At 60.0% G+C, this 51357-nt stretch carries 50 protein-coding genes (1 of these 50 only partly in view); 47 read left to right on the top strand and 3 right to left on the bottom strand.

Annotation, left to right across the window (positions count from 1 at the left end):
* Nucleotides 1-2340: 2340 nt before the first annotated feature.
* Nucleotides 2341-2550 carry a hypothetical protein gene (locus tag IPK27_04235; protein MBK8066848.1) on the bottom strand — a complete coding sequence of 70 codons (210 nt, stop codon included), beginning with the start codon at nucleotides 2548-2550 and terminating at the stop codon, nucleotides 2341-2343.
* Here IPK27_04235 and IPK27_04230 point away from each other — a divergent pair.
* The 35 genes from IPK27_04230 to IPK27_04060 all read left to right on the top strand — a co-directional run bounded on the left by IPK27_04230 (nucleotide 2549) and on the right by IPK27_04060 (nucleotide 38955).
* A complete protein-coding gene (locus tag IPK27_04230) occupies nucleotides 2549-2983 on the top strand; it encodes a sulfotransferase (protein MBK8066847.1) in 435 nt (144 codons plus the stop codon). The genes IPK27_04235 and IPK27_04230 overlap by 2 nt on opposite strands.
* A gap of 282 nt (nucleotides 2984-3265) precedes the next feature.
* Complete coding sequence (locus IPK27_04225; GenBank protein MBK8066846.1) at nucleotides 3266-3415, top strand: hypothetical protein; 150 nt, start codon at nucleotides 3266-3268, stop codon at nucleotides 3413-3415.
* The gene (locus IPK27_04220) at nucleotides 3412-3642 is read left to right on the top strand and encodes a hypothetical protein (protein MBK8066845.1); all 231 of its coding nucleotides are present in this window, start codon (nucleotides 3412-3414) and stop codon (nucleotides 3640-3642) included. The genes IPK27_04225 and IPK27_04220 overlap by 4 nt, the downstream gene beginning before the upstream one ends.
* Nucleotides 3643-3749: 107 nt before the next feature.
* Entirely contained in the window at nucleotides 3750-4121 is a 372-nt protein-coding gene (locus tag IPK27_04215) for a MarR family EPS-associated transcriptional regulator (GenBank protein MBK8066844.1), read from the top strand.
* Nucleotides 4122-4282: 161 nt separating this feature from the next.
* Complete coding sequence (locus IPK27_04210; protein MBK8066843.1) at nucleotides 4283-5605, top strand: O-antigen ligase family protein; 1323 nt, start codon at nucleotides 4283-4285, stop codon at nucleotides 5603-5605.
* Between the two features lie 96 nt (nucleotides 5606-5701).
* Nucleotides 5702-6733, top strand: a complete 1032-nt coding sequence (locus tag IPK27_04205; protein ID MBK8066842.1) for a nucleotidyltransferase family protein — start codon at nucleotides 5702-5704, stop codon at nucleotides 6731-6733.
* Nucleotides 6733-7764 (top strand): UDP-glucose 4-epimerase GalE, encoded by a 1032-nt coding sequence (galE, locus tag IPK27_04200; GenBank protein ID MBK8066841.1) that lies wholly within the window; start codon nucleotides 6733-6735, stop codon nucleotides 7762-7764. The genes IPK27_04205 and galE (IPK27_04200) overlap by 1 nt, the downstream gene beginning before the upstream one ends.
* Nucleotides 7761-9587, top strand: a complete 1827-nt coding sequence (locus IPK27_04195) for an ABC transporter ATP-binding protein (GenBank protein ID MBK8066840.1) — start codon at nucleotides 7761-7763, stop codon at nucleotides 9585-9587. The genes galE (IPK27_04200) and IPK27_04195 overlap by 4 nt, the downstream gene beginning before the upstream one ends.
* Before the next feature lie 59 nt (nucleotides 9588-9646).
* Entirely contained in the window at nucleotides 9647-11044 is a 1398-nt protein-coding gene (locus IPK27_04190) for an MBL fold metallo-hydrolase (GenBank protein MBK8066839.1), read from the top strand.
* 64 nt (nucleotides 11045-11108) lie between these two features.
* Nucleotides 11109-12395, top strand: coding sequence for a nucleotide sugar dehydrogenase (locus tag IPK27_04185; GenBank protein ID MBK8066838.1), 1287 nt, complete (start codon nucleotides 11109-11111; stop codon nucleotides 12393-12395).
* A 4-nt stretch (nucleotides 12396-12399) separates the two neighbouring features.
* Nucleotides 12400-13572 carry a UDP-N-acetylglucosamine 2-epimerase (non-hydrolyzing) gene (wecB, locus tag IPK27_04180; GenBank protein MBK8066837.1) on the top strand — a complete coding sequence of 391 codons (1173 nt, stop codon included), beginning with the start codon at nucleotides 12400-12402 and terminating at the stop codon, nucleotides 13570-13572.
* 68 nt (nucleotides 13573-13640) lie between these two features.
* Nucleotides 13641-15461, top strand: a complete 1821-nt coding sequence (locus tag IPK27_04175; GenBank protein MBK8066836.1) for an ABC transporter ATP-binding protein — start codon at nucleotides 13641-13643, stop codon at nucleotides 15459-15461.
* A gap of 91 nt (nucleotides 15462-15552) precedes the next feature.
* On the top strand, nucleotides 15553-16512 hold the full coding sequence (locus IPK27_04170) for a hypothetical protein (GenBank protein MBK8066835.1): 960 nt from the start codon (nucleotides 15553-15555) through the stop codon (nucleotides 16510-16512).
* Nucleotides 16509-17258: an NTP transferase domain-containing protein gene (locus IPK27_04165; GenBank protein MBK8066834.1), complete on the top strand. Its 750-nt coding sequence runs from the start codon at nucleotides 16509-16511 to the stop codon at nucleotides 17256-17258. Before IPK27_04170 ends, IPK27_04165 begins: the two co-directional genes overlap by 4 nt.
* Nucleotides 17245-17814: an acyltransferase gene (locus IPK27_04160; GenBank protein MBK8066833.1), complete on the top strand. Its 570-nt coding sequence runs from the start codon at nucleotides 17245-17247 to the stop codon at nucleotides 17812-17814. The genes IPK27_04165 and IPK27_04160 overlap by 14 nt, the downstream gene beginning before the upstream one ends.
* Nucleotides 17815-17850: 36 nt before the next feature.
* A complete protein-coding gene (locus IPK27_04155) occupies nucleotides 17851-18909 on the top strand; it encodes an NAD-dependent epimerase/dehydratase family protein (protein MBK8066832.1) in 1059 nt (352 codons plus the stop codon).
* Nucleotides 18906-20288 carry a glycosyltransferase gene (locus IPK27_04150; GenBank protein ID MBK8066831.1) on the top strand — a complete coding sequence of 461 codons (1383 nt, stop codon included), beginning with the start codon at nucleotides 18906-18908 and terminating at the stop codon, nucleotides 20286-20288. The genes IPK27_04155 and IPK27_04150 overlap by 4 nt, the downstream gene beginning before the upstream one ends.
* Nucleotides 20285-21328, top strand: a complete 1044-nt coding sequence (locus IPK27_04145; GenBank protein ID MBK8066830.1) for an N-acetylneuraminate synthase family protein — start codon at nucleotides 20285-20287, stop codon at nucleotides 21326-21328. Before IPK27_04150 ends, IPK27_04145 begins: the two co-directional genes overlap by 4 nt.
* Nucleotides 21329-21494: 166 nt before the next feature.
* Nucleotides 21495-22484: a glycosyltransferase family 61 protein gene (locus IPK27_04140; protein ID MBK8066829.1), complete on the top strand. Its 990-nt coding sequence runs from the start codon at nucleotides 21495-21497 to the stop codon at nucleotides 22482-22484.
* A 290-nt stretch (nucleotides 22485-22774) separates the two neighbouring features.
* Nucleotides 22775-23584 carry a glycosyltransferase gene (locus tag IPK27_04135; protein ID MBK8066828.1) on the top strand — a complete coding sequence of 270 codons (810 nt, stop codon included), beginning with the start codon at nucleotides 22775-22777 and terminating at the stop codon, nucleotides 23582-23584.
* Between the two features lie 361 nt (nucleotides 23585-23945).
* Nucleotides 23946-25235 carry an asparagine synthase (glutamine-hydrolyzing) gene (gene asnB, locus IPK27_04130; GenBank protein ID MBK8066827.1) on the top strand — a complete coding sequence of 430 codons (1290 nt, stop codon included), beginning with the start codon at nucleotides 23946-23948 and terminating at the stop codon, nucleotides 25233-25235.
* Between the two features lie 5 nt (nucleotides 25236-25240).
* Complete coding sequence (locus IPK27_04125; protein ID MBK8066826.1) at nucleotides 25241-25693, top strand: hypothetical protein; 453 nt, start codon at nucleotides 25241-25243, stop codon at nucleotides 25691-25693.
* A gap of 234 nt (nucleotides 25694-25927) precedes the next feature.
* Nucleotides 25928-27082, top strand: coding sequence for a hypothetical protein (locus tag IPK27_04120; protein ID MBK8066825.1), 1155 nt, complete (start codon nucleotides 25928-25930; stop codon nucleotides 27080-27082).
* Between the two features lie 131 nt (nucleotides 27083-27213).
* Entirely contained in the window at nucleotides 27214-27882 is a 669-nt protein-coding gene (locus IPK27_04115) for an FkbM family methyltransferase (protein MBK8066824.1), read from the top strand.
* A gap of 115 nt (nucleotides 27883-27997) precedes the next feature.
* The gene (locus IPK27_04110) at nucleotides 27998-28123 is read left to right on the top strand and encodes a hypothetical protein (protein ID MBK8066823.1); all 126 of its coding nucleotides are present in this window, start codon (nucleotides 27998-28000) and stop codon (nucleotides 28121-28123) included.
* Nucleotides 28093-28950, top strand: coding sequence for a UDP-glucose 4-epimerase GalE (gene galE, locus IPK27_04105; protein MBK8066822.1), 858 nt, complete (start codon nucleotides 28093-28095; stop codon nucleotides 28948-28950). The genes IPK27_04110 and galE (IPK27_04105) overlap by 31 nt, the downstream gene beginning before the upstream one ends.
* A 74-nt stretch (nucleotides 28951-29024) precedes the next feature.
* Nucleotides 29025-30131, top strand: coding sequence for a glycosyltransferase family 4 protein (locus IPK27_04100; GenBank protein MBK8066821.1), 1107 nt, complete (start codon nucleotides 29025-29027; stop codon nucleotides 30129-30131).
* Nucleotides 30103-31233, top strand: coding sequence for a glycosyltransferase family 4 protein (locus IPK27_04095; protein MBK8066820.1), 1131 nt, complete (start codon nucleotides 30103-30105; stop codon nucleotides 31231-31233). The genes IPK27_04100 and IPK27_04095 overlap by 29 nt, the downstream gene beginning before the upstream one ends.
* Nucleotides 31230-32546, top strand: a complete 1317-nt coding sequence (locus tag IPK27_04090) for a glycosyltransferase family 4 protein (protein MBK8066819.1) — start codon at nucleotides 31230-31232, stop codon at nucleotides 32544-32546. Before IPK27_04095 ends, IPK27_04090 begins: the two co-directional genes overlap by 4 nt.
* 53 nt (nucleotides 32547-32599) lie before the next feature.
* Nucleotides 32600-33343: a methyltransferase domain-containing protein gene (locus IPK27_04085; protein MBK8066818.1), complete on the top strand. Its 744-nt coding sequence runs from the start codon at nucleotides 32600-32602 to the stop codon at nucleotides 33341-33343.
* An 83-nt stretch (nucleotides 33344-33426) separates the two neighbouring features.
* Nucleotides 33427-34818: a hypothetical protein gene (locus IPK27_04080; GenBank protein ID MBK8066817.1), complete on the top strand. Its 1392-nt coding sequence runs from the start codon at nucleotides 33427-33429 to the stop codon at nucleotides 34816-34818.
* A gap of 123 nt (nucleotides 34819-34941) precedes the next feature.
* Entirely contained in the window at nucleotides 34942-36021 is a 1080-nt protein-coding gene (locus IPK27_04075; protein ID MBK8066816.1) for a glycosyltransferase family 4 protein, read from the top strand.
* A 30-nt stretch (nucleotides 36022-36051) separates the two neighbouring features.
* Nucleotides 36052-37194, top strand: a complete 1143-nt coding sequence (locus tag IPK27_04070) for a glycosyltransferase (protein MBK8066815.1) — start codon at nucleotides 36052-36054, stop codon at nucleotides 37192-37194.
* A 27-nt stretch (nucleotides 37195-37221) separates the two neighbouring features.
* A complete protein-coding gene (locus IPK27_04065) occupies nucleotides 37222-38085 on the top strand; it encodes a glycosyltransferase family 2 protein (GenBank protein MBK8066814.1) in 864 nt (287 codons plus the stop codon).
* A gap of 54 nt (nucleotides 38086-38139) precedes the next feature.
* Nucleotides 38140-38955: an FkbM family methyltransferase gene (locus tag IPK27_04060; protein ID MBK8066813.1), complete on the top strand. Its 816-nt coding sequence runs from the start codon at nucleotides 38140-38142 to the stop codon at nucleotides 38953-38955.
* A gap of 335 nt (nucleotides 38956-39290) precedes the next feature.
* Here the strand turns inward: IPK27_04060 and IPK27_04055 are convergent, their stop codons facing one another.
* Nucleotides 39291-39728, bottom strand: a complete 438-nt coding sequence (locus IPK27_04055) for a hypothetical protein (protein ID MBK8066812.1) — start codon at nucleotides 39726-39728, stop codon at nucleotides 39291-39293.
* Between the two features lie 50 nt (nucleotides 39729-39778).
* Here IPK27_04055 and IPK27_04050 point away from each other — a divergent pair, with 50 nt between their 5' ends.
* From IPK27_04050 to IPK27_04020, 7 genes are read left to right on the top strand one after another with little or no spacing between them, the layout of a single operon-like run.
* Nucleotides 39779-40357: a nucleotidyltransferase family protein gene (locus IPK27_04050; GenBank protein MBK8066811.1), complete on the top strand. Its 579-nt coding sequence runs from the start codon at nucleotides 39779-39781 to the stop codon at nucleotides 40355-40357.
* Nucleotides 40358-40392: 35 nt separating this feature from the next.
* Nucleotides 40393-40659 (top strand): PqqD family protein, encoded by a 267-nt coding sequence (locus IPK27_04045; protein ID MBK8066810.1) that lies wholly within the window; start codon nucleotides 40393-40395, stop codon nucleotides 40657-40659.
* A 17-nt stretch (nucleotides 40660-40676) separates the two neighbouring features.
* Nucleotides 40677-41636 (top strand): class I SAM-dependent methyltransferase, encoded by a 960-nt coding sequence (locus IPK27_04040; GenBank protein ID MBK8066809.1) that lies wholly within the window; start codon nucleotides 40677-40679, stop codon nucleotides 41634-41636.
* Complete coding sequence (locus tag IPK27_04035) at nucleotides 41633-42676, top strand: hypothetical protein (GenBank protein ID MBK8066808.1); 1044 nt, start codon at nucleotides 41633-41635, stop codon at nucleotides 42674-42676. The genes IPK27_04040 and IPK27_04035 overlap by 4 nt, the downstream gene beginning before the upstream one ends.
* A 7-nt stretch (nucleotides 42677-42683) precedes the next feature.
* Nucleotides 42684-43115 carry a lasso peptide biosynthesis B2 protein gene (locus IPK27_04030; GenBank protein MBK8066807.1) on the top strand — a complete coding sequence of 144 codons (432 nt, stop codon included), beginning with the start codon at nucleotides 42684-42686 and terminating at the stop codon, nucleotides 43113-43115.
* The gene (locus IPK27_04025) at nucleotides 43115-44896 is read left to right on the top strand and encodes a hypothetical protein (protein MBK8066806.1); all 1782 of its coding nucleotides are present in this window, start codon (nucleotides 43115-43117) and stop codon (nucleotides 44894-44896) included. The genes IPK27_04030 and IPK27_04025 overlap by 1 nt, the downstream gene beginning before the upstream one ends.
* Nucleotides 44872-45042, top strand: coding sequence for a hypothetical protein (locus IPK27_04020; GenBank protein ID MBK8066805.1), 171 nt, complete (start codon nucleotides 44872-44874; stop codon nucleotides 45040-45042). The genes IPK27_04025 and IPK27_04020 overlap by 25 nt, the downstream gene beginning before the upstream one ends.
* Nucleotides 45043-45116: 74 nt before the next feature.
* Here IPK27_04020 and IPK27_04015 read toward each other — a convergent pair whose 3' ends face one another.
* The gene (locus tag IPK27_04015) at nucleotides 45117-46784 is read right to left on the bottom strand and encodes a tetratricopeptide repeat protein (GenBank protein ID MBK8066804.1); all 1668 of its coding nucleotides are present in this window, start codon (nucleotides 46782-46784) and stop codon (nucleotides 45117-45119) included.
* Between the two features lie 82 nt (nucleotides 46785-46866).
* Between IPK27_04015 and IPK27_04010 the strand changes: the two genes are divergently transcribed.
* From IPK27_04010 to IPK27_03990, 5 genes are all read left to right on the top strand, one after another.
* Nucleotides 46867-47799, top strand: coding sequence for a hypothetical protein (locus tag IPK27_04010; protein MBK8066803.1), 933 nt, complete (start codon nucleotides 46867-46869; stop codon nucleotides 47797-47799).
* A 14-nt stretch (nucleotides 47800-47813) separates the two neighbouring features.
* Entirely contained in the window at nucleotides 47814-48653 is an 840-nt protein-coding gene (locus IPK27_04005; GenBank protein ID MBK8066802.1) for a sulfotransferase domain-containing protein, read from the top strand.
* A complete protein-coding gene (locus IPK27_04000) occupies nucleotides 48643-49413 on the top strand; it encodes a hypothetical protein (GenBank protein ID MBK8066801.1) in 771 nt (256 codons plus the stop codon). The genes IPK27_04005 and IPK27_04000 overlap by 11 nt, the downstream gene beginning before the upstream one ends.
* A 139-nt stretch (nucleotides 49414-49552) precedes the next feature.
* Nucleotides 49553-50155 carry a methyltransferase domain-containing protein gene (locus tag IPK27_03995; GenBank protein MBK8066800.1) on the top strand — a complete coding sequence of 201 codons (603 nt, stop codon included), beginning with the start codon at nucleotides 49553-49555 and terminating at the stop codon, nucleotides 50153-50155.
* A 95-nt stretch (nucleotides 50156-50250) separates the two neighbouring features.
* Nucleotides 50251-51357: the 5' portion of a bi-domain-containing oxidoreductase gene (locus IPK27_03990; protein MBK8066799.1), read on the top strand. Its footprint extends 1041 nt past the window's final position; only the first 1107 of its 2148 coding nucleotides appear in the window; it begins with the start codon at nucleotides 50251-50253; its stop codon lies off the right edge, out of view.

Genomic DNA, 51357 nt, shown 5'->3' with positions numbered 1-51357 from the left:
CGACACGCCAGATGCGTTGATTGCCTCCGCCAACACCGCTAGTAGGCGCGCGTGCTCAAATTTCCGGGGCGGTTACAGCTTGAGGTTTTGAAGGCCGAGATTTGCGCTGCCTGCTCACCGATGTCGCAATGGCGAAGTCGCTCGATTTCAGTTTGGCGACCGCTGTTCGGATTACAGCAACTTCGGAGACACTACCACTTCTTCCCTTCGGCAAGTGGAAGCGATCGACGAGTTGCTGGTCCGCCGCCGGTTATGGCGAGGCGCTTTCGCGCTCCGGCGTCCTCGAACTGTTCAGGGTGTGTCCGATACTCTCCTGCAGATTTCCACCCCTGCAACACGGTCCGTTTTGGTGGTCTGAGCGCCGATCCGCGGCGACGCTGCCGCGCGCAGGGCGTGCCGCCGGTAGCTACGGAGGGCAACCCCAGATCCGCACGTGGTCGGTGGTGAGCCGGAATCTTACGGCGGAAACTTCGGTGACCGCGAACGAGGCATCGCCTTCAGCCCGTTCTTCTGGAAGCTTCGACGTGTCCGTCAGGACTGGTGGCAGATCCAATCAAAGATTCACTCAGGGTCCGCCAGCTTAGGATGGCCCATCTTGGATCAATGCAATCCTGAACAACAATCAGCCCTATTGCGCACGATTCGGCCGCCGCCTGCCGGGCGGTGGAGATCGATAGAGCTTTGGACACATGGAACAGATAACTTTCGATCCCTCGGAACGAGGGGTATCGATGTCGCGTTCAATTACGTCCCTCCAGATACCGACTACGGCACCTTCTCCTACTCGCTGGACAACACCTACGATCCTGGATTAACGCCGAGATAGATAATCTCGATGATTTGGGATGATAGCCTCGTGCCAGGCGGCGATACGAGGACGGCATGGCCCAGCAACAACTGGCGCCTGCATTCCAACGCCACGCGCTGGGAGATGGGCAACTGGGGTGCGACCAGGAACACGCGTTACTACTCGCGTCGAGGGAAGACTCCTGCCAGTTCACGCGTCGACTGCCGGCTTCGCGACCTGGTGCTCCGACCGAACCGCGCCGATGCTGACGGCACCCCGGCCGCTCCAGAAGGCGTGCTCGGCGGCACCGTACCACGATCTGGCTGGCTTTCTGGAATCCCCCGTGGGATGCGCTATCACGGTGGGCGTGAACAACGTGGCGACAAGAACCGCCCGTGTCGTTCCTGACCTTCGCGAACAGCTTCGACCCGCAGTAAAAGTCCGGGTCGCTTCTACTATGCAGTACTCTCGGCTGCAGTGCGATCTGATGCTCAGGTTTGTGACGACCCTGGCCCCGCGAGGCGCTACAGTCTTGCGAGGACGGCAACTCCAGCTCGCGAAGCGAATGCCTTGGCAGGCGGCCGGGTTTCTCGAACATCTCCTCGTGGAGCGATGGATTGACGCAACAGATCCCAACGGCGCGGCGTCCAGAAAACTGCTCGAAGAATCGACGCGGCGCTGGCTCGTAATGCGCACTCGATGAGGCGATCAGTTGGGGACCCTGGTCGAAACTGCAGCCCCGCAACGTCGTTGGGCGGGTGCGCCTGGTGTCGGCTGCTGCAGGAGAGAGTTCCGGCAGAGCCCGGTGGCTACGCGTTGGCGGCTGCCGAGTTGAAGCCGGAAAAGCCTGAATTGGTCCTTTCTCTCGCGCGCCAGTTGATCCGCTTCCTCGAGAACGATGCGCTGATCAGTTGCTTGCGCAACCTCGGTTTCCGTCGCGCGGCGACAGCGCAAGTGCTGGCCGAGGCGGAGTCTTGCTCCAGCAATATCGGCGCACATGATGAAGCCGTCGCCATGCCTGGATCTCTCGCATTCCGGCGGGACCCCGGCATGCGCCGTCGCGATATTTTCGCGGCAACCTGCACATGTTCGCCACGAACTTGCCCAAGCCGAGCGGTCGCTGGAACTCAGCCTCTCCACGGATCCGCGGTTTGCGCAGGCCTCACCGGTGCTGTCGTCATCTGTACCGCAGACGACCGAGCGCAATCGTGTCTCCCGGATTCGGGGAACAACTGCGGCAGGCTCAGCCAGGGCTGGGGGCGAGATTTACACCCGAATTTCGCGCTCTTCAATGAGCTGCACGATCTTGAGCGTTACCCTGAGGCCTGGTCAGCATTGGAGCGTGGATGCACGCCCAAGCGCCGGCGCATTCACTGATCACGCCGACCCATGGGCGTTTTCCCGCGGTTGATGGCGCAATGCGTGCGGATTTCGTTGCGCGCCCGATCGAATCAGCGAAGCTGGCCCCGATTTTCGTTGTGGGCATGCCGCACCGGCACCACCTTGCTCGAGCGTGTGCTTCTGGTCTGCTGATGTCGCCGATGGCGGCGAAGTTACGCATTCAATGTCGACATGAAGCTGCGGCCGATTGCCGCTTCCGAGGCGTGCTCGACGCAGAATTGATCCGGCGCGCCGCAGCAATCGATTTTCGTCGGGTGGGTGAACGATTCACGGCGCGATGTATCCACGCGCAAATGGCCGGCAATGGTTCCTGGAAGCCGTCGAATTTTCTGAATGTCGGAGATATTGCAGGCACTCCACATGCGAAATTCCTGCATCTGGTTCGCAACCCGCGAGGCTTGTTTCTCGACTGTGCGGACCTTGTTTTCCGAGGCCTGCGGGTACTCCTACCAACAGGGCGAGCTCGCCGATTATTATCTTGGTTATCGCAAATTGATGGAGCATTGGCATCGGGTGCTCCCGGGGCGCATTCTCGATGTTGATTTCGTTCGCTTGACCAACGATACCGAGGCGGTTGCGAAAGAAGTCTTCGACTATTGTGGTCTATCGTTCGTGGCAGAAGCGCTGAACACCGAGAAGACGCGTGGTGTGGTCGCCACCGCCAGTAGTGCGCAGGTGCGCCGAAAAATCAGTGCGCATACGGTTCCGGCATGGAGCCACTATCGCCAGCAACTGGAGCCACTGTTGTCTCGCCTGGCGCTGCTCGGGAACAGTCAGGGCGATCGCGGCGGCTGACAATCGGTGCCGATTGTCGCCGCAAGTCCCGGATTCGGGAAGTGGTGTCGCAATCGCCAGTCGCCGCATGATGGCGGCCGGCGGCACAATGGTCCGCGCAGCAAGCAGCTTGGCGATGTGGTCTGTTCACGTCGTGAACGGATCGTCGGCATCTGCAATCCTGGTTCGCTGTCCTCCCCAGAAGCCACGCGCCGAGGGCTGAAGCACAACTCTGCTTGACGCGGCAGGGCTTCGGACCTTGTTTGCAAGGACTCGACGCGCAGCGTGCGGGCGGCGTCGGGCGTGGTGGTGCGTACCGAATCGCTGTTCCCGCGCTACATCTTCCTGCACTCGGATCCGTCCCTGCAGTCCCTGGAGCCGGTCCGCGGTACCCGCGGGGTATCCACGATCGTGCGTTTCGGGGGCTACCTGCGGTCGTTCCCGATGCCGTGATCGAACAGATCCGGCTGCGTATGGATCCCGACGATGGATTCGTGCGCCTGGCGCCGCCGGAACTGCAGCCGGGCGCAAAGGTCCGGATCAACGAAGGTCCCTTCAGCGGCATGGACGCCATCTTCGCTGCGACCCATGGTGAAGATCGGGTGCGCCTGCTGCTGACGCTGCTGGGCACCGAACGCGAGATCGTGGTTCCGAAGCACGCCCTCGGCGCACGCATCTGACCGCGGCAAAAACTGGCTGTCCGGCCATGCGGGCCTACACCGCAGGGCGGCAGCGGCGTGGGGGCAGGATCAGCCCGCTGCCGTCCCCGGATTTCAACGACCACTGCATGCTCGACGACGAGACCCGCTACCGCCTGCTCCGGCTGCTGACCGAGCATCCGAACCACTCGCAGCGCGAGCTGGCAGGCGAGCTTGGCCTGTCGCTGGGCAAGACCAACTACTGCCTGCGCGCACTCATCGAACGCGGTTGGGTCAAGGTGCAGAACTTCCGCAACAGCCACAACAAGCTCGGCTATGCGTACGTGTTGACGCCCAGCGGGGCGATCGCCAAGTTGCGTGCCACGACCGACTTCCTGCGACGCAAGCAGGATGAGTACCAGCGGCTGGAACTCGAGATCGAGGCATTGCGGCGTGAAGTGGAGCTGCTGGCGCCTCCGCCACAGGAATCCAAGCCATTCGGCCCGTCTGCGGTCCAATGACCGGGGTGGGTCCATCCCTCGCTACTGGCCAAAGCGCGCAGGCGGAGTGGCCCCGTGGGGCCATGATCGCAGACACTCGGCTCGATCGCGCCACCCCGGGGCACGCGCGGAATTCCGGAATGTCGACAACGGACAGGCTGGCCGGACCCTTGTGCGGGGCAGTGCTCGCCCTGGCGCTTTTGCTTGGTGGTGGCACCCGCAACTTCCTGCTCAGCGATCTGCTCGTGCAGTTCGCGGCGGTGGGCGCTCTGGCCTATGGCTTGGTCCGGCTGCGCTGGCAGTTGCTGCAGCCTGAGGTGCGGCGCCTCGTGGTGCTGCTGTTACTCGTGGTGGCCATTCCCCTGATTCAGGTCGTGCCGGTCCCGGCAGCGCTGGTCGGGTGGCTGCCCGGTCGCGCGGAGGTCTATTCGGGTCTGGATTCGCTTGGCATCCCGGCGCCGGCATTCCGCACCTGGTCACTGGATCCCAATGCGACCCTGGCCTCAGTTCGATCACTGTTGCCGGCGGCGGCCCTGCTGGTGCTCGCCGTGCAGATCGACCCGAAATGGAGATGGCGCATGGTGGGGCTGGTCATTTCCGCCGCGGTGCTGATGGTCGCCCTCGGCGTCGCCCAGGTCGCCCAAGGCAGCGGTAGCGGCCTGCGTTTCTACACACCGACCAACGCGCACGAGGCAGTCGGCCTCTACGCCAACCGCAATCACTATGCGTCATTCCTGGTGGTGGCGCTGATCTGCGTTTTTGGCGGCGTGATTCGACATGGAACGGCACGCACACCCGCCAATCAGCGTGCATTGCACATGCTCGGCTGGTTGCTGATGAGCGCCATCCTGATGCTTGGCGTCTTTCTCGCCCGATCGCGGTCCGCAGTGGGCCTGGCTGCGGTCATGTCGGCGATCATGTTGATCCTGGCCTTCATCAGCGGAAAGCAGCTCCGCGGCGCAACCCGTTGGTTGCCGATCATCGTGATTGCCGGGGGGCTGGTTGCGGTGGAATTCGGTCTTGATCGGATCGCTGCCCGCTTCGGAAATCTCGAAGGCGGCCAGCGCACCGACGTGCTCCCACACGTGCTGGAGCTGACTCGCCGCTTTGCTGCCAGCGGCACCGGCGTCGGAAGCTTCCCCGCCGTCTACGAAGCGTATGCGCCGGTAGCAGACCTGGGGCCGAAGATCGTCAACCACGCGCACAATGACTGGGCGGAGATCTGGATCGATGTCGGACTCCCGGCCCTGCTCGTGCTTGGACTGTTCGCACGATGGGTCTGGCAACGTCTGCAGGAGTTGCGGGTCGACTGGGGAAATGGTCAGCGCGAGAACGCAGAACGGCTGGTTGGTGCCCTGATCCTCTTGTCCCTCTGCCTGCATTCGCTGCTCGACTACCCGCTGCGAACGACCAGCCTGGCGTGCGTGTTCGTGCTTGCGTGCATCCTGATGCTGCGCACCCGACGCGGCGGCGATGGAAGGCGGGACTTGGGGTCGGCGTCGTGACGAGTGCCCTGTTGGATGTTTTTTCGGTACCGATTCGCGAGGACCTCCGCCGGCGATCACTCGCCGAACAGGTCGCCACCCCTGCAGGAAAACCGCTTGATCGCGGCGGCACTCGACGACGCCGTGCGCAGCGGCCGCAATCTGGAGCCGATGGAACAGGCGTTCTGGGATGTCCTGGTGACCGCGCAGGCACCGGCAATCGAGTGCGACAACCAGTTGCTGGCCCGCCTGCTGTCGGCGCTGGCGGCCCGCGGTTGCCCCGCCCTGCTGCTGAAGGGCGCTGCCCTCGGGCGTTGGCTCTATGCCCGGCCTGAGCTGCGTCCGGTCACGGATGTCGACCTGTTGGTTGCCCCGCATGAGCGGCTCGTTGCGCATCAGGTCATGGTCGACCTTGGGCTCGAGTCGGATGGCTACAGTCAGCACGATCTGGTGGGCAATCAGGCGCGATATCGGGATCGTGCAAGTGGGCGTGAGGTTGATCTGCACTGGGCGCTGCACGTGTTGCCGGAACTTGCATGCAGGTTCGATTTCACCGAGCTGATGGCGCGGTCGATTGCGCTTTCCGGAATTCCGGGTTGCCGTGCGCTCGGGCGGGTCGATGCCCTGATGCACGCAGTGGTGCACTACGAGGCGCACCAGCCCGTCTCGGACCGGCCCCTGGTATGGCTCTACGACCTTGCGCTGCTGGCGCGCGGGATGACTGCCAAGGATTGGAGCGAACTGGACTCGATGGTGCGCTCGAAGCATGTCGCCGGCCTGCATGCGCATGCGCTGACGGACGCAAGCCGCTGGTTCGATCTCGAGCTCCCGGTCCGCCGGATGTCCGACTGGCAGGCGTTGGGACGACATGAGTGTACGCGCAACCTGATCGAGGCCTCGCGCGGGCACGTGGCGCGGGTGCTGCGCAGCCTGGCCTGCCTGCCCTCGCTCGGGCAGCGGCTGGCGTACCTCAGGGTCTGCCTGTTTCCGCCGCATGCCTGGATACGCGGGCGCTACGCCGTGCACGGCATGGCCGGCACGCTCGCGGCCTACCTCACGCGCTGGTTCTCGGGAGCGCACGAGCTCCTGGCGCGGACTCAGGTCGCCGGCGCGGAACCAAGATCGGCAAGATCCGTGAGAGATACCTGATGAAAGTCCTGGTGACGGGCGGGGCGGGTTACATCGGCAGCCATGTCTGCAAGGCGCTCGCTGCGCAGGGGCACTTGCCCATCTGCGTCGACAACCTGGTCTACGGTCACCGATGGGCGGTTCGATGGGGCCCGCTCGAAGTTGCGGACATCAGCGACCGGGAAAGCCTGCAACGCATCATTGGCCAGTATCGTCCGGATGCCGTGATGCATTTCGCGGCCTTCGCCTATGTGGGCGAGTCGGTCATCCATCCGGCCAAGTACTACCGCAACAACGTCGCCGGCACCCTGGTGCTGCTCGATGCGATGGTGCGCAACGGCATCGACCGGATCGTCTTCTCCAGTACCTGCGCGACCTACGGCAACCCGCAGTCCATTCCCATCGCCGAGGATCACCCGCAGGCGCCGATCAACCCCTATGGCGCATCCAAGTGGATGGTCGAGCGGATCCTCGCCGATTTCGGCGTCGCGCATGGATTGCGCAGCGCGGCGCTGCGCTACTTCAATGCGGCAGGCGCGGATCCCGAGGGCGAGCTCGGCGAGGCGCATGATCCGGAAACCCACTTGATTCCCCTCGTGCTCGACGCCGCCGCGGGCAAGCGCCCGCACATCCAGGTTTTCGGCGACGATTACGCCACCCGCGACGGCACCTGCGTCCGCGACTACGTGCACGTGACCGATCTGGCCGATGCGCACCTGCGCGCGCTGCACCGCCTGGCGTCGGCATCGCCCGGGCTGGACGCCTACAACCTCGGCAACGGCCGCGGATTCACCGTCCGCGAGATCATCGCGGCCGCCGAGCGTGTGACCGGACTGCGGGTGCCAGTGACCATCGCGCCGCGCCGTGAGGGCGATCCCTCGGCTCTGGTCGGAGACGCCGGGCGCGCACGCCGGGAGCTCGGGTGGAGTCCGCAGCACGCGGACATCGATGAAATCCTGGGCACGGCCTGGCGCTGGGCGCAGCGCCCCCGCGATCCCGACCCGACCCTGACGGTTGGCGTTCCATTCGACGCGGGTGCCGAGACGGCATGATCGCAGTGGCCCAGGAAGTGGCCGACATCCCGCAAGCCGCTTCCTTCGGCGGTATTCCCGGGTACTTCCGGACCTTCCGCGAGTTCATCGGTGTCCGCGTCTACCTCGTGTTTGCGCTGCAGGTGGTCGAAGCACTGCTCGAGGGCGTCGGCATCCTGATGCTGCTGCCCTTGCTGCAGAGCCTGGATGCCGAGGGCGCCGCATCCGGGCGATTCGCGACCTGGGTGACCGGATTCCTCGGAACCCTGGGCGTATCCGGGCCGGTCGCGGTGCTCGCGCTGATCGCGGGCGTGTTCGTCGTCAAGGGCGCCGTGGCCTTTGCGGCCGGCGGCTACGGCGGCTACCTGCGCGCCGACCTGCAGCGGAACCTGCAGGGACGCCTGTACGACGCCTACTCGAAGATGTCCTACAGCTACTACTCCGCCCGCGACACCGGCTATTTCTTCAACCTGTTCTCACAGGTGTTTTCCTTCATCGGCGCCTTCCAGAGCTTCTCGTCGATGATGGTGGGCGCGATCAAGGCATCGGTCTACCTCGGGATGGCGATCCTCGTCGCCTGGCGTTTCGGGGTCGCGGCAATTGTGGTTGGCCTTGGGCTGGTGCTGCTGTTCCGCCGTCTGAACCTGCAGGTGCGCTCGCTGTCGCGCGAGAGCGCGGAGCAGATGGGCGCGCTGTCCGGGGCCTTCGTCCAATCGATCCAGGCCTTCAAGTACCTGGCCGCAACCGGCACTGCAGAGCCGCTGCGCCGCGTGGCCATGGGGAATGTCGAACGCGCTGGCGAGTTGAGCGCGCGACTGAACCTGGTCATGGCCTTTGCCGGCGCTGCGCGCGAGCCGATCGCAATGCTGGTGATCATCTCCATCGTCATGATCCAGCTGGCGGTCTTCCAGCAACCACTGGCCCCGATCATGGTCTCAATCCTGCTCTTCTACCGCGGGGTCAATGCGGTCCTCGGGTTGCAGAACTCCTGGCAGAACGTGCTGGCCCAGATCGGCTCGGTCGAAGTCGTGCGCGACGAGTTCGCACGCCTGGAGCGCGAGTCGGTGCCCGATGGCGGCAAGCAGATCGGCGCACTCAGCGACTCGATCGAGTTCCGCGATGTCTCGTTCAGCTACGACGCGCGCGTCGGCGATGTTCTTTCGCAGGTGTCCTTTGTCATCCCGGCACGCACCACGGTGGCCCTGGTGGGCGCATCCGGCGCCGGCAAGTCGACCATCATCGACCTGCTGACCTTGCTGCTCGCGCCGCGCACGGGCGAATTGCTGATCGACGGTGTGAGCGCCGGCAGTATCGATCGCGCCAGCTGGCGCCGGCAGATCGGCTATGTGCTGCAGGAAGCGGTGATCTTCGACGACAGCTTCGCCAACAACATCTGCCTCTGGAGCGGCGATCCAAAGACCGACCCGGAACTGATGCAGCGCGTCCGTCGCGCCGCCCAGAGTGCTCACCTGCTCGAGTTCATCGAGTCGCTGCCGGATGGATTCAATTCGCTGGTCGGCGACCGCGGCATCCGTCTTTCGGGCGGCCAGCGCCAGCGCCTGTTCATCGCCCGCGAGCTGTTCAAGGAGCCGCGGCTGCTGATCCTCGACGAGGCGACCAGTTCGCTGGACAGCGAGGCCGAGCGCGTGATCCAGCAGAGCATCGACGAACTCCGCGGGCGCATGACCGTGGTGATCATCGCGCACCGGCTGGCCACCGTGAGGTCTGCCGACACGGTCTTCGTGTTCGACAAGGGGCGCCTGGTGGAGCAGGGGGACTACGCCGCGCTGCGCGATCGTGCCGATTCGCGCTTCTCCGCCATGGTGGCGGCGCAGACATTGTGAACGCGGGTGCCGTCGATTCCGGCCATGCCCCTGGCAGGTCACCCGTACCGGACACGCAGATCCTGCACCACGGTGCCGTCGACGGAACCACCGGAAGTTGCCACCGGCTGCAGGTCGGTGACGACGCAATCCTGATCGATTGCGGCTTGTTCCAGGGCGCAGAAACCAGCGGCGGCGATGAGTCGAACCGCCATCAGATCGAATTCAACATCGACGACGTGCGTGCGCTGCTCGTCACGCACGTCCACATCGACCACGTCGGGCGCCTGCCGTATCTGCTTGCCGCAGGCTTCCGCGGTCCGATCATCTGCAGCACGCCATCGGCAACCCTGTTGCCCTTGGTCATCGAGGATGCGCTGAAGGTCGGATTCACGCGTGACGAGCGCCTGATCCGGGGCGCGCTGGCGCTGATCAGGTCGCTCACGGTGCCCCTGGATTATGCCCGGTGGCACAGCGTGATCGACCACCCGACACGTCCGGTCAGGGTGCGCTTGCAGCGCGCCGGGCACATCCTCGGCTCCGCCTACGCCGAGTTCGATATCGGCAACGGGCGCGGCAGTCGTCGCATCGTGTTTTCCGGGGACCTGGGCGCACCGCACGCCCCGCTGCTGCCAGCCCCCGCGCCACCGCAGCGCGCCGATGCCGTGGTTCTCGAAAGTACCTACGGCAACCGGATCCATGAGGACCGGCGTGCCCGACGCCTGCGCCTGAAGTCGGCCATCGAACACGCCATGAAGGACGGCGGCACGGTCCTGATACCCGCGTTCAGCATCGGGCGCACCCAGGAACTGCTGTACGAGCTGGAAGGACTGATCCACGAAGGGAAAGCCCCTGCCTGGCGCGAGTTGGCCGTCGTGGTCGATTCACCGCTCGCTGCGCGATTCACCGCCGCCCACAACCAGCTCAAGCCCTGGTGGGATGCCGAAGCGCACAAGCGGCTGCGCGCCGGCCGCCATCCGCTGTCCTTCGAGAACCTGATCACGGTGGACAGCCACGAAGACCATCTGAAGCTGGTCGACCACCTGGCCAGCACGCGCCGCCCGGCTGTGGTCCTCGCAGCCAGTGGCATGGCTGCCGGTGGGCGCATCGTCAATTATCTGAAGGCGATGATCGAGGATCCGCGGCACGACATCCTGTTCGTCGGATTCCAGGCGCCCGGAACGCCAGGTCACGCGATCGAAAAATACGGCCCCAGGGGCGGCTATGTCGAACTGGATGGAAAACGCTATGTCATCCGCGCAAAGGTCGCCAGCATAACGGGTTACTCCGCGCATGCCGGGCAGGACGATCTGCTCAGGTTCGTCAGCCGGATACCCAAGCTGCCATCGGAAGTGCGCCTCGTCCATGGAGACAACGAAGCCAAGCGCATCCTGCGCGAACGCCTGCTCGCCATGGCCGCCGCAAGGGGCTCGTCGATCCAGGTCACCATCGGGACGGCCGCAGCGGTCCAGCCTTGAAGTTGCCGTCGTGAAGTCCAACCCCGCCCATTCCATCAATCCAACCTAACACATCGAACCGAGAATGCCTCCAATTCCCACCTTGTTGCAGGCCCGCCCTTCCGTCATCGGCTTGGGATACGTCGGCCTACCTTTGGCAGTGGCTCTGGGCCGCATTCGCCCGACCGTCGGTTTCGACATCGACACCCAGCGTGTCCGGGCGCTTGCAGGGGGGCTGGATGCCACGGGCGAGTGCAGTTCCGAAGAACTGGCTTCTGCAAGTCACCTACGCTTCTCCTGCGACGCCAACGATCTGAAAGACGCCAACGTCCACATCATCGCGGTGCCCACCCCGGTCAACCGCCACAAATGGCCGGACCTTTCGCCCCTGGAAGGCGCTTCCACCACCGTCGGACGCATCCTGAAACGCGGCGACGTCGTGGTGTACGAATCCACCGTCTACCCTGGCGCGACGGAGGAGGTCTGCGTGCCAGTGCTGGAGCGCGAGTCCGGGCTGCGCTTCAATGTGGACTTCAGCGTTGGCTACAGTCCCGAGCGCATCAATCCGGGCGACAAGCACAGGCGTCTGCCAGACATCGTCAAGATCACCTCCGGATCGACTCCGGAGGCGGCCGAGTTCATCGATGCCCTGTACCGCGAAATCGTGCCCGCTGGCACCCATCTCGCGCCGAGCATCCGTGTCGCCGAAGCCGCGAAAGCGATCGAAAACACCCAGCGTGACGTCAACATCGCGCTCATCAACCAGTTGGCGCAATTGTTCTCCCGCCTGGATCTCGACACCGAGGCGGTCCTCAATGCAGCTGGCACCAAGTGGAACTTCCTCCCCTTCCGCCCGGGGCTCGTCGGCGGCCATTGCATCGGCGTCGACCCCTACTACCTGGTCCACAAGGCGCAGGAGGTGGGCTACCACCCGGAACTGATCCTGGCCGCCCGCCGCGTAAACGAGAGCATGAGCGCGCACGTCACAACCGAGCTCATGAAACTGATGGCTGCGCGCCGGATCAGCATCGTTGGCGCCCGCATCCTGGTGCTCGGCGTGACCTTCAAGGAAAACTGCCCGGACCTGCGCAACACCCGCGTGGTCGAGATCGTCGATGCGCTCCGCGGCTATCACGCCGAGGTTGATGTCTACGATCCATGGGCCGATGCTGCGGAGTGCAAGCACGAGTACGGACTGGACCTTGTCAGCGCACCCGCCACCGGAACCTATGACGCCGTCGTAATCGCCGTCGCACACCAGCAGTTTGCCGACCGTGGCGCCAGCGGCGTACGTGAATGGTGCAGGGCCGAAGGCGTGGTCTATGACGTCAAATACCTCTTTCAGCGCGGGGATGTCGATGGCCGGCTCTGAGCAGATGGTGGCGGCGCCGTTGAAAGTGCTCTGCGTCGTCAGCGCGCGCCCGAACTTCATGAAGATTGCGCCGATCATGCGCGCCTTCCAGAAGCATCCGGACCGGTTCTGCCCGTTGCTGGTACACACCGGTCAGCACTACGACGTTGCGATGAACGAACGCTTCTTCCAGCAACTTCGAATCCCCAACCCCGACATTTCTCTGGAGGTGGGATCGGGCACTCACGCCGCGCAAACCGCCGACGTGATGAAGCGATTCGAACCCGTGCTCGACCAGCACCAGCCAGACGTGGTCTTGGTCGTCGGCGACGTGAACTCCACGATCGCCTGTGCCCTGGTCGCCGCCAAGAAAGGGATCAAGGTGGTCCATGTCGAAGCCGGGCTTCGCTCGCGCGACCGTACCATGCCCGAGGAGATCAACCGACTGCTCACGGACCAACTGTCCGACCGGCTCTACGTGACTGAAGCAGAGGCGATCGACAACCTTCTCGCAGAAGGCATCGCGCGCGACAAGATCGCCTTCGTCGGAAATGTGATGATCGATACTCTGTTGGCCAGCCTGCCAGAGGCCGTGCCCGCAGCGCACTCGTTGGCTGGCGCGTTCGATGGACCCCTGGGACCAGCTCGCCGGGCAGCATTCGCCGCGGCAGGCAGACACGGAGTGCTGACCCTCCACCGACCCTCGAATGTCGACGACCGGGATACCCTCGAACGCCTGCTGCAGACAGTTGCCCACATCTCGGATCAACTTCCGATCGCATTCCCGGTGCACCCGCGCACCCGCGCCAAGATCACGCAATTCGGACTGGATGCAATGATTGAACTTCCCGGTCTTGCGGTGCTGCCACCGCTTGGATACCTGGAAATGCTCGGTCTGATGCGCGAAGCGACACTTGTATTCACCGACTCGGGTGGCGTGCAGGAAGAGACCACCGCACTTGGCGTTCCATGCCTGACCTTGCGCGAAAACACCGAGCGCCCGATCACGGTGACCGAAGGCACCAATCGGGTCGTAGGGACAGCCGCAAGCGAAATTCTCAGCGCGACGCATGCGATTCTTGATGGTGCAAGTCCTGCCGGACGCCGTCCCAGCCTATGGGATGGGAATGCTGCCGCCCGGATTGCGCAGGATCTCAGCGACTGGAATGCGCAGACGGCAGACAGGATCTCTCTGTGATTCCGAGCGCGCGCCCGATCGGTTCCCGGCAAATCTGCCGGCTTAAGCCAACTCACCGGCTACCCTAAATGCAGAGCCAGAAAAACTCCCTGAGCCTCAATCCGTTCGAAGGCGCAACAAAGTACCTTCGCATATTTTCGGCGCACCTCGGTTCGCGGATCTACCTGATCTTCGTGCTTGCGCTCCTGGTGGCGCTGACCGAGGGATTCGGAATCACCCTCCTGCTTCCACTGCTTGGCGCAATGGATGCGGGGGCAGGATTTTCCGACAGTACTCCCGCCGCGATCACAAGAGTGTTGCAGTACCTCGGAGTAGAGAAATCCTCCACGGGGCTTTTGATCCTGATTGGAAGTGTGTTTGTGGTCAAGGCGCTGATTACCTTCGCACACGGCGCATATGGCGGCTTCTTGCAGGCAAAGTTGATGCATGAGCTGAAAATGAAGATATTTTCAGGTTGTGCAGGGATGACCCTCGGGTACTACACCACGCGCAGCACCGGACACTTCGTCAATATAATAAATACCCAGGTCGGCGCATTTTACCAGAGCTTTACGGCCTTGATCAGTTTCTACGCAGGAGGAATCAAGGCCATGGCATATTTGTCAATGGCATTCCTACTGTCGTGGCGCTTTGCTGCGCTGGTCGTGATATTCGGAGCGGTAGTGCTATTTTCCTTCCGTCATCTGAATGCACACGTACGGACGCTGTCCCGCGCGGCGTCCAAGGAAATGAGTACACTCAATAACTTTCTCGTCCAGGCGCTGCAGTCTTTCAAGTACCTGGTCTCCACAAATAAAATGCAGCATATGCGCTCAACCACCGAAGAGAGCATTCTTCGGGTGACGGGGTTGAGAGTGCGTCAGCACATCTGGCAGGCAGCCACCAATTCCCTGAATGAACCCGTCTCGATCCTGACAATGATCGCGATCATCATGCTGCAGACGATTGTCTTCAAGGAGCCGCTGGGACCAGTTCTGGTCGTCCTCCTGCTGTTCCACCGGGGGCTCGGGGCCATGGTCGCCCTGCAAGCCCAATGGCAGGCAGCTATGAACAGCATCGGCGCCGTCGAGATGGTCGAGAGCGAATTGCAGTCGCTCGCCAAAAACGCAGAAAAGACCGATGGTCAATTGGCGCCGATACTTACTGATGGGATCCGGTTGGAGAACGTGAGCTTCAGCTACAGCACCGACCTCGGTAACGCAATCGAAAACGTAACACTCGCCATTCCGGCACGCTCGACGGTTGCCTTGGTAGGAGAATCGGGCGCAGGCAAGTCGACGCTCGTGGACATTCTAAGCCTGATGTTGCGCCCGCAATCCGGTTGTTTGACGATCGATGGTGTGCCCGCGCACTCGTTGGACCCGAGATCCTGGCGTGACCAGATCGGATATGTTTCGCAAGAAACCGTGATCTTCAACGGCTCAATTGCCGCAAACATCGCCATGGGAGAGAGCGCGCCCTCGACTCCAGAAGGCGTCCAGCAGCGAATCCGAAAAGCCGCAGCGGACGCCCAACTCGCCACCTTCATCGAATCGCTGCCACAACAGTACGATACTCAGGTCGGTGATCGCGGCATCTGTCTCTCCGGTGGTCAACGGCAACGTCTTTTTATCGCAAGAGAGCTCTATGGAAATCCTCGACTTCTGATTTTAGACGAGGCAACAAGTGCTCTCGACAGTGAATCTGAGCGCGGCGTGCAAGCGAGCATCGATGCGCTGCATGGGCAAGTAACCGTCATTATTATCGCGCATCGTCTCAGTACTATTAGGAACGTCGATCGCGTCTTTGTCCTGCATGCGGGGAGAGTTGTCGAAGAGGGTGACTACTCGGAACTCAGGTCAAAGTCCGATTCGCGTTTTCACACGATGGTTGAAATGCAGGCTTTGTGAACGGACTCTATTTCACGCGGAGAGAAGTCTGAAGCACGTATTCGTCATACCTAACAGCGTTACTCGCTGGGTCGCGGACGCGATACGCAAAATGCATGAAATACCGACGCAGGATTGCCTCTTTGTATTGAGTCGTAAATACGAGGGTGAATCTTCGGCGGTTGCCTGCGTCAGGCTACAAATGGGATATGAGGACTTTCCGTTCACTTTGAGGCTGAACAAGGTGTGGGCCGCGCACTATCGATTCAGCCAATGGTGGCATAGAACAATGCCAGAACAGTACAATCTATATCTGCCGCATCAGTTGATGCCGAGTTACCAAATGATGGCAGGTGAGCGCCGCTGTGCCTCGGTAAGGTACATGGAAGAAGGTTTGGCGGCGTATTACACCAATTCCGAATATGCCGAGATGTTCGCGCGGCCGGTGAATTGGCGTGAGAAGATCGTGAGCACTTGCGGATACTTTGGTAAGGTGCGCCGCAGATTTGACATGTATCCGGATGGTCGTGAATGCTACGGCTTGACAACGAATTCGTTCCCGGAATCGACTCGAGTCAAAGTGCTGACTCCTCCAGCATTGATACCACTGGCGCCCGATGATCCGTCAATCATCATCGCCCCGAAACCGCGCTTGGGGAAGATCTGGGGTGAGCCACAAGTAGCCGACCTCAGTCGCGGCCTGATCGAGTTCTGTCGTCGACGCCATATCACCGAAGTGGGCATAAAGCCACACCCGGGCGAATATTCGACGACTGCCTTGAGTGCCCGAATCAAGAAGCAGCTGGAAATGGCTGGGATCTCGGTGAAGCAGATTTGCCAATCCAGTTGGCTTGAGAATCACCTGATGCGATCAGAGAGCACCGTGATCACAATGGGCTCGTCAATTGAACTCTATGGACCGAACTTTCGCGGGGCGATTGCTTATGGAGGCTTGCTGTTGAGCTGTAGGCAGGAATTCTGTGCCGAATATCTCAGGTCAATGCCTCAGGCTGCGCGGCCACTTGTTGCGCGACAGCTTGCCGTCGCCGCCAAGATACTGGGCCTGGAATGAGCGATAGCCCCGCCGCTCTGCACAGTCACATCGAGCTGACTGTTGGCATCCGCCCGGACGCCATACTCGTTGCGCGCTGCTCCTCGACTCGCCTGCCCGGGAAAGTGCTCCGCATGGTTCAAGGCAGGCCAATGATCGAGTACGTCATCGAAAAACTGCGACGCTGCTCATCGGTCGGACGAATCTGCATAGCAACGTCAATGGATCGCAGCGATGATCCCCTCGAGAAGTGGTGTAACAAAAACAACGTACTCTGTTTCCGAGGATCGCTCACCAATGTCGCCGAGAGAGTGCTAGGTGCGGCAGAAATGAGCGGTTGCTCGGCCTTCTTTCGCGTAAATGGCGACAGTCCCCTATTAGCGACGAGCTTATTGGATAGGGCCTTGGATGCATATTTAGGCTCCAATCTGGACGTTGTGACCAACGTACATCCGCGAAGTTATCCACCGGGAATGTCGGTGGAACTGATCAAGACCGATTCGATGCGGACCGCAGTGGGCCAGATGACGGAATCGAGAGATCAGGAACATGTTACAGCATACTTCTACGCAAACGAACACCGATTTGCAATCAAGAACATTTGCTCCCAGACAAACTATTCCTCGGTACATCTCGCAGTAGATACCGAACTTGATCTCATACTCATTGACTCCATTCTGGGCAAAATGAAAAGGCCTCACTGGATGTATGACGTAGATGACGTTTTGGCGCTATATCATGAGGTACAGAATTGTGGCCAAGACTAGCGTCCATCAAAACTCCGCCGTCCGCAAGCATTTGGATCGAGGCGTCCTGCAGCGACTGTACCAGTGGCGGGTCTCCCGTAAGCTCGGTTTCTGCGGCACTAATATTTACATTGACCGCAACGCGCAGTTTCTGCGCCATCCTGGGAACGTGAAGCTAGGTGCAGATACCGTAATCAAGGAGGGTGTGAGAATTTGCCCCGCCCAACCTGATGCAACAATCACTATTGGCGAGTGGACCTCAGTCGGCTACCACACGTTCATTTTTGCGACCTCCCAAATTGACATAGGCGCGAACTGTCTGATTGCTCCATTCTGTTATTTGGTGGACGCGAATCACGGAATCCGCAGAGATACGCTGATAAGAAACCAGCCAATGTCAGCCGCGCCTATACGAATCGGAGATGACGTGTGGCTCGGAACCGGGGTTGCCGTGCTGAAAGGTGTTCAGATTGGACGTGGAGCAGTCGTCGCGGCCGGAAGCGTGGTCTCCAGTGACATACCCGAATATGCGATATCAGCCGGTAATCCAGCGGTTGTCATCGGCGAGCGCAAGTAGCCCTGAAATTACGGTAGGGAGACCAACCTCATGAAGATGGCAAAGCTCTACCGGGAATTGTTCGATTCGCAGAGGAAGACTAGCCGACTGCGCGAGGAATCCTGGCTCGTTTCTGGAGCGGCGGGGTTCATCGGTTCGCACCTGTGTGAGGCGTTGCTTGCAATCGGTTGCAAGGTGACCGGATTGTACAACTTTTCCACAGGTAAACCACAGAATCTAACAAAGATTCGAGCAAGCGTAGGTGAGGAACTCTTCCAGAATTTCAGCTTTATTGAGGGTGACGTCCGAAACATTGAAACGTGCAGACAAGCGTGCCGTAAGTGCACCGTGGTCCTGCATCAAGCCGCGCTGGGTTCAGTTCCCCGGTCCCTGGAACACCCGGAGTGGTCGACCGAGACGAATATTGGTGGGTTTGTGAACATTCTGACGGCAGCCAAGGATGCGACCGTCCGAAGGTTTGTCTATGCATCGTCAAGTTCCGTATACGGCGACGAAGCGACACTCCCGAAAGTTGAAGAACGGGTGGGCAGGGTGCTCTCTCCGTATGCACTTACAAAACGTGTAAATGAACAGTTTGCCACGTTGTTCACTTCGTGTTTTGGGTTTGAGAGCGTAGGCCTAAGATATTTCAACGTATTTGGACCAAGGCAGGATCCGCTAGGGGCCTATGCTGCCGTTGTTCCGCGCTGGATCACCTCCGTGCTGAATGGAAGTCCGATAATAGTAAACGGAGACGGCGAGACGTCCAGAGACTTCTGTTTCGTGTCAAATGTCGTGCTCGCAAACGTACTCGCAGCAATTTCACCATCCGGTACTGCCACCGATCGAGTATACAACGTCGCCTGCGAGGAAGCGACCACTCTTAATCAGCTCCTAAAGAAAATCATCATCGCAATCAATGACGTGTCGCCGAAGCCGGAAAGGCGGGTATTGACCAAGCACGTCGCATTTAGAGAGGGTGATATCAGGCATTCATTGGCGGATATCAGTCGGGCAAGGGAACTGCTGAACTACCATCCGGTATCTACGATCGACGAGGGGCTCGCACTCACGGTTCCCTACTATGTCGAGGAATTAGAGGCGGTAGCAGCATGAGGTCGCCTCGGGTTACGGTTTACGTTACCTGCCGAAATTATGGCAAGTATCTGCGCGAATGTCTCAATAGTGTAGTCAGTCAAGCTTTCACTGATTGGGAACTCATTGTATTTAACGAGGCATCGACCGACGATACCGGGAATATACTGGCAGAGTATGCCGCTATTCTCGGTTCGAAAATGAGCGTGAGAACGAACCAAGCCGCGATGGGTTTGCGCTGGTGTGCAAACCACGCGCTCGACATGGGTCGCGGCGAGTTCATTATGAGACTTGACGCCGACGATTATCTTGACGAGAGCGCGCTTCTTGTAATGGTTGCCTATTTGGATTCTCACCGTGAGGTCGGACTGGTCTTTCCAAATTGGACTTTTGTTGGAGAGAGCGGCGAGTTCCTGGGAATTGAACGGCGTAAGGCAATAGGTCGCGAAACCCATGCACTCGACCTTCCGGCGCACGGCGCCTGCACGATGGTCCGCATGCGTGTTCTGAAAACAATTGGGGGGTATGATCCGGAATTCAGTGCTCAAGATGGGCATGAACTCTGGATGAAGGCGCTGCATAGATTTAAGGTGGCCAACATCCAAACTCCCCTCTTTTTTTATCGACAGCACTCGAACTCAATGTCAAGGGATGAGGAGTTGCTGCTATCTGCTCGTCGAAAGATAAAGCGCGCACTTATCGACCAGCGACAGGGAGCGACGCGCCCAAAGATCCTTGGTGTGATTCCAGCGAAAAACACTTATGCTCGAATGCAGAATGTCGTGTTGCGGCCACTGGGTCAAGTTCCACTACTCGCGCACAGCCTGAATGCCGCACTTGATTCTGGTGTATTTGACAGGATAGTTGTATCTACAGATGACGAGGAAGTTATTGGCTACTGTCAATCTAGGACTGGCGTGGACGTAATGCTGCGAAAGCCGGAATTGTCGGGGGGGCGGGTTAAGCTGTCCGAAGTTGTGTTTGATTGCGTGAGCAGGTTCGAGTTCGAAGGAAACTGGTATCCCGATATCGTTGTTATATTAAGTGTGCACACTCCCTTGCGCCGTGACAGCCACATCCGGGAAGTCGTAGATACGCTCCTTATTTATGACGTGGATCAGGTCATAAGTACCTATGAAGATATGGACTTGCATTTTAAACACGGGATGAATGGATTGGAGACGATCAACCCGGGCGTACTCGAGTCGCTCCGTTATGAGCGCGAAGCCTTGTATGTTTACAACGGCGCCGTACACGGATTCTGGAGAGAGTTCCTGAGAAAGGACAGCCTGTATCACGGACGTATTGGCCACATTCAAATGAGCCGGCGGGAAAGTATCCAGATAAAGTCCGATGAGGATTTTGAACTCGTTGGAAGACTACTCGAGGGGACGCTATGAACGTTCAAATTGGTGAATCGGCCAAGCCCTCTAATTCTGGCCCCTTCGTCGGCAAGCACGGACCACTGCTGATTGCCGAGATTGGTGGAAATCACGAAGGGAACTTCGAGACTGCACTCAAGTTGACCGATCTCGCGATTGAATCGGGCGCTGATTATGTGAAGTTCCAGTTGTACCGGGGCGATTCGTTGGTTAGTCCGTTCGAATCACCGGATAGAAACGCACACTTCAAGAGGTTTGAACTCACTCGCGAGCAGCACATCGCACTCGCTGAGCGTTGCCGGTCAAGCCATGTGGGATACATGGCATCCGTATGGGATCTTGAGATGCTGGAATGGATTGACCCGTATCTTGATATTTACAAGATTGGATCTGGCGATCTTACGGCGTTCCCCATCATTCGGCAATTTGCCTTGCGCGGAAAGCCGATTATCATGTCTACGGGCCTGTCCGAACTCACCGAGGTTCTCGAATCAGTCGGGGAAATACAGAAAGCTAACGAGGCATACCGTCGTCCCGATATGCTTGCTCTGCTTCAATGCACCTCAATGTACCCTATTGAACTCGGTGACGCGAATTTGGCAGTTATGGATACACTGAGACACGCCACAGGACTGTCAGTGGGTTATTCAGATCACACTGTAGGTGCGTTCGCCCTGCTGATCGCGGCCGCGCGTGGTGCTGACGTCTTGGAGTTTCATTTCACCGACAGTCGGGAGGGGAAAATCTTTCGCGATCATGCGGTGTCACTCACTTGCAATGAAGTTTTGCAGTTAATCGAGTCTCTAAAGTCACTTAAGGTGGTGATGGGCGACGGCGTGAAGCGACCGCTTCGAAGTGAAGTGGATACTGGCCATGTAACGAGTTTTCGACGTGCAGTATATTCGCGACGAAGGCTCGCCAAGGGTGAGGTTCCGTCGAGCGATGACCTTCTGTTGCTGCGACCAAATCACGGTGTTGATGCTCGGGAATATGATGATATTCAAGGAATTGCGGTTGCCGAAAATATCGAGGCGTTTCAGGCTCTGAAACTTGTATAGCCGTTCGTTTTCAGTAATTGTTCGGCGGTTGGTTACGCCTCTAGGTGCTTTCAGTCAACACGTGACGGCGGCATTTCGCTACCGCATCACGCGGGCGCGGCGACTGCTAGGGTTGCGTTTTATGCGAATGCTGCCCGTAGGAGCCTTGAGGGGCAGGGAGCGCGTGGTGGGCGCGACAATAGGGATGGAAAATCCAGCACCTTCTTGTGTTTCCGTGGGTTGCTCGCACCTCCGATTTTCTAATACAAAACCACATGTGCTCAGGCGGGTTGTGTTCTGGCCCGCGACCGGGCTGGTTGCGCTAAACCGCTTTTCGTTCGTATCAGAGTCACTATTGTTGCCGGGTGGCTTGCGTGCGGTGGCGACGGTTGGGGGATTGGAACGAAGAAACAAGGTAGTGGAAGGAGAACGGGTCTCGGTTGCAATTGGGGCCGGATCCGATCTGATATCCAACCACTATCACTTCTTGATTGATGCTCTACCACGACTTTGGCACTTGGCCCACATGGATCTATCTGATCCTCCTGCGCGCCTCTACCTAACGTCAAAGCATGAAAAGTATGAAGCGGTAGTGCGACGGCTTCTTCCTGATGGCATTGATGTTCGGGTGGTACAGCCTGATACGTGCGTGCAGTCTGACCGCCATTTGCTGCTACCTCAAATGTCAGGAAGTGAATGCGGCTGGCTACCAGAGCGTGCGATTGAATTTGTTAGGTCGCGCCTGCTAGGTGACCATGCAGCACCTACGCAACGCGTCATATACGTCAGTCGGCGAATCGCTCGAGTGAGAAGGATCCTGAATGAAGACGAGCTGATATTCGCGCTTGAGAAGATTGGTGTTACGTGTGTCATCGCTGAGACAATGACCGTCGATGACCAGATTGAGCTGTTTGCCGGCGCGCGTGGAATTATTGGAATGCACGGTGCAGGCCTGACAAACATGTTGTTTGCTAGGAATGCAAGAGTGCTTGAGATATTTTCTGGAACTCCAAGAGGGCATTATGCTTGTCTGGCACGGGCCTGCAAACATGATTATTCTTATATTGCTGGAGTTGGTAGAAGCAAGAATGAGGACCGTCGACTGAGTAGGTCCGAACTCGAAGAGGTCGCCCGTTTTGCTTCGCGCTGTTTTGACTCGCGGATCCGCGAATCATGAAGGTCCTCTTCCTCGCCTATGATTTTCCGCCCCTTGAGGCCAGCGGGACTCTCAGAAACCGAGCCTTCGCCGAACTCTTACCACAATTCGGTGTCAACCCCCTAATAGTTTGCGCTGACCCGGCTTGCGCGAGTTTACGATACCGGGGCGCATTCTCCATTCTTGAGCATTGGGAGGACAGTTTCGCTTGGTCGCCGGTTCGACGAATCAACTGGAACGAAGAGGTAAATGAACTGAGTTGAGTTGCTAAGGCGGCGCAGCGGTTACCTCTGCTGTCCTCGCTTGTGGCCGTGCGCAGTCGCGAAAATCGAGTTGCGCGTATCTACGAGTCCGCTTGCGAAGTGATTCAGAAGGAGCAGCCTAAAGTCATTTTTTGTAGCGTCGCGCCGCCATCGACGGCTCTCGCGGGTGAGCGTCTGGCGCGCGACTTCGGATTGCCATTGGTGGTCGATATCCGTGATCCCTGGTCATATGGTCCGCGTGTTCCGTACCGTCATTTGGTCGATTTTTTCATTGAAAGGCGAATCGAGCAGCGGGTTCTTTCCGCTGCGGCATATGTGATTACTCCGACAATTGCTTCGCGGCAATTGATAATAGAAGAGTTAGGGGTTCCCAGCGAGAAGACACTGGTCATTCCGAACGGATTTAGTGAAACGAACGGCATGCCAAATGGGGAGATTGAGCCAGGTGTTTTCACGCTACTGCACGCAGGTGAGATCGGAGTCTCTCGAAAGGGTGGGCTAGGATTCTCTCGCAGGATAAAGAACCTGCTGCGAATGGACTACGATCCGATGGAGCGTGACTTTGGAACAAGATCAGTGAACGTAGCGCTTGGTGCGCTCGACTTGCTGTTCAGTCGCCGCCCGGCGCTTCGCAATAAGGTTCGTCTCCGACTTCTTGGCGCTGATAGCGCCGAAATTCAGGAAGCTGTTCGCCAATCCAATAGTGCGGACCGGGTAATTGCGGAAAGGCGTGTATCGCAGGATGTGGCGAATGAGTACATTTGCCGCGCAGATGCGTTGCTGCTGCTGCAGGTATCGTATTGGCTGGAAGGGCGGCCTTTTGCCCCGCAGTTCCGGCCAAACTTTACAGCTATCTAGCTTCCGGTCGCCCGATCGTTGCGAGCGCTCAAGAATCCGAGATCACGGACCTGATCAAGAGTGTAGGATCCGGCAGCGTCGTAGGCCCAGGGGCAATTAGCGATCTTTCGGGCGCAATCGAAGCGGCGTTTGATGCGTGGGAATCAGGTCGCGGAACGCGTTATGTATGGGCTGAGAAGGAGGCGTATACGAGAAGGGCCCTTACGAAGCGACTCGCGGAATGTCTTGTTTCAGCGGCGAGATAGTGAGGAGAGCACGCATTTGGTGATACTCAAATTTTCCAGCGCGACGGTGGGTTGCCCGTCGGTTCCCAGGCTTCGCGCCGAGGTAATGACGTACTGATATGTGCGGAATTTTCGGCGTGCTAAATTCGGCAGGTCTTGCGCGGCCGGACGACTGCGTTGAGCGGGCCTTAGGGTCGATCGCCCACCGTGGCCCGGATGGGGCAGGTATTTGGAGACGATCCGGTGCTGGTCCAGCGGTGTTGCTCGGTCACCGCCGACTCGCAATCATTGACTTGACTGAAGCGGGTGCGCAACCGATGGTTTCGCGGCAGGGCGGTCAAGTAATCGTGTTCAACGGCGAGATTTACAACTACCGGGAGTTACGTCAAGAGCTTCGTGGGCTTGGACATCGCTTCGAGTCCGATAGTGATACGGAAGTGTTGCTGGCGGCTTACGCTCAATGGGGCGAGGCATGCGTTGATCATTTGAACGGCATGTTTGCTTTCGCCATTTGGGACGAGGCTCGCAGGCGGCTCTTTGCGGCACGGGATCGCTTCGGCGAGAAACCATTCTACTATTCGCTAAGTCGATCCGGGGAGTCTTTTGCTTTTGCTTCAGAAATGAAGGCTCTCCTCTCGGCCGGCGTCGTGGATTTCGCCATTGATGATTGCGCGTTGATTTCGTACGTGAATGATGAAATCATCGACGGAGCGGTGCCTGCTCTGATCAAGGGCATCTGTCGTCTGCTTGCGGGCCAGCATCTGGTCGCTGAGTGGCGGAATGAGCAGTGGGTCGTATCGACAGACTGTTACTGGGGTTTGAATACGGCGAGGTGTGATCTAAGTCTCGGCGATGCTTCGGAGAGGTTTCGCGATTTGCTTGAAGACAGCGTTCGCCTTCGTCTGCGTGCGGACGTACCGGTTGGGACCAGCTTGTCCGGTGGCCTTGATTCAAGCTCCATCGTCTGTTTGATTAATAGACTCGGCGCGGCATCCGGCCAACGTACATTTTCCGCTCGGATGAGTGACCCCCGGCTTGACGAAGGTCGTTATATTCATGCGGTATTGGGCGCCGTGAAGGTTGAGGCGCACGAAGTAACGCCGGATGCCAAAGAGTTTCAGGCGAGTTTCCGCGCGTTGTGCTGGCACATGGAAGAACCGTTTCCAGCCACGAGCATGTTTGCGCAATACATGGTAATGAAACTGGCTCGTCACTCCGGGACAACTGTCCTCTTGGATGGTCAGGGTGCAGATGAACTCCTTGGCGGGTACCTGGAATATTACCGGGTACAAATGCGTTGGCTTCTGCGCCAAGGTCGAATCGCAGAGTTCCGCGATGAGCTTAAGAAGTTCTCGGAGTTGCGCGGGGGCAGAAAGTCCTTGGAACCAAGGGTATTTTGGCGTGCCTTTTGCCTCCGAGTGCCTTGAGTTGGATGGAAGCACGCCGGCGGGGTGTCGACTTCAGGTCATGGTGGAGCCCCGAATGGATTCGAAGCTCGGACCCACATGCCAAGCGGGGGCAGCGGCCAGCGCGAACGTCATTGGATGCTGCACTTCGTAGCGATGCTCTGGGTGGTCCGCTGCAGTCACTGCTGAGGTATGGAGATCGGAATTCGATGGCATGGTCGCGCGAAGTACGCCAGCCCTTTCTTGACCATCGCTTGGCGGAATTTGTCTTTTCGCTTCCGCCTCAATTCAAAATTGGCGCGGGATGCACGAAACGCATTCTGCGCCAGGCAATGCGCGGTATCGTGCCTGATCTGATTCTGGACCGTCACGACAAGTTGGGGTACCAGGCGCCGTTGGGCAGTTGGCTCGGTCTGGAGCTTCGTAGTTGGACCACTCAGAAACTTGACGAAGCAGCCGGATTCCTTGGGGGGAGTTGATGCTGGCGTCGTTCAACGTTTCTTGAATTTGCGTGGATTGCCTCACGACTGGCGCGAGGGACGCCATCTGATTCGCCTGATCACCCTATCTGAAGCGATGAGCCAATTGCGCGAGTGCGCCCGCGTAGGTGGCGCTAATGCCGCTGCAACAGACTTCGCTGTCTCGTGAGGGTTGTTCACTTTACGGTCAGGGAGGGACTGTCGCCGGTCTATATCCCGCAAGTGATACGCCCGATGGCGTTGATGCGCGAGCGAGGTCACGACGTCGTGGCGTTGGTAGCGGTGGCCGTCGGCGATTTTCTTCGGAAACAAGCACGACTGAGGTGGCAGGAACGCATTGGAACCGTTCACCGCGAGTATCGGTTGCCATTACGCCGGCTGTGCGCCCCTCCGGCACGTTTGCGGTTGTGGTCGGAATCCTGGGCCTTACGCACATGGCTCAAGATGAATGGATATCTTGGCACGGAGTTTGTTCTGCATTGCCGCGGTCCGGTCGCTACAAAGATCTCATTGGATGCGTTGGAAGGCTGCTCTCGCGCCAGAGTGATTTTCGATTGTCGCGGATTTGCCGGAGCCGAAGCTGCGTATATACGGGGGCAGTCCAATGAAGCAAGTCTCGCTGAAGATGCGCACGGGAGTTCCGAACCAATAGACGAGCAGGAAAGAGATGCGATCGCTCGATCCTCGCATGTCATGTGCGTTTCGAGGCGGATGCATGAGATTTTGAAACAAGTCACGGACAAGACCGGGACAAGTTTTTCAGTAGTGCCATGCTGCACTGAAATTCGCAGCCTTGAGAGTCTCGAGACGCAGCGGAAGCAGACCCGCGATGACCTCGGACTCAATGGTCGTTTCGTGGTGGTATATAATGGAAGTCTAGCGGCGTGGCAAATGCCAGATGAGTGCATTCAGTTGTTCTGCCGCTTGCGTGAGTCAATCCCCAATGCTCACTTCCTCGTGCTGACAACCGATACAGCGCGCTTCGCGGAATATTTGAATGGCCGTAACCTATCGCCACAGGATTACACGTTGCTGTCTGTGCCGAATGCTGATGTCTGGCGCTTCCTCTGTGCTGGGGACTGTGGTCTGTTGGTTCGGGAGCGGAGCGTGGTTAACCAAGTTGCATCGCCGGTCAAGTTTGCGGAGTATCTGGCCGCGGGGTTACCGGTAATTATCAGTGAAGGGATTGGCGACTACAGTGATTTGGTGAGTCTGTACCATCTCGGCTGGTCAATACCGGATTTGCCTTCTCGGCTGTCTGCAAATCAAATCGATTCAATCGCTCAGAGTCTCGGTGTGCCCTCGCGTGCCCGGTGTCGAGATTGGGCTGAGGCGAACCTTGGCTGGGCGGCTCACATTGATACTTACTCTCGGGTGTGGTCAAGATGAACCGTCCGTGGATTCTTCGCTTTGCACCAGAGGTTTTGCGCGGTCGCCTTTGGTACAGGTTTTATCGCGGTAGGAGCGGTTATGAGCCACTCTTTGACAAGGCAGCCCTAAGCTACGCGGACGGAGTATCGATGTATGACCTTGTCGTCAGCGATTATATAAGTCAGTGCGTTGCTTTCCTCGGAGTCTTCGAGCCGTGGCTGTCGCGTCGCGTGAGGTCACTGGGTGCCGCGGGAGATGGAAAGCTCCTCGTCGACGTCGGCGCAAACATGGGTTACTTCACTCTAATCTGGCTTGCCGCAAACCCCGGCAACCGTGCGGTTGCGTTTGAGCCGGGGGGGCGGAATCTGCAACTGCTGCGCAAGAATCTGGAGCAAAACTCGTTTGCAGAGAGCTGTTCAGTCCATGCGAAGGCTTGCAGCAACCGCACGGGAATAGTCAGTTTCGATTCCGGGCCGGACGCTCAGACCGGATGGGGCAGTATAGCGGTGACGGACGCTTCGCGAACAACAGAGGTTGAGGCAGTTACGCTCGACGGCCAGTTCGACGGTTCGGAGACGATTGATCTTCTCAAGATTGATACCGAGGGTGCCGACTTTCTTGTTCTTCAGGGAGCAGAGGGTTTGCTTCGGGCGAAGAGGGTTCGAAACATCTACTTCGAAATGAACATTCCTGGTCTGAGGGCCCTCGGTTCGGGCCCGGATGATGTGCTTCGATTCCTGGATGCGGTTGGGTACCGCTATGCATGTGTTGACGCGCCCGGGCGTCCCGTTTCGACCTGGTATGCGCATCCGGTCTGACAATGGGCGAGCCGAGGCCTTCCGTTTCGGAGGCAATGAATTGACAAGGACCTCAGCGCCTCGGGATCGGCGTCGGATTCTCGTTGCAGGGGGTGCCGGCTATATCGGAAGTCACTTGGTCGCTGCTTTAGTTGATCAGGGCGTGGATGTCGTCGTCGTGGATAATCTCAGCACCGGATTGGCGGAGAATGTCCGGGGGCGGAATTACGCGTGCTCGATGTTGCTGATCTCGACGGCATAGGCGAAGTCCTTCGCAGTGGTATAGATCTGGTCATACACATGGCGGCAAGTATCTCCGTGCCAGAGTCGGTGGCATCTCCAGGGCGGTACTACTGCAACAACGTATCAAATTCACTTGGTTTGGCTGAGGCGTGTATCGAGGCCAAGATTCCGGCTGTACTATTTTCGTCGACGGCGGCGGTCTACGGAGAACCACGTACCGCCTTGGTTGATGAGGATCATCCATTGAACCCCATCAACCCATATGGCTGCTCGAAAGCGATGGCGGAACGGGTGCTCCAGGATGTGCTCGGCGCCGCGGGAATTCGGCTTGGCATTATGCGCTATTTCAATGTTGCTGGCGCCGACCCGGCCGGTCGCTTTGGTCCTCCTGCGGTGGCGGTTGCTCCAAACCTCTTCAACAGTGTTTGCGCGGTGCTTGCCGGCGACCGAACTGAATTCACGCTTTACGGTGATGATTATCCAACAGAGGATGGAACCTGTGTTCGCGACTTCGTCCATATTTGCGATCTGGTGGATGCGCACCTCAAGTTGATCGATCACCTGGCCTTGGGTGGTGAATCGGTCTTGCTCAATTTCGGTTATGGTCGAGGCGTATCGGTTCGCACGGTGGTCAATGCAGCTGAGTCCTTGTCCGGTCGTCGACTGCCCGTCCGCTTGGTCGCCAGGCGTCCCGGTGATGCTGCGTGTGTGATTTCTAATCCTCGACGTTTCCGGGACAAGTTTGGCCAGCTTGAGGCTCACGGTACCGTGCGACAAATGCTTGAGGACACACTGCGCTGGTACCTCCACCGGTCTCGCCGCACAGTTTCGCTCAGTGAGGGATGAACCGATCTGGGCAAGCTGGTCGTGAGAATCCGGAGACACAACGTTCGGAAACGTTTCAGGTGATATCGGGACGAATGTACGGAGGCGGGCAGCGAGTTGCAATTGACATTCGTGATTGGTCGAGGAGAAACGGTCAGCCGTGTAACGAGCTGATTGCACTTGGAGACTCGGATCCGAATATGGCGCACCACGCTGACCTGGTGATCCAGTACGACGGACGCTACAACCGTCCAAGTTCCATACTTGCCGCAGCGTGGCGCCTGCGCAAGAAACTGGATGAGTTCGGATGGCCGCGGGTGCTGCATAGCCACGGCTGGGATGCTGACTGCATTGTTGCACTGGCTCGTATCGGGAGATCGAGCCGTCACTGCGTCCATCTGCACTTGATGGCGGATTGGCTCAAATCAGGTTCGGTGAAGAGTGCGCTGAAACGCTGGTTGACGCGTCGCCTGTTCAAGCGTTCTGGCACTCGAGTCATCGCTGTGTCCCGGGCGGTTGCCGATCATTGGCAAGCTGAGTTACCGTTGGCGGGCGAATACGCGCCGGTGCCGGTGCTGAATGGTATCGACGTTGCTCGGTTTGGCTGCAATCGCGGCGACCAGGTGCGTAACGGCCCAGTGGTTTTGGCTGTCGCAGCAAGGCTTGCCCCCAAAAAGGGTCTGGAAGTGCTGTTGATGGCCCTCGCGAGATTGTCCGAGACCCGGGTCGATTTTGTGTGTCGTGTTGCGGGGAGCGGTCCGCTCTTGGGAAGCCTGCAAAGGCGAGTGGCTGAGTTGGCGCTGGATGCACGGCTGCAATTTTGCGGTCATGTCGAAGACATGCATGGCTTCTACGCGGATGCGGACATCTACATTCAACCGTCCGAGACCGAGGGATTGCCTCTTGGTCTCCTGGAGGCACTGGCTTCTGGACTTGCCGCAGTTGCGACGGATGTCGGCGGCACACGTGAAGTGCTGAGGGACGGGATCGAAGGATATCTGATCAGGAGCGGAGATCCAGCTGCACTGGCGGATGCACTTGCAACCTTGATTGGAAACAAAGGGCTCCGGTTGGAAATGGGGTTGGCAGCACGCGCTCGGGTCTGCGCCGAATTTTCACTGGATTGTTTCGGTAGGCGCGTTCAATCTGTATATCGGGAGCTCACGGAGCCTCGTGATCATCGGTCAGGTGGCTCATATTAAGATCGCTGCATGGACTGCGTTGTCGCGCTCGGACCCCCACGTTACCGGTGTTGGGAAACATATAGTCAATATGTTGTCCGGCCTCTCGCGGTCACCGGGAATCGATCTTGAATGGTTGGTGCCAGTCGGGGCCGCAAACTTGCACGAGTCTGCTTCGCAACTCGGCGGCTTGAGTACGGCTGTTGTGCCCTTGGGCAGGCCGGTGCAACGGACGCTTGCTAATGTAATCGGTTGGCCGACCGCGCGGCGATGGAGTCATTCGTGCGATTGGGTGTATTGCCCTCGCGAGCTTTGGATTCCGCCGGGGCGTGCAAGGCTTGCCATTACCGTGCATGATTTGTGGGGTCTCGATCAGGAACGCCCTCGCTGGCGAGAGAAAATCAAGATCCGTTGGCTGCTTGGAAAGGCGCTACGCAGGGCGGACCTGATACTTGCGGTCTCTGCGTTTACAGCCGATCGAATCAATGCGAACTTTGGACATCTGCAGGAGAAGATCAGGATTGTTGGGAATGGCGCGTCTCCAGCCTTCAATGCACAGAGGGGCTACGAGAGGTCCTTGGTTGACAGTGGTCTCGGAAATAGTCGGTACGGAATTTCGGTTGGTGGCTTGACATTCAAGAAGGGTGGGGATCACTTTTTGAGGATGGCGGCGCGTTTGTCTGTGCGCCTTCCGGATTTCAAGCTGGTCTTGGTTGGCCCGGTATCTGCCGAGTTTGCGGCGCAGTCTCTGCCATCCAACGTGATTCATGTCGCACGCGGCCTGTCAGATGAGCAACTGGCGGGGTTGGTGGCTTCGGCGGAGTTTGCATGTTCGTTGTCTCGATACGAAGGATTCGGCATTACTCTGATTGAGGCAATGTCAGTTGGTACCCCGGTGATCGCCAGTGATATCCCTGCGCACCGGGAGATTGCAGGAGACGGTGCCATTCTGGTGGCAGCTGCGGACGCTGATGGTATCTGCGATTCTATCGAACGTCTCGCGAGCGATCGCGAGTTTCATGGTCGCATGCGGGCTTGTGGCTATCGACAGGCTCGCGAACACACATGGGCGAGATCTGTCGATCGACTGGGTCAGGCACTCCGGGAATTTTCAAACAGGTGACGTTGCTCCCTCTGAATCACAATTCCGGCGTATTGGTTACCCAACTGGGAGCCAGGCGGCACTATGCCGTCGCCAACGCGTTTCACAGTCACGGTTATCTGAAGAAGTTCTGCACCGATCTACTGATACGCTCGGAATCGCTCCGAAGCCTGTTGCACCGCACAAGTGCGCTGCTTGGACGCGACGAACTTCGTCGGTTGGCGGATCGCCAATCGGGTGTTGGGTTGCCGGAATGTCATATTCGAACCTTTCCGATTTTTGGTTTGCAGTACAAATGGTATGCGAACCGCGCCCGTAGCGCAGAAGAGCGGACCGGGAATTGGCTTTGGGGCGGACGACGCTTCGCCGAATTGTGCGCACGTGAGTTGGACGACGCAACCTCGGCCGTCTATGCATTCACCTCGGCGGCAAAGGAGACATTCATTGCAGCGCGTGATCGTGGGGTTCATTGCTGGCTTGACCATGCCACTGCCCCGCGTGCCTTCGAAGTTGGGTTGATTCAGGAGGAGGCCCGTAGGTTTCCCGGTTGGTCCAGCCGCGCCGTGGACGATCGCATGACCGAGGGCTATCTGTTGCGTCAGCGTGAAGAGCTTGACTTGGCGCACCGAATTGTTTGTGGGTCCACCTTTGCCAAGCGTGCGATCGAGGCAGAGGGCGTTGCGTCGGATCGCGTGCTGGTGGTGCCCCTAGGTGTAGCAGGACACTTGTATCAGGAGTATCGAGAACAGGTTACTCGGCCCGATACAGCACTTCGCGTACTCTATGTGGGTGGCGATGGTCTGCGGAAGGGAATCGCGTACCTCAACCAAGCACTTGATCTGATCAACGACTCCAGGGTGGAAGCCCAGGCCGCGGGTGACCTTGAATTGAGCATGCTTGCTCGCAAGGATCTGCAGCGGCGGATGAAATTGCTTGGACCAGTACCTCGCTCGGAAATGCCTGAGCTGTTTCGATGGGCGGACGTGCTCGTTCTGCCTTCGATCAGTGACACCTTCGGCATGGTGATACTCGAGGCGATGGCTGCGGGCTTGGTTGTTGTCGCGACCGAGAACACGGCCGCCCCCGACATCCTGCGCGACGGCACGGATGGTTTTGTCGTTCCAATTCGATCACCTCAGGTGATTGCCGAAAGACTGATGATGCTCATGCAAGACCGGCGGCGACTGGCTGCTATGGGACGCGAGGCTAGAGCGCGTGCGGCCGAGTTCACCGTTCCACGCTACGGTGAGCGCCTGATACGCGCGCTTGGTCTTGGCGTGGAATTTGTCGCCAGCCCGAAGGTACCTGTCGATCAAAACCCGGTAGATAGATGAATACTTCAAGGAATAAGTTCAAGGGGCGAGTTGCCACGCTTCGTCAGAGAATCATGGATACTCTGAAGTGGTGGATATTCCCGGGAGTCAACCTGCATGCGCGTGAACGATTCAGGATTGTCCCATTGCACTTCCGAGGCGGCGAAGGGCGATCTCAAACGATGCTTGACGCCGGGTTCGGCAACGGCATGCTTTCGTTGCAGGCTTGGCGCCGCGGCTATCGCGTTATTGGTGTGAGCCTTAAAGAATCGGAGGTTCGGGGTGCCCGGCGCCTCTTCAATGAGAAACTTGGGATTTCGGAAGGGGAAATCTGCTTTCTCGATCACAATCTGTACGACACGGATGGGCTCAAGCGACGATATGGCGAGTTTGATGAGATCGTCTGCGCTGATGTTATCGAGCATATAGTCGATGATCGAGGGATATGCGCCGCCTTCTACTCCCTGCTGAAGCCAGGGGGATACCTGCATCTGACCACCCCGAATGCGGACCACCCTTACAACGCGAATTTTCCGCTGGATCTGGAGGAGAAGGGCGGACATGTACGTGCAGGCTATAATGAGGCTGCGTTCAGGGACCTGCTGGGCCCGATCGGATTCCAGGTTGAGGCGCCATTTGGTTTCGGCGGCGCGATTCGACAATGGTTCAATTCGCGTACCAAAGCGCTTCAGGAGCGCTTTGGGCCTTGGGCGGGTGTTCCGTGCTTTCTCGTCGCACTACCGTTGCTCCCGCTGGACTCAAGGTCGCCTGCGGTGCCTTTCTCTTATTATGTCCAGGCAAGGAAGCCTGCAGAGTGATGTTGCGAGTTGTTGTCTTCTGTGAATTGATCCGCGGGGTCGCGCTACCCTTCCACTCCATCGGGATCGGTCTGCAGTAGATCTTGTTCACCTATCTGGCACTTTGCAGTGGTTTTGTGGTTGCGCTGGCGGCAATAATCGCTTATGCGCGATACCGCGACGCGTTTCATCCTGCCGTCTTTACTGCGCCGCTGATGCTCGCCGGGTATTGCTTCTGGCCGCTGCTGCTTGACCGTAATGGTGACCTGACAAGCCTGCTGGGGGAAGGGTCCTTGAACCGCGTGCAAGCATACTATTGCGCGGCACTGGTGTGCATGATGATTGGTATGGTCTGGACGCGGGGCCGGCGACTGGCATCTCCAAAGGAATTGAGTCCGTGGCGCTCTTTGGCGGCAACTGTTTCGGTCGATAGGACCCGCCGCAGGCTCGTGCGGCTGTCCGTCGTTCTGGGCTCGGTGGCAATCCTCAGCTACCTGACATCGATCTTCAACGTTGGCGGGTTTGAAGCCGCATATTCGGTATACAAGGGTGGCGGGCGGGCCGCCAGCGGTTACGTCGGTGAAGCCTACCTGCTGTCGTACCCGGCTGCGCTTATTTATTCCCTTGCGCGACAGGGACGTGGTTTTCGCGCAGTCGATTGGTGTGTCGTGGTGGTCATGCTGAGTCCAAATTTACTTCAGGGCACCTTGGGTGTCCGTCGCGGACCGTTGTTTATTTCTCTGGCTACGTTGTTCGTCTCCTGGGTCGTTTCGAGGGGTCGAGCGCCCGGGCTCTTGCGCACCGGGCTTGCGATCAGTGTCATTCTCCTCTCGGTCATTTTTCTGTGGACGAACCGGCAGTCCTGGTTTGCTGACGAGGGGGGGGGGCCGACCAGAGTCGGGCTTACGTCGACACTCTTGCCAGATACCGGGCAGTTGTCCCAGAATGATTATGTGAGCGGAGTTGGAAGCGCGTTGATTACCGAATACTACAATGCGTTTTTCTGGGGTAAGCGCTGGTGGGTTGATCTGCTCATTCGCCCGATTCCGCGTCAACTTTGGCCGACAAAATATGAGGACGTTGGAGCTTACTGGAAGACGGGAGGGAATCCCACCGGCTTTGAGGAGTACGAGCAAGTGGTTGCGCTTGGCTTTCCTTTGCCCGCGGGTCATTCGATCGGCGTGCTCTCCGATTTGTATTCTGAATGGTGGTGGTTTGCCCTGTTCTTCGTATTTCTGCTTGGTCGCTTCCTGCGGTGGCTATGGTTCAAGCATCGGACCATTGGTCAGGTATGGACGGTGATCTTTCTGGGCGCGCTCGGTCTTTGCATATATCTTCCGACCCAGTCCTTCTCGGCCTGGTATCAGCGCTTTCTGGTGATGGCCGTCGGAACCTTCGTGGCGTGGCGTTGGTTCATTGGGCGTGATATTCGACAGAAAAATCGTAGCCAAGAAGAGCTCGCTACTCGCGGGAAGCGGGCGCCCGGTGGTGTTTGAAAGAAGCGCGTTTGGGTCATGACGGCTGGTGCCGATGAGGCTGGTGCCCCTTGTCTGCGTGTGGCACTACTCTGGGGGCGCATCGGTCCCTATCACTTGGCGCGCGCAAGCGCAGGTCAGCGCTTGATTGCTCAGAACGGTTGGGGGCTCGCGCTTGCCGAGATATGCAGTCGCGATGCCTATGATTGGAAAACCGAGGCTTTGGCGCGACCATCATGGGCTACGACTCTGTTTCCTGGTGTGGACTATGCCCATCTGCCTGCTTCCACGATTCGGGTGGCTGTTCATGAGTGGCTTGACAGTCTGTGCACGGACGTGGTGGTCATTAACGGATGGTCGGTCGCCGAGGCCCGCGCGGCTCTGGACTGGGTGGCCGCGCGGAGGAGCCGGAGAGCCGTCGTGATGTCTGAAACCCGGCACGAGGACGCGCGTCGTTGGGCCTGGAAGGAGTTTGGAAAGCGTTGGTTGCTGCGAAGGGTTCATGCGGGGCTGGTGGGAGGGCGCGTGCATGCGGACTACCTCGCCAGGCTTGGCGTTCCGCGCGATCGCATCTTCCTGGGCTACAACGCGGTTGATAACGATTATTTTCGCGATTCCGCCGCGGCCCATAGAAGCATGGGAACGCAAGGAAGAATTGGCTCAGGTGGTCCGTACTTCTTTGCTTGTGCGCGCTTGCTGGAGCGGAAGAACTTCGACGGCTTGCTGCGTGCCTATACTATTTATCGAAGGCGGGTGGGGAAGCACGCCTGGAACCTCGTCATTTCGGGTACCGGGGCAGAGGAAGCTCGACTTCGGCGCCTCTGCTCGGACCTGGGTCTGGATGACGTTGTATTTTGGATGGGATTCCTGCAATACGAGGAACTGCCGAGATGGTATGCCGGCGCTGGCGCTTTCATTCATCCCGCAAAAGCCGAAGCCTGGGGATTGGTGGTCAATGAAGCTGCGGCGTGCTCGCTGCCGTTGCTGGTCGCGCGATCGGTTGGTGCGGCGAGTGAATTGCTTCAGGATGGAGTGAATGGGTATTCATTCAATGCCTGGTGTGATAGCGAAATCGCGGATGCGATGTGCCGCGTTGGCGAACTCGATGGTCCGGCCCTTGCCAGGTTTGGGGCTGCCGCATGTGCCCGCGTAGATGATTTTGGCCCAAGACGCTTTGCCCAGGGGCTTGCATCGGCGGTCGGTGCCGCCCTTGGGGCTAGTTAGCGTATGCGTGTACTTCATGTCATTCGCGGATTGGCCAATTCTTCAGGGACCACGCATATTGTGCTCCCGCTGGCTGAGGCGCAAGGGCGCTTGGGCATGAAGGTGAGCGTTGCTCACGTGGAGAAGCCGAATTGCGCATCGCTGGCGCCAGATTCTCGTTGGGCTGAGAACCTCAAGTATCCGTTGAGCGTGCCGTTGAATAACCCAGGGATCTCGTGGGCGCTGGCGCGGCGTTTGCCGAGGGAGGTTGCCAAAGCCGATCTTGTCCATGTGCATGCCATCTGGAATTTCCCGAGTTGGTGGGCGATGCGTTGCGCATACAAGGCGAGCAAGCCTTATGTGGTCGCTCCGCAAGGTTCACTGGATTCATGGGCGCTTCGCCAGAACCGGCTCGGCAAGAAGTTGTATGGCGCGCTGACCGAGTGGCCTTTGCTCCAGTCTGCTGCAGGTTTGCAGGCTCTGACTCTCAAAGAGGCCGCTCAGTTCCGCGAGGCAGGCTTGCGCGCTCCAGCTACGATAATTCCAAACGGCGTCTCACGCGGCGAGACTTTACGTCCCAGGAATACCGGAGGACTCGCGCGGGAACTGGGCCTGCCACTCGGGAGTCGCGTGTTGCTGTTTCTTTCGCGGGTGCATGAGAAAAAGGGGCTGGATATTTTGCTGAGGGCATTCCAGATGATCGCGAGGACTCATCCGGAACTCTATCTCGTGGTCGCTGGCGACGACGCAGGGTCCGGGTACCGGGCTGAAATGGAGGAGTTGGCGCGGGGTCTCGATCTTGCGGCGAGATGCCGTTTCATTGGCGAGGTTTCGGGGGCGGGCAAGGGTGAGGCGCTCGCCGGAGCGGATGGGTTTGCACTGATTTCCCGCTCCGAGGGTTTGCCTGTCGCAGCGCTGGAGGCGCTCGCGGCGGGGCTCCCGGCGGTCATTTCTAGCGAATGCAATCTGCCGGAAGTCGCCGAGCGGTCCGCGGGCTGGGTGGTTGCGCCCGATGTCAGGCCCGCGGCCTTGGCTCTGATTGAGCTGTTTGCAAATCTTGATCATGCGAATGAGCGCGGTATCCGGGCGCGTGCCATGGTGGCGGAGCGCTTTACCTGGGATAAAATTGCGGCTCAGACTGGTGCTGTATACAAGGACATTTTGATGCGCACTGGGTTTGCTCGATCCAATTGATGCCTTCGTGAAATCTGCTCCCGCCTTTTGCTGTTTGCCGGTGCGCCGATGTTGGTTCCAGTAACTGCGGTCATCCTGACCTACAACGAGGCCGCCAACATTGGGTGCTGCCTGGCTTGTCTTGAAAACGTGGCTGACGTTGTCATTGTCGACTCGGGTAGTAACGATGCTACTTTGGAGTCGGCTCGCGCAGCGCGTCCTGGGGTTCGCATATTCCATCACGCATTCAAGGATTTTGGCGATCAGCGCAACTGGGCGATTGATCACGTCGGCCCGATCTCTGACTGGTTGCTGTTCGTTGATGCGGATGAATTCTGTGATCCGGAACTGCTGCTCGAAATCCAGGATTTCATCGCCAATCCGGATGGAAAGGTGGGCGCATTTATTGCCGGGCGCAATTATTTCCTGGGTCGCTGGCTCAAATATTCGACTTTGTATCCTTCTTATCAGCTGCGCCTGCTTCGGGTAGGCTCGGTGAGGTTTCGCAAAGAGGGTCACGGTCAGCGCGAAGTGACTGATGGTGCCTTACACTATTTGAAGTCGGGTTGGCGGCACGAAGGATTCAGCAAGGGCGTACACCAATGGGTTGCCCGCCACAACCAGTACTCGACGGATGAGGTTGAGTTGATCCTGCGTCTTCGGCGTGAGGCGTTGGACTTCGGCGCACTTGTCGGCGCGGATCCGATTGCACGCCGGCGGGCGCTCAAAGTGCTCGCGAGTCGACTCCCGGCACGCGCTCTGTTTCGGTTTGCCTATACCTATTTCCTCAGACGCGGCTTCCTTGATGGGAGGGCTGGATTGGATTACTGTCTGCTGCGTCTTGCGCATGATCTTCATATTCGCGTGAAGATGCATGAGACTGGTGCCCGGGACAAGCATGTCGATGATTAAGCCAAGTTGCGCCGAGCGCGGCTTGGTCCCGCCGGCGGCTGCAACACGCGTTCGATGAGCCCGATGCAAATCCTGCGGCGTCTGCTGCGTGGACTAAGTCAGAATGTGGTAATTCGCAAGCGTCTTCCGTCATCGCTGGGTGGCGGTGTGGTTTTTTGTTCGCCGGCTTCGATGCTTTCGATCTGGAAACCCGGCTGGCGCTCGAAACAGGCACTCGGTCTTCTTGACTGGGCTCGGCGGTTTGTTCGCCGCGATATGTGTGTTTGGGATGTTGGGGCCAATCAGGGGATATTTGCGTTTGCAGCAAGCGCCATGGCTGGTAGCGGCGGTCTGATTGTTGCGTTTGAGCCTGACCTTTTCCTCGTGGATTTGCTTCGGCGCTCAACAGTGTCCGGTACGCATGCTGGGGCGCCAGTTCGGATCCTGCCTTTGGCGGTAGGTTCGGAGCAATGTATCGCCGAGTTTGTTATCGCGCGCACAGATCGCGCACTGAATCATCTCGCTTCATCGTCTGGTAACCCGCGAACCGGTGGCGAGCGTGATCGCACGCTGGTTTCGTGTACTTCAATGGATTGGTTGATCGGTCAGATCCGTCAGCCGGATATCGTAAAGATCGACATCGAAGGTGCTGAGTTATCGGCCTTGCGCGGGGCCGGGCGGCTGTTGTCCGAGGTGAGGCCCTTGCTCATTATCGAGGTTGCTCCGGAGAATGCTGCAGCGATTGCGGAATTGCTCGGAGCACACGGCTACGCGATGTGTGACGTCAGGGATCATTCGCGTGTTTGTCGCCGGTTGCCGGCGTGGAATACGCTGGCATGGCCAAGTGAGAAGTCCTGGGAACTTGATGAGCTTCGGGCACGGATCCGCTAGGCGCGTCGGCGAAGTCGATCAGTCGCTGATGGTGCGCGTGGATGCGCCAAGGCCGGCCTTGCGCTATGCTTATAGCCGGTGCGTGGGGTCCTCGTACGCGCCCTTCCTTCTTGCCCTAGTGCCCTTCAGGTTGATGACCTGATGGGTGCGCTGATGTGTTCGAAGCCGGCTTGCATTTGGTTGCTGTTGCATCCGGTTCAGGCTCCCCCAATTGAGGTCGTTGCGTGAGTTCCGTGGCTGCCCAGTCTACGCATAGCATCGCAGGCAGACTGTTTGCGATGGTGGGAGCTCACGGGGGGTGCGCCGGGCTGCCGCCGACGAGCGTGGCCGGGTGGTCAGAAGCTGACTGGGTTCGGTTGCTCCATCTGGCGACGTACAACGGTGTGACCAGCTATGTCTACGAGGATCTCGTTGTCAATCCTTGCGACGGCGCGGATGCGGTGCGCCTGCATTTGCGCGAGAGATCGTATCGGTGCGGGTATCGGGGACTTGGGCTTCGGGCGGAACTGATTCGGTTGGTTCGAGCCTTCGAGGCCGAAGGCATTGCAGTGATGCCGCTCAAGGGGCCGCTGCTGGCGGACCGGTTCTACCGGAACAGGTCGTTGAGGGAGTTTGGCGATCTGGACCTCCTGGTGAAGGAGGTCGATCGTGATCGTGCCTGGCAACTTCTGCAGAGGCTGGACTACCACTCGCCCTATCAGAATCACGATCTCGAGCGGCGCTACCACGTTGTCTTCGCTCACCGGAGTACCGGTGAGATCGTTGAGCTTCACTGGAGGATCGCAGGTCCCCAGTTCGGCGTGTACTTTCGCGGGGATTTCCTGTGGAAGGACGCCCGCCCGGTAGCTACGCCGGCATCCAGGTCCTGCAGCCGTCGGTCGAAGCCAATCTGCTCTACCTCGCCATTCACGCCTACAAGCATGACTGGTCGCGGTTGCAGTGGCTCCTGGACTTTCCGGAGATCCTGGCGAGTCCCGCGGAGATCGACTGGGATGCGCTCGACAGGCTCGCTCGGGAGCAGCACGCGCATCGATTGCTGCGTGCGACGTTCCAGTTGGTGAAGCACTTCTTTCCGCATGCACCTGGTGTACCTGCCGGGCATGCGTTGGGTGTTCCGGCGCTGGGCCCTGCTCAGATTCGCCGGGTCGTCCGGTGCCTGCTTCGCCCGGCGACGGACGCCGAGAGGCTCGGCGACTTTTACCGGCTGCGGGTTGCGCTGGCCGAGACGGCGGGTGATCGGCTTCGCGTGATCAGGGAGAGTCTTCAGCCATCGGACCGCGACGATGACTTCCTGCGCTTGCCGGCGGCGCTGCGGCCGTTCGCGTTTCTCATGCGCCCGATTCGCCTGGCCGGGCGAATGCTGTTGGGTCGGTCGCGTGAGGCGGAGCGTCGACATTCCTAGGACTATCTTTCCCCCAAACCTGCGGCAGGATTTGCATGAAATTCAATGTTCCCGACCATGTACTGGAAGAGCGCATCGGTGATGAGGTGGTGTTGCTGTCGCTCAAGCGCGAGACATTCTTCTCCTTGAACGCGAGCGGTATCGTCCTCTGGACCGGGATGAAGGCCGGTCGTTCGGCGGAAGAACTGGCCGGCGAACTGGCCAACCAGTATGGCTTGGAGATCGTACGCGCGGTGGCCGACGTACAGAGTTTTGTGGATGAACTCCAGAAGCTGGAGCTCATCACGCCTGTCTCCGGTTGAGTTCCGGTGACCTGAACATGTACGGATTCCATGAGTACGGCAACATGATCCGTGACCGCGTCCGGACTGAGGCCTACAAGGAGGCCATCGATCGCACGCTCACTCCGGAGAGTGTTGTGCTGGACCTGGGCGCTGGAACGGGTGCTTTTGCGCTGTACGCGGCCATCCGAGGTGCGCGGAAAGTCTACGCTGTCGAGACCAGTCCATTGATCGAGTATGGCCGCCGTGAAGCACTGCGACTTGGCCTTGAAGACCGGATCGAGTTCTTCCACGGCGCGTCGGAGGACTTTCACCCTTCCGAGCGGGCGAACTTGCTGATTTCCGACTTGCGCGGCGCGCTTCCATTCCTTGGCGGCGCGTTCGCGACCCTCGCCGACGCCAGGGCGCGCTTGCTTACCCAGGACGCGGTTCTGCTGCCACGTCGCGACAGCCTGTGGGTGGCGCCGGTCAGCGATGCCGGTTGGTATTCGCGGCAGATCGAGACGCCCTGGGTCGAGAATGCTCTTGGACTCTCGCTTCCCGTGTTGCGCGAGGCAGAAGGCTCCGCGCCCAGGCGGCCGCCGCCGACCGGGCTTGAACCTGCGTTGCCTGGGCAGCGCTTTGGCGTCATCGACTACGCTGCGGCGAGCCAGGCTCTGCAGCCGGCGGATCTGACCTGGGAAGTTCCATCTGCGACAACCCTGCATGCCTGGCTGATGTGGTTTGACTCGGAGCTGACACAAGGGGTGTCGATGTCGGCGGCGCCCGGCGCCAGGGCGCCGTGGGTATACGGACGATTGGTGCTGCCATTGTCGCGACCACTGGAGCTGGCAGCCGGGGACACGCTGCGTTTGCGGATCTCGGTATGGCCAGTGGCAGGCGACTTTGCCTACACCTGGAGAACACAAGTCGCTGATTCGCAAGGTACATGCAAGGCGGAGCTGAGTCAGAACTCTGCGGCCGAACTGTTCCTGGCATCCCGGAGTTGCGCCTCTTGACCGCTGCGTTTCTGGTGGATGCGCCTGCGGACATGCTCGAACGCGCCGAGGGCGAAGGCCGTTACTCGGCGTTTGGCGTGGTCTTTGCCGGACCTCGTCGCATCCTGGATGGGCATTGTCCCGAGGCTGCGCCCGACGCAGAACCCGAACTGTGGATCGACATCGTTCATGACCACAAGGAAGCGGATCCGACCCTCTGGCGTTGCCTGATTTCCCGCAATTCGGCGGTTCCCCCGGGCATGGGACGCCATTTCGTCAGGTTGCTGGAGCATGTGGATGGAGCCACTCGTCGCTTTGAGCTCATTCTTGGACTGTGGGTAGAGGTTGCGCTCGGATCGCGGCGCCTGCGGATCGGCGCGCCGGCTACGATGCACCCCGATACGCTGGGCGCGTTCGTCACGGGCTCGGCGATGCTGTGCTATTTCAAGGCACAGCAGCGCCTGTGCCTGCACGCTGCCGTCGCTGCGCGAGATGACCATGCGCTGCTGATTTGTGGGCCCTCGGGTGCAGGCAAATCGTCCCTGGCGGCGGCCATGCAACGCCAGAACTGGAGGATTGTCGCCGAGGATCTGGCGGTGATCGAATTCAATGGCGCCGCTTTCCAAGTCCGGCCCGGATACGCGCGCCTCAGGCTCTGGTCGGACTCGGTCCGGGCCCTGTCGCTCGGCAGCCAGTGTTCGCAGATTGCCAGTGGGACGGACAAGCACTATCTGGCTTTGCCCACACACGAGGGTTTTTCGCCGCCCTTGTCTGCGATCGTCTTTCTGCGCGAGCGCGAGCGCGAGGCAGGTTCGCCCATCGATGTGCAGCCGATGCATTCGCCGGCTGTTGCGATGGCGCAGTTGTACGCCAACAGCCTCGCGCCTTATATGAATCTCCCTGGGGAGGTGCGCCGACTACTCGGGATGTGTCAGCAGATGGCTGCTGCCTTGCCGAGTTTCTCGGTACGACTCGCTGACGACTGGAGTCGCATCGACGAGGCGACCACGACTTTGGGCCGGATTCTCGAGCCGGTCATGCTTCATCGCGACGGCGCCTGAGGTCCTCTTGAGGCGACTGCTGATCCGGCTGTTGATCGTCGGTGCCTGGATTGCCATGAGGGCGCTCGACGCGTCGATCCGGGTGCTCGGGGTGGGGCGCACGGTCCGGGTATTGCTCGCGACCAGCCCGGATCCTGCCGGGAATGTCCAGTTGTCGCGAACGGCACTGGGTCAAGTCGCACGTGTGGTTCAGCGCGCCAGTGGAAGCACCTCGGCCTACTGCCTGCGCCGCGCGCTACTGATCTGGTGGATCCTGCGCTGGCGCGGGGCACCCGCAGACATTCATTGCGACACGGGCACCGACAGCGGCCACGCGTGGGTCGAATGCTACGGTCTGGTGATCGGGGATCGTCCGCAACTCGCTGGAACCGGGCGCTTCGGGCGATTTTCGGAACTGTTCGCCCGCCCGGTCCCTCGTGGGACTGGAACCAGGCTCTGATGCGGGGCTTCCTGTGGGCTTTTGGCCAGTTCGATTCGCTGCAGTCAGCGTTCAGTCGGGGCCGATTGGGTCAGAGCCTCGTCTCATTGAATTCGCCTCAGCCGCTTGGTTCAGGTCAATGGGTTGTAAGCGCCACCATTGACACCTGCGCAACGCCATTCCGGATGCGCGCGGCGCCCTTTGCCGGAGTGTCGATCAGCGGGCGGATATACGGCCTGGCCGGACACTCGACCGCCGGCCTGAATGCGGAATCGATACTGAGACTGGCTTTCCAGTCCGATGGGCGAGATGCACAGGCGAAACTCAACGGCGAATACTGCTTCTGCCTGGTCGATCCGACGTCCGGTGCCGTTCACGCTTCGGTGGACTTGTTCGGTGTGCGGTCACTCTACTACTTGCAGATGCAGGGGATTTGGGCTGTCAGCGACTCCTGCAGTGCGCTCCTGGCTCTGTTCGGGAGTCAATTGAGCCTGAATGGTCTGGCCATTGCCAGTGCCCTCGTTCCATTCTCAGAGCCATGCAGTGAACGTGGCGAGACCTTTTATTCGGATTTGCGCGTGCTGCGTGCGGGTGAATGGCTGCGAGTCGACTTGCGCACCGGGCAAGCCGACACGAGCCGGATCGGCCTGCCGGCGCACCTCATTGAATTCGACCATTACTCAGCGAGGCAACTCGATGATGCGCTGCGAGACGCCTTGAACGCCGCTTTGGTCGATCGGATTGCCCACGAGAATGCGGTACTGACCTTGAGTGGCGGCATTGATTCGGCTCTGCTTGCCACCCAGCTGGCTGACCTTCGGAAGGCGCGTCCCGGCATGCAGATCCACGCGCTGACCTCCGTGCTTCGCGGCGACTCAGGTGAGGATGAGGCATACCACGCCGAATTGACCGCCAGGGCGCTGGAAATCGATCTGCAACGCACGATCCGCGATCCCGGCCCGGTTCGCTTTCCCGTCGCGAGCCTCGTGCCCTGGGCTGAGCACCCCATGGCGCTCTATGACGACCTTTCGCAAGTTCGGGCGTTGATGGCGCTTGGATCGCCCTCGATATCTGGCTTGGGTGCGGACGAGTTGGTGGCAACTTCGCTGCGCCGGCCAGGTCGTCGGCGGGGCTGGTTTGCGCGACTTCGTCGTCGTATTGCGCGCTTTCGCAGCGGACCTGCAAGCATGCCAGCGCCTGAATGCCCTGATCTGACCCGACTGACCCAGGATCGCACGCCGGCCTGGATCCCGGCGCGTTGGCACGACGCTCTGCCTCAGCCAGGCCTGGAAGCCGCACCGGGCGGAGGGGATCAGCACGCATGGCATGAGTTGCTGTTGCCCAATGCCGGATTCTGCACCGATGTCGAAGCGCGCGATGACGCGGGAATGCTGCGGGCGGATGTGTCCTTGCCATACCTGGATCAGCGCGTGGTGAGAGTGGTCCTGAATCCCGCCGTGGCGCAGCTCGACCTGGACCGTGCGCCGGCTTCGCCGGCAAAGCAGGCCCTGCGCCGGCTGTTGCACGGGAGAGTGCCGGAGGCGGTGACTGGGCGTCGCAAGTCGCCTGCAGGCCAGCCATTTTTTGCGCGCTACAGTGGCCCTGAGCTTGCCCAACTGCCCGCCGCGCTTGCGCAGGTCCCGCGTATCGGGGAGTTCCTGCGGCCGGACCAACTGCCCAGTCCGGTCGTTGACAGCCCCTGGAGCACGCTCTATCCTCTGATCGCGGGTGTCAGTGTGGGTTCGTGGCTACATCATCATTCAGGGGTCGAAAGACAATGGACAGCAACAACAGCGCGTTGAAGGCTTCTTCGTACGAAGCGCCGAAGGTGACCGAGATCGGCCAGATTGGCGCGACCTTGCAGGGTGCGCGCATGAGCACCAACCTTGACGGTGGCTTCTCGATGACCGCCATGGGTGGCACCGTCGGACTGACGTCCTTCGGCTGATTGCTGCCGGTCTTCGACTCAAACGGCCTGCCCTGCAGGCCGTTTGCGTTTCTGGCGTCCGGAATTTCCGACGGTCAGGGCTTTCCTTGCGCGATGGCAGCCAGGGCATCGCCGAATGCTCGGGCGAATGCGGGCGCGTCCGTCAAGCGTGACTGCTGTACGCGGGACCTCAGACCTACACGCCTGTGCCGGATACTCTCGACGTCCAATGCCAGGCGCTGGGCCAGCAGGCCGTAATCCCGGGTGTCGCTGGCGATCCACTCCTTGCACCCGGCGGCGGTGAGCGCTGAGCACGTCAGCCTGCCTGCGACGGAATCGCCGCGCAAGGTGATCACCGGAACCCCCATCCACAGCGACTCACATGCCAGGGTGTGCCCGCTCCAGGGGAACACGTCCAGGAGTACGTCGATCTGGTTGAAGAGCGACATGTGCGATTCCACATCCGGCGGCAGTTGCCGCAGATCGAGCCGGGCGGGGGCGACACCCGCGGCCGCGAATTGCTGTCGCAACTGAATCTGACGGCGTGGGTCCAACTGATCGCGGGCAATCAGCAGGCGTGCTTCCGGGTGGGCGTGCAACAGACCCGCCCACAGTTCGACGACTTTGTCGCTCAACTTCTCGAGACGATGGAGCGACCCGAAGATGATCGGTCCCTCCGGGTGGTGCGCGGCGTCGGGCACGTTGGCGTCTGGCCAGAAGCAAGCGAAGCTGCCCGGCAAACGCACGACGGTCTCACTCCCCGGGAAGGTCTCCATCGGAGGAATCAGGACATTGTCGACGATTCGATAGTCGATCGCCCGGAGTCCGGTGGTGTTTGGATAGCCCAGCCAGGAGACCTGGCACGGCGCGGGGCGACGCGCAAGAACTGCAAGCCGCTGCCCAAGCGTGTGGCCTGACATCTCGACGAGCAGGTCGAGCCGGTCCATCCGCAAACGCGCTTCGAGCGCTTGGTCGGACCACTCCCGTGCATCGATCCAATGATCCACGTTGAGGCGCAGATGTTGCGCCACGGCATCATCGGATGCGCCGGTGCTGTACGCATGGATGTCGAACTGCCGGCGGTCCAGGTGCTCGAACAATGGGGCCACAAACCGACCCACCGGGTGATCGCGCAGATCCGCGGACAGGAAGCCGATGCGCAGACGCTCAGCCCCCCTGGCCGTGCATCGATCAGGGGGCGCCGCTGATGCGTAGCAGCGCTCGACCCGCGCGCAATGCTCCTCGGCGACCGTTGCCGGATTCAGTCCGGGAATCAGATTCAGCAAATAGAGCAGCGTGCTCAGCCCGGGACGATGGTCGGGCGCCAGATCCAGGAGCCGTCGCAATGAATCGATCGCTGACTGGAGTTCCATGTTTTCGATGCGCACCAGCGCTTCGACGTAGTGCGCATGCGCGTTGCCGGGATCCAGTTCGACGGCCTTGCGGACGTGCTTGATGGCTTCGTCCCGCGCGCCCAGTTCACACAAGCTGGTTGCCAGCGAAAGGTGCACCGGCGGGGACATGGGTTCGAGGCGGAGCGCGTGTCTGAACAGGGCCAGGGCATCGGTACGCTTGCCTAGCTGGCGCAGGCTCTCGCCGCGCGTCAGCAGGAATCCTGCATCGGATGCCAGGTGGGCCGCGACTTGCTCGCACAGCGCGGCCGCCTTCCTCGGGTAGCCGGCCTCCAGTGCTGCGATGGCGGCCAGATGAGTGCGGACCGGGTCGCTCGATTCGCTTGTCGAAGCGCTGCGGTTGCTGGTCAAGGGGCCCTCGCCGCGGACATCTGGTCAGGCGCGAGATTATCGGTTGTTGCACCGGCCCTGACACGTCCGCGCTGATTCATGCATGATTTTGGGTCTGACCACCCTGGATGGCGCCTTGTCCGGCTTCACGTACGACTTTCACGGTGCGCGTCTGCGCAGCAACCGTCTGCTGGAGGGACTCCATCTGGTCTCCGAAGGTTCGGATGTGGATCTGCGCCTGCAGTTGAGCGATCCTCATGAAACAGGTGCCATCGGATCGCGGGGCACGGTGCTGCCGTGGCTGCCCCCTGGCCTGGATTGCCGGTTGGAGCAGACGTCCCCAATGACGCTGCATGTGTCGTCTGGCCTCCCCGAGAATGAAACCGATGGGCTGCTCTTCAGCGGCGTGCTGCCCTCGCTGCTGGCACACAGCGGCGCGCTGGTGCTTCGCGGCGCGGCGGTTCTGTGTCCGATGGGTGCGCTGCTGCTGGTTGGCGGCGCAATGGCCGGGAAGTCCACCGCGGCGGTCACCCTCGCTTGCCAGGGGTTCCCGGTGATCAGCGACGATGTCGTGGTGCTGCGCGAGGCAGACGGCGAAATTCGGGTGGCAGAAGGGCCGGCCTGGGTCAAGCTTTGGCCGGATGGTGCTGACGCCGGGAATGCCATTGGCGAGCCGGTTGGGCCAGTTCGGACCGGCCTCGGCAAGCAGCAATTCCGGCGTCCGCCATTGCCTCGGTCCGCCTCGCGCGCACAGCAGTTCCCGGTGGCGAGGGTTTGCCTGCTCAATCCGTGTGATGTGTCACGGGCGGTTGCGGCCCCGCTCTCGCCGCAAGCGCTGCTTGCTGCCCTCAGTGACTTTCAGAGATCGCCGGCCGGTCCGATTGGCAACAGCGCAAGGGCAGCCCAGTTCAGGATCCTGGCCGCGCTCGCGCGATTGCCGCAGCCGGTCGTGGTGCATCGCCCCAGCGAATTGCCGCTCTCGGCGGACTACGGAACAAGCTTGCGCCAGTTGCTCGTTCCAGGGGATGCCCGGTGAGTGGGATCGTGTGGTTGGCCTCCTACCCGAAATCGGGGAATACCTGGCTGCGACTGTTGCTGCGCCAGATCCGCAACAACGACCGTGGTCCGGTGCTTCTGAACGCGGTCGACGATTCGCTGATCGTCAGTCGCCGTGAGACCTTCGAGCGCGTGACCGGACTGGTGTCTTCGGAACTGCGGCGTGAGGAACTGGACCTGCTCCGGCCCAGGGTGCTCTGTACCATGGCGCGACAGTCGCCGGGCACGCTCTATCTCAAGGTGCACGATCGCTTCGAATCCCCTGCGTTGGGAACTGCGGTTCTGCCGGCCGATGTCCCCCAGATCGCCATTTACATCGTGCGCGATCCTCGCGATGTGTGCGTCTCGTTCGCGCATCACCTGGGCCTCGGGATCGAGGAGACGCTGTCCCGGATGGTCAACGATCGCCTGCATCTCAGTGGTGGTGCGGTCCCGCATGTCGACCAGTTCCCGCAGTGGCTGGGACGCTGGGACCTGCATGTCCAGAGCTGGGTTGATCAGTCCTCGGTCAAGGTGGAAGTCCTGCGCTATGAGGACATGCTTGCCGACCCCATGGACAGCGTTGGCCGGGTGCTGCGCGCGATCGGTCTTGACCCGGAGCCCGGGGTCGTGGCTCGTGCGGTTGAACAGTGCGCGTTCTCGCGTCTTGCCGAGAGCGAGCAACGGACGGGTTTCGCCGAGCGCCCCGCCCAGTCCGTGCGCTTCTTCCGCTCGGGAAAGGCGGGTGGCTGGCGCGATGCGTTGACGCCCGATCAGGCAGGCCGTGTGGTGTCGGAATTCGGCGATGTCATGCGGCGCTTCGGCTATCTCGAAGGTGAGCTGGATGCTCATTGATGTGGTTTATCACGTCCTTGCAGTCAACCACTGGCAGTCGGTGGTTCGCGAGCAGCTTGCACTGCTGCTCCCGAACCGTCGTATCCGCTCGTTGAACATCACCCTGGCGATCCCGCCGGCGCCCGTCCTGACCACGGCCTCCGGCCGGACCTTCCAGTTCTCCGGGGTGTCGCTGGAACAGCGCCTGCTCGCGATCGTCGCGGAAGTGCGCGCAGCCACGGTTGGATTCCGCCCGGCGGACAGCGCATCCAGCGCTGGCTCCGGGCCCTGTTCGTCTGCGCATCCCGAGATCAGGCGCCGTGCGATGGATGAGTTCGAGCATCCATCGATGGAGCGGGTGGACGCTCTTGCACGTGGCTCGGATGGGGTGATCCTGTATTGTCATGCAAAAGGTGTCAGCTACCGACCGCCAGAGCCACAGATCGAGAACTGGCGTCTGCACATGAACCAGTTGCTGGCCAATGCAGACCATTGGGCGCTGCGGCTGGCCGATGGCCCGGAAAATGTGGCGGGACCGTGCCTGCTGAATGATGACAGGATCGGCATTGCCTATTTCGCGGGTAACTTCTGGATGGCGCGCGCGGATTATCTGCGGGAACTTCCCGAATATTCTGGTTTTCGGCAATGCCCGCCGACGGGATGGCATGAGCCGAATAGCCGTTTTCTCGCTGAATTGGCAGTCAATCGCGGCGGAGCGATGAAGGCGCTCGCCGTCGATGGTCGCAGCTTCACCCTGGCAGATGTGAAATGGCTGGATTGAGCTTGCCACGCAGCGCTTGCGTCGGGCCGATGGCGATCGACTGCGCCGCATTCACGACTTTGCGATCGCTTTCCGGCGCCTTCGTGGGTAGTCGTGAAAACGCCGTCCGAGCATGATCCAGGAGCCTCGAGGAGTGGCCATGAAGAAGTTCCTGCACGTCGGTTGCGGTGACGCCACCAGGGAGCAGACGACCATCGGGCGCCGTCACCCGGAATGGTCCGAAGTGCGTCTGGATGTCGATACCGCCCTTTCCCCCGATATCCTTGCATCGATTGCGGACATGTCGGTGGTGCCGGATGCTGCATTCGATGCGCTGTATTCAAGCCACAACATCGAACATCTGTACGCGCACGAGGTTCCGCGTGCCCTCGCTGAATTTCGCAGGGTCCTCAAGCCCGATGGATTTGCGGTGATCATCTGCCCGGATCTGCAGTCGGTTGCGGCGCTCATCGTCGAAAACAAGCTGACGGAAGAGATTGCGCCGGGAATGCGGATTTCGCCGATGGATGTGCTGTATGGGGACCGATCGGCCATCGCCGATGGTCGTGGCTACATGGCCCACCATTGTGGGTTCACTGCCAAAGTGCTGCACATGAGCCTGTTCATGGCCGGGTTTGGCGCGATCAAGGTGGCCGCCAGGCCGGCGCCGTATTTCGATCTCTGGGCGCTGGCGACGGTCCGGCGCTGCGATGATGCGCGCCTCAAGGAACTGGTCTCGATGTACATCCCTGCCACGCGCTAGCGCGCCCTGAACCCTGCTGCACCCCGGGTGGCGCAAGCGACCGGGCACCACGACTACTCGGCCCCACCCATGACCGCATTCAACCGCACGTCCTGATGAAACAAGTCCTGCAGAACCTCAACGACGGCACCACGACACTGGTCGAGGTGCCATGTCCCGCAGTCCCTTCGCGAGGCTTGCTGATCTGCACCAGCGTGTCGCTGGTATCTGCCGGCACCGAAAGGATGATGGTGGCCTTTGGCAAGGCGAACTGGCTCAGCAAGGCGCGCCAGCAGCCCGACAAGGTGCGCATGGTGCTCGAAAAGGTGCGCACGGACGGGCTTCTGGCCACCGTGGATGCGGTACGCAGCAAGCTCGATCAGCCGCTGGCGCCTGGCTACTGCAATGTCGGCCGTGTGCTCGCCAGTGGGGGCGACCTTCCAGGCTTCGCGCCGGGTGATCGTGTGGTCAGCAATGGCAAGCACGCGGAGATCGTGACCGCGTCGGGCAATCTGTGCGCCCGCATTCCGGACGCGCTCAGTGACGAACAGGCGGCATTCACCGTGCTTGCGGCGATCGGCTTGCAGGGGGTGCGCCTGGTGCAGCCCACGCTGGGCGAATGCGTGGTGGTGACGGGTCTCGGGCTCATTGGCCTGCTGACGGTGCAGATGCTCAGGGCCAACGGCTGCCGTGTGATGGGCATCGATGTCGATGCGACGCGACTTGCGTTGGCAAGACAGTTCGGAGCGGAGGTGGTCGTCAACGTCGGTGCTGGCGAGGACGCACTGTCCGCGGCTGAGCGATTCTCGCGCGGACAGGGCGTGGACGCGGTGCTGTTGACGGCTTCCACCCAGAGCAGCGATCCGGTGCACCAGGCCGCCCGGATGTGCCGCAAGCGCGGACGGATCGTGCTGGTCGGTGTCACCGGGCTGGAGCTCTCGCGTGCCGACTTTTACGAGAAAGAGCTGAGCTTCCAGGTCAGTTGCTCCTACGGGCCCGGACGCTATGACCCTGCCTACGAGGAGCAGGGCCACGACTACCCGATCGGGTTCGTCCGGTGGACCGAACAACGCAATTTCGAAGCCGTGCTCGATCTCATGGCGGCTGGTTCCCTCGACGTGGGTCCGTTGATCAGCCACCGATTCGCCTTCACCGATGCCCCCCAGGCCTATGAACTGCTGGCGAGTCCCGAACCGTCGCTGGGGATTCTCCTGCGCTATCCG

The sequence above is a fragment of the Rhodanobacteraceae bacterium genome (genome assembly GCA_016713135.1).
Classification (GTDB): Bacteria; Pseudomonadota; Gammaproteobacteria; order Xanthomonadales; family SZUA-5; genus JADKFD01.
This window is presented reverse-complemented; position numbering and strand designations above follow the sequence as displayed.

Coding starts and splice junctions, on each gene's coding strand:
- IPK27_03995 (MBK8066800.1), top strand. CDS start 49,553: ATGAAGAAGTTCCTGCACGTCGGTTGCGGTGACGCCACCAGGGAGCAG.
- IPK27_04100 (MBK8066821.1), top strand. CDS start 29,025: ATGTACGGAGGCGGGCAGCGAGTTGCAATTGACATTCGTGATTGGTCG.
- IPK27_04165 (MBK8066834.1), top strand. CDS start 16,509: ATGAGCGATAGCCCCGCCGCTCTGCACAGTCACATCGAGCTGACTGTT.
- IPK27_04235 (MBK8066848.1), bottom strand. CDS start 2,550: ATGTGGAGTGCCTGCAATATCTCCGACATTCAGAAAATTCGACGGCTT.
- IPK27_04060 (MBK8066813.1), top strand. CDS start 38,140: ATGAGCCCGATGCAAATCCTGCGGCGTCTGCTGCGTGGACTAAGTCAG.
- IPK27_04000 (MBK8066801.1), top strand. CDS start 48,643: ATGCTCATTGATGTGGTTTATCACGTCCTTGCAGTCAACCACTGGCAG.
- IPK27_04145 (MBK8066830.1), top strand. CDS start 20,285: ATGAACGTTCAAATTGGTGAATCGGCCAAGCCCTCTAATTCTGGCCCC.
- IPK27_04185 (MBK8066838.1), top strand. CDS start 11,109: ATGCCTCCAATTCCCACCTTGTTGCAGGCCCGCCCTTCCGTCATCGGC.
- IPK27_04010 (MBK8066803.1), top strand. CDS start 46,867: ATGATTTTGGGTCTGACCACCCTGGATGGCGCCTTGTCCGGCTTCACG.
- IPK27_04230 (MBK8066847.1), top strand. CDS start 2,549: ATGCGAAATTCCTGCATCTGGTTCGCAACCCGCGAGGCTTGTTTCTCG.
- IPK27_04170 (MBK8066835.1), top strand. CDS start 15,553: ATGCATGAAATACCGACGCAGGATTGCCTCTTTGTATTGAGTCGTAAA.
- IPK27_04150 (MBK8066831.1), top strand. CDS start 18,906: ATGAGGTCGCCTCGGGTTACGGTTTACGTTACCTGCCGAAATTATGGC.
- IPK27_04040 (MBK8066809.1), top strand. CDS start 40,677: ATGTACGGATTCCATGAGTACGGCAACATGATCCGTGACCGCGTCCGG.
- IPK27_04125 (MBK8066826.1), top strand. CDS start 25,241: ATGGAAGCACGCCGGCGGGGTGTCGACTTCAGGTCATGGTGGAGCCCC.
- IPK27_04045 (MBK8066810.1), top strand. CDS start 40,393: ATGAAATTCAATGTTCCCGACCATGTACTGGAAGAGCGCATCGGTGAT.
- IPK27_04155 (MBK8066832.1), top strand. CDS start 17,851: ATGGCAAAGCTCTACCGGGAATTGTTCGATTCGCAGAGGAAGACTAGC.
- IPK27_04175 (MBK8066836.1), top strand. CDS start 13,641: ATGCAGAGCCAGAAAAACTCCCTGAGCCTCAATCCGTTCGAAGGCGCA.
- IPK27_04120 (MBK8066825.1), top strand. CDS start 25,928: ATGGCGTTGATGCGCGAGCGAGGTCACGACGTCGTGGCGTTGGTAGCG.
- galE (MBK8066841.1), top strand. CDS start 6,733: ATGAAAGTCCTGGTGACGGGCGGGGCGGGTTACATCGGCAGCCATGTC.
- IPK27_04115 (MBK8066824.1), top strand. CDS start 27,214: ATGTATGACCTTGTCGTCAGCGATTATATAAGTCAGTGCGTTGCTTTC.
- wecB (MBK8066837.1), top strand. CDS start 12,400: ATGGTGGCGGCGCCGTTGAAAGTGCTCTGCGTCGTCAGCGCGCGCCCG.
- IPK27_04195 (MBK8066840.1), top strand. CDS start 7,761: ATGATCGCAGTGGCCCAGGAAGTGGCCGACATCCCGCAAGCCGCTTCC.
- IPK27_04020 (MBK8066805.1), top strand. CDS start 44,872: ATGGACAGCAACAACAGCGCGTTGAAGGCTTCTTCGTACGAAGCGCCG.
- IPK27_04215 (MBK8066844.1), top strand. CDS start 3,750: ATGCTCGACGACGAGACCCGCTACCGCCTGCTCCGGCTGCTGACCGAG.
- IPK27_04085 (MBK8066818.1), top strand. CDS start 32,600: ATGGATACTCTGAAGTGGTGGATATTCCCGGGAGTCAACCTGCATGCG.
- IPK27_04025 (MBK8066806.1), top strand. CDS start 43,115: ATGCGGGGCTTCCTGTGGGCTTTTGGCCAGTTCGATTCGCTGCAGTCA.